Source organism: Kitasatospora sp. NPDC092948 (assembly GCF_044754805.1).
GTDB lineage: Bacteria > Actinomycetota > Actinomycetes > Streptomycetales > Streptomycetaceae > Kitasatospora.
In genome coordinates this window covers 1-54,653 of sequence record NZ_JBIVPU010000007.1, presented here as the reverse complement: position 1 = coordinate 54,653, position 54,653 = coordinate 1, and the positions used below count along the sequence as shown (strand labels likewise).

At 72.9% G+C, this 54,653-nt stretch carries 55 protein-coding genes (1 of these 55 running past the window's edge); 36 read left to right on the top strand and 19 right to left on the bottom strand.

Going from position 1 to position 54,653, the window contains the following annotated elements:
• From ACIQF6_RS21710 to ACIQF6_RS21690, 5 genes are all read left to right on the top strand, one after another.
• Window positions 1-607: the final stretch of a lipid II flippase MurJ gene (locus ACIQF6_RS21710; protein ID WP_400897393.1), read on the top strand. 1,112 nt of this gene lie to the left of the window's left edge; the window shows 607 of its 1,719 coding nt (coding positions 1,113-1,719); its start codon lies beyond the left edge, outside the window; it ends in the stop codon at window positions 605-607.
• Entirely contained in the window at window positions 597-1,385 is a 789-nt protein-coding gene (locus tag ACIQF6_RS21705; protein WP_400897391.1) for a polysaccharide deacetylase family protein, read from the top strand. Before ACIQF6_RS21710 ends, ACIQF6_RS21705 begins: the two co-directional genes overlap by 11 nt.
• Window positions 1,382-2,533: a glycosyltransferase gene (locus tag ACIQF6_RS21700; RefSeq protein WP_400897389.1), complete on the top strand. Its 1,152-nt coding sequence runs from the start codon at window positions 1,382-1,384 to the stop codon at window positions 2,531-2,533. Before ACIQF6_RS21705 ends, ACIQF6_RS21700 begins: the two co-directional genes overlap by 4 nt.
• 326 nt (window positions 2,534-2,859) lie before the next feature.
• A complete protein-coding gene (locus tag ACIQF6_RS21695; RefSeq protein ID WP_400897387.1) occupies window positions 2,860-3,516 on the top strand; it encodes a Wzz/FepE/Etk N-terminal domain-containing protein in 657 nt (218 codons plus the stop codon).
• A complete protein-coding gene (locus tag ACIQF6_RS21690) occupies window positions 3,513-4,694 on the top strand; it encodes a GNAT family N-acetyltransferase (RefSeq protein ID WP_400897385.1) in 1,182 nt (393 codons plus the stop codon). The genes ACIQF6_RS21695 and ACIQF6_RS21690 overlap by 4 nt, the downstream gene beginning before the upstream one ends.
• Here ACIQF6_RS21690 and ACIQF6_RS21685 read toward each other — a convergent pair.
• Both ACIQF6_RS21685 and ACIQF6_RS21680 read right to left on the bottom strand, forming a co-directional pair.
• On the bottom strand, window positions 4,671-5,753 hold the full coding sequence (locus ACIQF6_RS21685; RefSeq protein WP_400897383.1) for a glycoside hydrolase family 26 protein: 1,083 nt from the start codon (window positions 5,751-5,753) through the stop codon (window positions 4,671-4,673). The genes ACIQF6_RS21690 and ACIQF6_RS21685 overlap by 24 nt on opposite strands.
• A gap of 104 nt (window positions 5,754-5,857) precedes the next feature.
• Window positions 5,858-6,739, bottom strand: coding sequence for a neutral zinc metallopeptidase (locus tag ACIQF6_RS21680; protein WP_400897381.1), 882 nt, complete (start codon window positions 6,737-6,739; stop codon window positions 5,858-5,860).
• A 189-nt stretch (window positions 6,740-6,928) separates the two neighbouring features.
• On the opposite strand from ACIQF6_RS21680, the gene ACIQF6_RS21675 reads away from it, so the two are divergent.
• The 4 genes from ACIQF6_RS21675 (at window position 6,929) to ACIQF6_RS21660 (ending at window position 11,176) form a co-directional block, all read left to right on the top strand.
• Window positions 6,929-7,840 (top strand): hypothetical protein, encoded by a 912-nt coding sequence (locus ACIQF6_RS21675; protein WP_400897379.1) that lies wholly within the window; start codon window positions 6,929-6,931, stop codon window positions 7,838-7,840.
• Window positions 7,841-7,958: 118 nt separating this feature from the next.
• Window positions 7,959-9,557, top strand: coding sequence for a ribosomal protection-like ABC-F family protein (abc-f, locus tag ACIQF6_RS21670; protein ID WP_400897377.1), 1,599 nt, complete (start codon window positions 7,959-7,961; stop codon window positions 9,555-9,557).
• Window positions 9,558-9,877: 320 nt separating this feature from the next.
• Window positions 9,878-10,111 (top strand): helix-turn-helix domain-containing protein, encoded by a 234-nt coding sequence (locus ACIQF6_RS21665; protein ID WP_014138756.1) that lies wholly within the window; start codon window positions 9,878-9,880, stop codon window positions 10,109-10,111.
• Window positions 10,112-10,375: 264 nt separating this feature from the next.
• The gene (locus ACIQF6_RS21660; protein WP_400897375.1) at window positions 10,376-11,176 is read left to right on the top strand and encodes an enoyl-CoA hydratase/isomerase family protein; all 801 of its coding nucleotides are present in this window, start codon (window positions 10,376-10,378) and stop codon (window positions 11,174-11,176) included.
• Between the two features lie 78 nt (window positions 11,177-11,254).
• Here ACIQF6_RS21660 and ACIQF6_RS21655 read toward each other — a convergent pair whose 3' ends face one another.
• Window positions 11,255-11,683, bottom strand: a complete 429-nt coding sequence (locus ACIQF6_RS21655; RefSeq protein ID WP_400897373.1) for a hypothetical protein — start codon at window positions 11,681-11,683, stop codon at window positions 11,255-11,257.
• Window positions 11,684-11,891: 208 nt separating this feature from the next.
• Here ACIQF6_RS21655 and ACIQF6_RS21650 point away from each other — a divergent pair, with 208 nt between their 5' ends.
• The 6 genes from ACIQF6_RS21650 to ACIQF6_RS21625 all read left to right on the top strand — a co-directional run bounded on the left by ACIQF6_RS21650 (window position 11,892) and on the right by ACIQF6_RS21625 (window position 15,506).
• Entirely contained in the window at window positions 11,892-12,368 is a 477-nt protein-coding gene (locus tag ACIQF6_RS21650) for an Asp23/Gls24 family envelope stress response protein (protein WP_400897371.1), read from the top strand.
• Window positions 12,369-12,405: 37 nt separating this feature from the next.
• Window positions 12,406-12,597 carry a hypothetical protein gene (locus ACIQF6_RS21645; RefSeq protein ID WP_400897369.1) on the top strand — a complete coding sequence of 64 codons (192 nt, stop codon included), beginning with the start codon at window positions 12,406-12,408 and terminating at the stop codon, window positions 12,595-12,597.
• Complete coding sequence (locus tag ACIQF6_RS21640) at window positions 12,594-12,929, top strand: hypothetical protein (protein ID WP_400897367.1); 336 nt, start codon at window positions 12,594-12,596, stop codon at window positions 12,927-12,929. The genes ACIQF6_RS21645 and ACIQF6_RS21640 overlap by 4 nt, the downstream gene beginning before the upstream one ends.
• Window positions 12,926-13,519: a DUF6286 domain-containing protein gene (locus ACIQF6_RS21635; protein ID WP_400897365.1), complete on the top strand. Its 594-nt coding sequence runs from the start codon at window positions 12,926-12,928 to the stop codon at window positions 13,517-13,519. Before ACIQF6_RS21640 ends, ACIQF6_RS21635 begins: the two co-directional genes overlap by 4 nt.
• Complete coding sequence (locus ACIQF6_RS21630) at window positions 13,516-14,145, top strand: alkaline shock response membrane anchor protein AmaP (RefSeq protein ID WP_400897363.1); 630 nt, start codon at window positions 13,516-13,518, stop codon at window positions 14,143-14,145. The genes ACIQF6_RS21635 and ACIQF6_RS21630 overlap by 4 nt, the downstream gene beginning before the upstream one ends.
• A 98-nt stretch (window positions 14,146-14,243) precedes the next feature.
• Window positions 14,244-15,506: an MFS transporter gene (locus ACIQF6_RS21625; protein ID WP_400897361.1), complete on the top strand. Its 1,263-nt coding sequence runs from the start codon at window positions 14,244-14,246 to the stop codon at window positions 15,504-15,506.
• Between the two features lie 352 nt (window positions 15,507-15,858).
• On the opposite strand, the gene ACIQF6_RS21620 is transcribed toward ACIQF6_RS21625, so the two are convergent.
• Window positions 15,859-16,614 carry an SDR family oxidoreductase gene (locus ACIQF6_RS21620; RefSeq protein ID WP_400897359.1) on the bottom strand — a complete coding sequence of 252 codons (756 nt, stop codon included), beginning with the start codon at window positions 16,612-16,614 and terminating at the stop codon, window positions 15,859-15,861.
• A 167-nt stretch (window positions 16,615-16,781) separates the two neighbouring features.
• Here ACIQF6_RS21620 and ACIQF6_RS21615 point away from each other — a divergent pair, with 167 nt between their 5' ends.
• Window positions 16,782-19,076: a SpoIIE family protein phosphatase gene (locus tag ACIQF6_RS21615; protein ID WP_400897357.1), complete on the top strand. Its 2,295-nt coding sequence runs from the start codon at window positions 16,782-16,784 to the stop codon at window positions 19,074-19,076.
• Here the strand turns inward: ACIQF6_RS21615 and ACIQF6_RS21610 are convergent.
• Together ACIQF6_RS21610 and ACIQF6_RS21605 are read right to left on the bottom strand one after the other, a co-directional pair.
• Window positions 19,066-19,863 (bottom strand): SURF1 family protein, encoded by a 798-nt coding sequence (locus ACIQF6_RS21610; protein ID WP_400897355.1) that lies wholly within the window; start codon window positions 19,861-19,863, stop codon window positions 19,066-19,068. The two genes, ACIQF6_RS21615 and ACIQF6_RS21610, sit on opposite strands and share 11 nt — an antisense overlap.
• A 31-nt stretch (window positions 19,864-19,894) precedes the next feature.
• Window positions 19,895-20,875, bottom strand: coding sequence for a DEDDh family exonuclease (locus ACIQF6_RS21605; protein WP_400897353.1), 981 nt, complete (start codon window positions 20,873-20,875; stop codon window positions 19,895-19,897).
• 122 nt (window positions 20,876-20,997) lie between these two features.
• Between ACIQF6_RS21605 and ACIQF6_RS21600 the strand changes: the two genes are divergently transcribed.
• The 4 genes from ACIQF6_RS21600 to moaA all read left to right on the top strand — a co-directional run bounded on the left by ACIQF6_RS21600 (window position 20,998) and on the right by moaA (window position 25,327).
• A complete protein-coding gene (locus ACIQF6_RS21600; protein ID WP_400897351.1) occupies window positions 20,998-22,041 on the top strand; it encodes a zinc-dependent alcohol dehydrogenase family protein in 1,044 nt (347 codons plus the stop codon).
• Window positions 22,042-22,243: 202 nt separating this feature from the next.
• On the top strand, window positions 22,244-22,588 hold the full coding sequence (locus ACIQF6_RS21595) for a DUF485 domain-containing protein (RefSeq protein WP_400897349.1): 345 nt from the start codon (window positions 22,244-22,246) through the stop codon (window positions 22,586-22,588).
• The gene (locus ACIQF6_RS21590) at window positions 22,585-24,198 is read left to right on the top strand and encodes a cation acetate symporter (protein ID WP_400897347.1); all 1,614 of its coding nucleotides are present in this window, start codon (window positions 22,585-22,587) and stop codon (window positions 24,196-24,198) included. Before ACIQF6_RS21595 ends, ACIQF6_RS21590 begins: the two co-directional genes overlap by 4 nt.
• Before the next feature lie 139 nt (window positions 24,199-24,337).
• Window positions 24,338-25,327 carry a GTP 3',8-cyclase MoaA gene (gene moaA, locus ACIQF6_RS21585; RefSeq protein ID WP_400897345.1) on the top strand — a complete coding sequence of 330 codons (990 nt, stop codon included), beginning with the start codon at window positions 24,338-24,340 and terminating at the stop codon, window positions 25,325-25,327.
• Here the strand turns inward: moaA and ACIQF6_RS21580 are convergent.
• Complete coding sequence (locus ACIQF6_RS21580; protein WP_400897343.1) at window positions 25,324-25,776, bottom strand: nuclear transport factor 2 family protein; 453 nt, start codon at window positions 25,774-25,776, stop codon at window positions 25,324-25,326. The two genes, moaA and ACIQF6_RS21580, sit on opposite strands and share 4 nt — an antisense overlap.
• An 81-nt stretch (window positions 25,777-25,857) precedes the next feature.
• Between ACIQF6_RS21580 and ACIQF6_RS21575 the strand changes: the two genes are divergently transcribed.
• Window positions 25,858-26,715, top strand: coding sequence for an aminotransferase class IV family protein (locus ACIQF6_RS21575; RefSeq protein ID WP_400897341.1), 858 nt, complete (start codon window positions 25,858-25,860; stop codon window positions 26,713-26,715).
• Window positions 26,716-26,728: 13 nt separating this feature from the next.
• On the opposite strand, the gene ACIQF6_RS21570 is transcribed toward ACIQF6_RS21575, so the two are convergent.
• The 8 genes from ACIQF6_RS21570 to ACIQF6_RS21535 form a co-directional block, all read right to left on the bottom strand.
• A complete protein-coding gene (locus ACIQF6_RS21570; RefSeq protein WP_400897340.1) occupies window positions 26,729-27,532 on the bottom strand; it encodes a hypothetical protein in 804 nt (267 codons plus the stop codon).
• A gap of 64 nt (window positions 27,533-27,596) precedes the next feature.
• The gene (locus ACIQF6_RS21565) at window positions 27,597-28,538 is read right to left on the bottom strand and encodes an ATP-binding protein (RefSeq protein ID WP_400897338.1); all 942 of its coding nucleotides are present in this window, start codon (window positions 28,536-28,538) and stop codon (window positions 27,597-27,599) included.
• Window positions 28,539-28,621: 83 nt separating this feature from the next.
• Window positions 28,622-28,864 carry a hypothetical protein gene (locus ACIQF6_RS21560; protein ID WP_400897336.1) on the bottom strand — a complete coding sequence of 81 codons (243 nt, stop codon included), beginning with the start codon at window positions 28,862-28,864 and terminating at the stop codon, window positions 28,622-28,624.
• A gap of 246 nt (window positions 28,865-29,110) precedes the next feature.
• Window positions 29,111-29,473 (bottom strand): DUF3099 domain-containing protein, encoded by a 363-nt coding sequence (locus ACIQF6_RS21555; RefSeq protein WP_400897334.1) that lies wholly within the window; start codon window positions 29,471-29,473, stop codon window positions 29,111-29,113.
• A gap of 96 nt (window positions 29,474-29,569) precedes the next feature.
• Entirely contained in the window at window positions 29,570-30,118 is a 549-nt protein-coding gene (locus tag ACIQF6_RS21550; RefSeq protein WP_400897332.1) for an RNA 2'-phosphotransferase, read from the bottom strand.
• 30 nt (window positions 30,119-30,148) lie between these two features.
• The gene (locus tag ACIQF6_RS21545; protein WP_400897330.1) at window positions 30,149-31,543 is read right to left on the bottom strand and encodes a metallopeptidase TldD-related protein; all 1,395 of its coding nucleotides are present in this window, start codon (window positions 31,541-31,543) and stop codon (window positions 30,149-30,151) included.
• Window positions 31,543-33,108, bottom strand: coding sequence for a TldD/PmbA family protein (locus ACIQF6_RS21540; protein WP_400897328.1), 1,566 nt, complete (start codon window positions 33,106-33,108; stop codon window positions 31,543-31,545). Before ACIQF6_RS21540 ends, ACIQF6_RS21545 begins: the two co-directional genes overlap by 1 nt.
• A gap of 136 nt (window positions 33,109-33,244) precedes the next feature.
• The gene (locus tag ACIQF6_RS21535; protein WP_400897326.1) at window positions 33,245-34,375 is read right to left on the bottom strand and encodes an MBL fold metallo-hydrolase; all 1,131 of its coding nucleotides are present in this window, start codon (window positions 34,373-34,375) and stop codon (window positions 33,245-33,247) included.
• 247 nt (window positions 34,376-34,622) lie between these two features.
• Here ACIQF6_RS21535 and fabG point away from each other — a divergent pair, with 247 nt between their 5' ends.
• Together fabG and fabI are read left to right on the top strand one after the other, a co-directional pair.
• Window positions 34,623-35,342 (top strand): 3-oxoacyl-[acyl-carrier-protein] reductase, encoded by a 720-nt coding sequence (gene fabG / locus ACIQF6_RS21530; RefSeq protein ID WP_400897324.1) that lies wholly within the window; start codon window positions 34,623-34,625, stop codon window positions 35,340-35,342.
• Window positions 35,343-35,344: 2 nt separating this feature from the next.
• Entirely contained in the window at window positions 35,345-36,112 is a 768-nt protein-coding gene (gene fabI / locus ACIQF6_RS21525; protein WP_400897322.1) for an enoyl-ACP reductase FabI, read from the top strand.
• Window positions 36,113-36,341: 229 nt separating this feature from the next.
• On the opposite strand, the gene ACIQF6_RS21520 is transcribed toward fabI, so the two are convergent.
• Window positions 36,342-37,007: a FadR/GntR family transcriptional regulator gene (locus tag ACIQF6_RS21520; protein ID WP_400897320.1), complete on the bottom strand. Its 666-nt coding sequence runs from the start codon at window positions 37,005-37,007 to the stop codon at window positions 36,342-36,344.
• A 76-nt stretch (window positions 37,008-37,083) separates the two neighbouring features.
• Between ACIQF6_RS21520 and ACIQF6_RS21515 the strand changes: the two genes are divergently transcribed.
• The 3 genes from ACIQF6_RS21515 to ACIQF6_RS21505 all read left to right on the top strand — a co-directional run bounded on the left by ACIQF6_RS21515 (window position 37,084) and on the right by ACIQF6_RS21505 (window position 39,141).
• On the top strand, window positions 37,084-38,379 hold the full coding sequence (locus ACIQF6_RS21515) for a CynX/NimT family MFS transporter (protein WP_400897318.1): 1,296 nt from the start codon (window positions 37,084-37,086) through the stop codon (window positions 38,377-38,379).
• Window positions 38,380-38,389: 10 nt separating this feature from the next.
• Complete coding sequence (locus ACIQF6_RS21510; protein WP_400897316.1) at window positions 38,390-38,512, top strand: SGM_5486 family transporter-associated protein; 123 nt, start codon at window positions 38,390-38,392, stop codon at window positions 38,510-38,512.
• Between the two features lie 101 nt (window positions 38,513-38,613).
• Window positions 38,614-39,141 carry a SixA phosphatase family protein gene (locus tag ACIQF6_RS21505; protein WP_400897314.1) on the top strand — a complete coding sequence of 176 codons (528 nt, stop codon included), beginning with the start codon at window positions 38,614-38,616 and terminating at the stop codon, window positions 39,139-39,141.
• 77 nt (window positions 39,142-39,218) lie between these two features.
• Here the strand turns inward: ACIQF6_RS21505 and serB are convergent, their stop codons facing one another.
• Window positions 39,219-40,481, bottom strand: coding sequence for a phosphoserine phosphatase SerB (gene serB, locus ACIQF6_RS21500; RefSeq protein ID WP_400897312.1), 1,263 nt, complete (start codon window positions 40,479-40,481; stop codon window positions 39,219-39,221).
• A 167-nt stretch (window positions 40,482-40,648) separates the two neighbouring features.
• Here serB and ACIQF6_RS21495 point away from each other — a divergent pair, with 167 nt between their 5' ends.
• From ACIQF6_RS21495 to ACIQF6_RS21485, 3 genes are all read left to right on the top strand, one after another.
• A complete protein-coding gene (locus ACIQF6_RS21495) occupies window positions 40,649-43,444 on the top strand; it encodes an FHA domain-containing protein (protein ID WP_400897310.1) in 2,796 nt (931 codons plus the stop codon).
• A gap of 125 nt (window positions 43,445-43,569) precedes the next feature.
• A complete protein-coding gene (locus ACIQF6_RS21490) occupies window positions 43,570-44,709 on the top strand; it encodes a GAF domain-containing sensor histidine kinase (protein WP_400897308.1) in 1,140 nt (379 codons plus the stop codon).
• The gene (locus ACIQF6_RS21485; protein ID WP_400897306.1) at window positions 44,702-45,346 is read left to right on the top strand and encodes a response regulator; all 645 of its coding nucleotides are present in this window, start codon (window positions 44,702-44,704) and stop codon (window positions 45,344-45,346) included. The genes ACIQF6_RS21490 and ACIQF6_RS21485 overlap by 8 nt, the downstream gene beginning before the upstream one ends.
• Before the next feature lie 76 nt (window positions 45,347-45,422).
• On the opposite strand, the gene ACIQF6_RS21480 is transcribed toward ACIQF6_RS21485, so the two are convergent.
• Window positions 45,423-46,220: a hypothetical protein gene (locus ACIQF6_RS21480; RefSeq protein WP_400897304.1), complete on the bottom strand. Its 798-nt coding sequence runs from the start codon at window positions 46,218-46,220 to the stop codon at window positions 45,423-45,425.
• 132 nt (window positions 46,221-46,352) lie between these two features.
• On the opposite strand from ACIQF6_RS21480, the gene ACIQF6_RS21475 reads away from it, so the two are divergent.
• The 6 genes from ACIQF6_RS21475 (at window position 46,353) to ACIQF6_RS21450 (ending at window position 52,014) form a co-directional block, all read left to right on the top strand.
• Window positions 46,353-47,144 carry an ABC transporter ATP-binding protein gene (locus ACIQF6_RS21475; RefSeq protein WP_400897302.1) on the top strand — a complete coding sequence of 264 codons (792 nt, stop codon included), beginning with the start codon at window positions 46,353-46,355 and terminating at the stop codon, window positions 47,142-47,144.
• Between the two features lie 121 nt (window positions 47,145-47,265).
• Window positions 47,266-47,679: an NfeD family protein gene (locus ACIQF6_RS21470; protein ID WP_400897816.1), complete on the top strand. Its 414-nt coding sequence runs from the start codon at window positions 47,266-47,268 to the stop codon at window positions 47,677-47,679.
• A gap of 10 nt (window positions 47,680-47,689) precedes the next feature.
• On the top strand, window positions 47,690-48,718 hold the full coding sequence (locus ACIQF6_RS21465) for an SPFH domain-containing protein (RefSeq protein WP_400897300.1): 1,029 nt from the start codon (window positions 47,690-47,692) through the stop codon (window positions 48,716-48,718).
• A 149-nt stretch (window positions 48,719-48,867) separates the two neighbouring features.
• Complete coding sequence (locus ACIQF6_RS21460; RefSeq protein WP_400897298.1) at window positions 48,868-49,635, top strand: sulfite exporter TauE/SafE family protein; 768 nt, start codon at window positions 48,868-48,870, stop codon at window positions 49,633-49,635.
• A gap of 55 nt (window positions 49,636-49,690) precedes the next feature.
• A complete protein-coding gene (locus ACIQF6_RS21455) occupies window positions 49,691-49,987 on the top strand; it encodes a 4a-hydroxytetrahydrobiopterin dehydratase (RefSeq protein ID WP_400897296.1) in 297 nt (98 codons plus the stop codon).
• An 89-nt stretch (window positions 49,988-50,076) separates the two neighbouring features.
• The gene (locus ACIQF6_RS21450; RefSeq protein WP_400897294.1) at window positions 50,077-52,014 is read left to right on the top strand and encodes a PQQ-binding-like beta-propeller repeat protein; all 1,938 of its coding nucleotides are present in this window, start codon (window positions 50,077-50,079) and stop codon (window positions 52,012-52,014) included.
• A 70-nt stretch (window positions 52,015-52,084) separates the two neighbouring features.
• Here the strand turns inward: ACIQF6_RS21450 and ACIQF6_RS21445 are convergent, their stop codons facing one another.
• The gene (locus ACIQF6_RS21445; RefSeq protein ID WP_400897292.1) at window positions 52,085-52,594 is read right to left on the bottom strand and encodes an HNH endonuclease; all 510 of its coding nucleotides are present in this window, start codon (window positions 52,592-52,594) and stop codon (window positions 52,085-52,087) included.
• A gap of 215 nt (window positions 52,595-52,809) precedes the next feature.
• On the opposite strand from ACIQF6_RS21445, the gene tyrS reads away from it, so the two are divergent.
• Window positions 52,810-54,075: a tyrosine--tRNA ligase gene (gene tyrS, locus ACIQF6_RS21440; protein ID WP_400897290.1), complete on the top strand. Its 1,266-nt coding sequence runs from the start codon at window positions 52,810-52,812 to the stop codon at window positions 54,073-54,075.
• Window positions 54,076-54,653 lie beyond the last annotated feature (578 nt).

Here is a 54,653-nt window from a genome sequence, read left to right as displayed (position 1 = left end):
CGCGTTCGGGCCCGCCGACACCGAGGCCACCGCCGCCGTCATCCGGGTGTACAGCTTCGGCCTGCCCGCGCAGGCGATGATCGGCGTGATGGTGCGGCCGTACTTCTGCGTCCGACCGGTGGTGCGGCGGGCCGACGCCCCGCGCGCCGAGGGCGACCGGACCACCTGGCTGGACTGGTACCCGGTCGGCGCGATGATGCTCGGACTGGTCGTCACCTTCACCCTCGGCGTCACCCTGACCCCGCACTTCGGGGCGCCCGGCCTGGCCGCCGGCAACGCGGTCGGGATCACCTTCACCGCGGCCCTGCTGATGCGCGGCCTGATGCTGCGCGGCGTCGCCCTGCGGCTCGGCCTGGTGCTCGGCGGACAGGCCCGGCTGCTGGCCGCGGCGATCGCCGCCGCCGGGGTCGGCTCGCTCGCCATCCGCGCGGCCACCGCGCCGCTGCCCGCCGCACTGCTCGGCGGCACCACCGTCCTGCTGGTCTTCGCGGCCCTCGGCACGCTGCTGCGCGTGGCCGAGGTCCGCGGGCCGGTCCTGGCCGTCCTGGCCCGGGCCCGGCGACCGCACGCCCCCGTACCCGCCGAAGGGAAGCCGCATGGCCGTTGAAACCTGTCTGCCGGCGCAGGCGCTCGCGCCCCGGCTCGCACCCTGGATCCTGATGTACCACTCGGTCGCCGAGGAGGACGAGGACCCGTACCTGCTCACCGTCGGCCCGGAGCGCTTCGCCGAGCAGATGGACTGGCTGCACCGCTCCGGCCGACGCGGCGTCAGCGTCCGCGAACTGCTGGCCGCCCGCGACCGCGGCCGGGAGTCCCGACTGGTCGGCCTGACCTTCGACGACGGCTACGCCGACTTCGCCCGGCACGCCGTCCCGGTGCTGCGCGAGTACGGCTTCACCGCCACCGCGTACGTGATGCCCGACCTGCTGGGCGCGGCGAACCACTGGGACGCCGAAGGGCCCCGGAAGAAGCTGCTGACGGTCCAGCAGGTCACCGAACTGGCCGCGTCCGGCTGGGAGATCGGCTCGCACGGCCTCGGCCACCAGGCGCTGTCCGGGCTGGCGCCGGCCGCCCTGGAACGCCAGACCAAGGAGAGCCGCAGCAAGCTGGAGGACCTGGTCGGCGGCCCCGTCACCGGCTTCTGCTACCCGTACGGCGCCGTCGACCTGCCCGCCACCCGGGCCGTCCGGGACGCCGGCTACGACTACGCCTGCGCCATCGAGCACTCCTCGCTGACCGGCCGGCACGCCCTGCCGCGCTGCTACGTCGGCGACCGCGACGGCGCCTGGCGGCTGCGCGCCAAGCACAGCCGGCACCGCTGGCGCGAGGCCGTCACCGGGCTGCGCTGGGCCCCGCCGAAGACCGCGGCGGGGGAGCGGCGGTGAAAGTCCTGCACGTGGTCACCGGCCTGCACGCGGGCGGTGCGGAGCGCCAACTCGCGCTGCTGCTGCGACATTTGCCGAAGGACCAGTGGCACGAGGTGGCCGCCCTGACCAACCCCGGCGCGGTCGCCCGCGAACTGCGCGCCGACGGCTTCACCGTCCACCACCTCGCCATGCGCGGCAACCGCGACCTCGGCGTGCTGCCCCGGCTCACCCGGCTGATCCGCACCGGCCGCTACGACCTGGTGCACACCCACCTGTACCGGGCCATGCTGTACGGCCGGCTCGCCGCCCGGCTGGCCGGGGTGCGCGGCGTCCTCGCCACCGAGCACTCGCTGCAGACCGGGGTGATCGAGGGCCGGCCCACCTCGCGCGGCGTCCGGGCGCTGTACCTGGCGTCCGAGCGGCTCGGCAGCACCACCCTGGCGGTCTCCGGCCAGGTCGCCGCCGTGCTCGACGCCTGGGGCGTGCCCGCCCACCGGGTGCGGCGGCTGCCGAACGGCGTGGACGCCGCCCGGTACCGCTTCCGGCCCGCCGAGCGGGCCGCCCACCGGGCCCGGCTGCGCGCCGAACTCGGCCTGCCCGCCGACGCGTTCGTGGTCGGCGGGGTCGGTCGGCTGGTGCCCGGCAAGCGCTTCCACGTCCCGCTGGAGGCGCTCGCCGCGCTCCCGGGCCCCGCACGGCTGCTGCTGGTCGGCGAGGGCCCCGGCCGCGCCGAGCTCACCGCCCGCGCCGAACATCTGGGCGTCGCCGGACGGCTGGTGCTCACCGGCGAACGCGACGACGTGCCCGAACTGCTCACCGCGATGGACGTCCTGGTCTCGCCGTCCCGCGCGGAGACCTTCGGGCTCGCCGCGCTGGAGGGCCTGGCCGCCGGGCTGCCGGTGCTGCACTCCGCCTGCCCCGCCCTGGCCGAACTGCCCGCCACCGCCGCCCCGCACGCCCGCCTGCTGCCGTCCGAACCCGGACGCTACGCCCAGGAACTGACGGCCATGGCCACCGCGCCGCCCGGCCCGGTCCCGGTGCCGCCCGCCGTCGCGCACTACGACATCGCCCGGATCGCAGCCGAACTGGCCGCCCTCTACCGCGAGTCGGCCGGCACCCTGCCGAGCCCCCGCCACCCCGCACGCCGCCGCGCGGCCGCGCACTGACCTCGTTCCCGTTCCTTGGAGCCCTCCGATGCCCGATCTTCCGCCTGCCGGTCCGTCGCCGGCGGTCGGCGCCGTCCTGTCGGCCGGGCGCTCCGACGCGGCTTCCCCCGGTTCGGGGAGTCCCTGATGCCCGATCTCCGGTCAACCGGCCTGTCGGCCTGTCGGTCCGCCGTCGACGGCCGTCGCCGTCCCGCCGGCCCGCGCCCACCGACGCGGCTTCCCCTCGTTCCCCGGAGCCCCTGATGTCCGATCCCCGGCCGGCCGTCGCCGTCCCGCCGGCCCGCGCCCACTGACCCCGTTCCCCCTCGTTCCCTGGAGTCCCTCCGATGCCCGATCTCCGCCGTCGCGCCCGCGCGCTGGCCCGCCGCTGGTGGCCGATGGCCGTCGCCGTCCCGCTCGGCGCGGTGGCCGGCGCCGGGTATGCCGTCGTCTCGCACCCCTCGTACGCCTCCTCCGCCTACGTGGTGGTGGTCCCGCAGACCCAGGGCGAGAACGCCAACGCCGTCAACTTCGCACAGGCGTACGGCCGGCTCACCGGCCAGCCGCAGGTGCTGCTCGGCGCCGCTGCCGAGACCCACCACTCGGTGGCCACGCTGGCCGCCCTGGTGCGCGGCACCACCTCCCCGGACGCCCCGGTGATCGAGATCACCGGCACCGGCCGCCGTCCCGAGGACGCGGTGGAGAACGCCGGGGCGGTCGCCCGCTCGCTGATCTCGTTCGGCAACGCCGGTAGCAAGGAGACCGGCGTCAAGCTGGTCCAGCTGGCCGCCGCCGCCGAGCCCGACGCCCCCGCCTCGCCGTCCGCCGCGCTGGACACCGCGGTCGGCGGCGCGGCCGGCGTGCTGCTCGGCACCCTGGTGATGCTGACCCGTCGCAGGACCGACCCGGCCGCCCGCCCCGGCACCGGCCCCGCTGCCGCTGCCGCGGCCGTGCTCCCCGTCCAGGCCGAGACCTCGCCCGTCGAGCAGGGGGTGTACCGGTGAAGCTCCGTCAACAGCCGGCCGCCGGCACCCGGGTGCCCGCCCAGGGCGACCGCGCCGCCGCCGACCGCGAGCGCTGGACCGCCGAAGTGCTGCGCACCGACGACGCCCTGGACCTGGTCGCCGACGAGTGGGACGACCTGTACCGGCGCTGCTCCACCGCCACCGTCTTCCAGGCCGCGCCCTGGCTGCGCTCCTGGTGGCGCGGCTACGGCCGGCCCGGCGGGCTGGTGCTGGTGCTGATCCGGCGCGACGGCCGGCTGGTCGCCGCCGCCGCGCTGCGCCGCCGCGGCCCGTTCGGGGGCCTGACCAACCTGGGCGCGGGCCTGGTCGACTTCACCGACGTGCTGCTGGACGACGAGTGCGCCGACCGGGCCGCCGCCGAACTCGCCGCGGCCCTGCCGCTGCGCCGCCCCTGGCACAGCCTGGAGTTGCGCGAGGTGCGTCCGGAGGCGGCCGTGCAGCGGGTGTTCGCGCACTGGCCGGGCCGCCGGCACCGGTTCGCCGACTCGCTGTGCCAGTACCTGCCGGCCGTCCCGATGGACGAGCTGCTCAAGCGGCTGCCCGGCAAGACCGCGCAGCGCAGCCGGGTCAAGCTGCGCAGGATCGCCGAGGCCGGGATCCGGGTGCACACCGCCACCACCGACGAAGTCCCGGACACCGTCCGTGAGTTGCTGCGGCTGCACCGCCTCCAGTGGCAGGACCGCGGGGTCACCCCGGAGCACCGCACCGAGCGCTTCGCGCACCACCTCGCCGAGTCCACCGCGGGGCTGGTGGCCACCCGCCGGGCGGCCATACAGCGTTTCGAGCTCGACGGGGAGGTGCTGGCGGTCGACCTGGTGCTGCTCTGCGCCCCGTTCGGCGGGCTGTACATGTACGGTGCGCACCCCAAGCTGCGCGAGCGCCTGGACATCGCCGGCCTGCTGTTCGGCGCCGCGCTGGACGAGGTGCGCGCCGCCGGCATCCCGCAGCTGAGCCTGCTGCGCGGCCAGGAGCCGTACAAGCAGCGCTGGCGGCCCGACCAACTCCCCAATCAGCGGCTGGTGTTCGGCCCCGGCCGGCTGGCCCCGTGGGCGGCCGTCCGGGCCCTGCGGGTGCGGGCCCGGATCGCCGCCGTGCAGCTGCTGCGGACCAGGCTGCCGCGGCTGAAGGAAGCGCTAGTGCGCGCCCGGCTTCGGTGACGGGGCGGCCGGCTCGGCCGCCCCGGCCGAGCCGGACATCAGCTGCCGGTAGACCTCGGCCGACTTCGGGTTGTCCTTGCACTGCCAGAAGCCGTGCGGGCAGTAGTCGGTGACGGTCTGGTAGGCGGTGTCATGGGTGCGCATCCACTCCACCATCCGCCGCACGTACTCCGGGTTGTCGCCGTTGTGGAACAGGCCCCACTCCGGGTAGGAGACCGGCTTTCCGCGCTTGGCCGCGAACTCCACCTGGTCCTGGAGCCCGTACGGCTCCTTGACGAAGTCGTCGAAGGTGGCGCCCGCGGGCATGTCGTAGCTGTCCATCCCGAGGACGTCGACCACGTCGTCGCCCGGGTAGCAGCGCGTCCAGGGGATCGCGTCCAGCCCGCGGGTGGGGGTGAAGTCGAAGACGAAGTGCTGCCCGGGCACCGAGCGCATCACGCCGACGATCCGCCGCCAGTACGCCTTCCAGGCGCCCGGATCGGGCTTGCAGCGCGAGGTGTAGGTGACGCCGTTCATCTCCCAGCCCAGGGTGATGGTGGTGTCGGCGCCGCCCAGCGTCACCAGCTTGCGGGCCAGCCGCAGGAAGTGCTGGTCGAACTCGCCCTTGTTGCCGCGCGCCAGCAGGCCGGCCACCTCGGCGTCCGACACGTTGGCCTCGTTGGGGACCAGCATCGGCACGCCCAGCACCAGCCGCCGGGTCGGGTCGGCCTGCCGCCACTGCGACCACAGGCCGAGCACCACCGGCTCGCCCTCGACGTCCTGCCAGCCGTTGCCGGCCAGGTAGGTGTGGCCGACCTGCATGTTGGCGTTGTTCAGCCAGGACGCCATCCGCGCGATGTTCGGGATGTAGTCGTTCCAGGAGCCGACGAACGCGCCGAACGGCACCTCGTGCAGGGCCCGTTGCACCACCGGGCGGGGCGCCGCGCCGCGGGGCTGGATGGCGTCCGAGGAGAGGGCCGCGTGCCGCTCGGTCTGGCTGAGCGGCGTGCCCGAGGGCACGCTCGCGGTCGTCATCAGCAGCAGAGCGGCGGCGGCCAGGGTCAGACGGCCGAGGCGCATGGGCTCACTCCGAAGGAGAACGGGGACAACGTCGGCCCCTGGAGCCTAACCTGACAGAACGTCAGAAAGTGCGCATGTCACCCCATCGGGTCATTTCAGACAGGTCAGCCGAAGGTGTTGCACTTGGTCATGTCGCCGGTCCGGTAGCCGGTGGTGAACCACTGCTTGCGCTGCTCCGAGGAGCCGTGCGTCCAGGTCTCCGGATTCGTCGTGCCGGTGGCGCGCTTCTGGATCCGGTCGTCGCCGACCGACTCGGCGGCGTCCAGCGCCCGGGCGATGTCGTCGTCGGTCAGCTTGGTGATCAGCGGACGGCCGGTGGAGGCCTGCGGGGTGGTGGTGGCGTGGTGCGTCCACACGCCCGCGTAGCAGTCCGCCTGGAGTTCGGACTTCACCGAGGCGCTGTCGGCGCCCTGCCGGTCGTTGCCGACCCGGACGCCGAGCAGCGTCTGCACGTGGTGCCCGTACTCGTGGGCCACCACGTACGCCTCGGCGAACGGGCCGCCCTGGGCGCCCAGTTGGCGGCCCATGTCGTTGAAGAAGCCGAGGTCGAAGTAGGCCTTGTGGTCGCCCGGGCAGTAGAACGGCCCGACCGCCGAGGTGGCCGCGCCGCAGGCGGTCTGCACCCGGTCGGTGAACAGCACGCTGTCCGCCTTCGAGTACTTCTTGCCGCGGGCGGCGAACTCGCCCTCCCAGTAGTTCTGGATGCTGTTCACCGTCGCCAGGATCCGGCAGTCCTGGCGCTTGTTGGCGTCCGCGCCGGTCTTGCAGGTCGAGGACTGCGGGGTGCCGGTGGCCGTCCCCGCCGCGGGCTTGCTGCCGGAACCGGTCAACGAGCTGACCAGGTTCGGGTCCAGCCCGAGCACCAGGGCCACGATCAGGCCGACGATGCCGATCGCGCCGCCGCCGATCGCCAGGCCGCCGCCCGGAATGCCGCGGCGGTCCTCCACCTGCGAACCGTCGAGCTGGGCGTCCTCGTCGAATTCCATCCCTGTCTCACCTCTGTAACAGTCCGTCGGCCGGTCGAAGCCGTACCCTAGCGGGCCGCCCGGGTCCGTCACGGCTCGGCCGACGCAGGTCGGAGCCGGTTGTGCCGGAACCGCACAGGGGTTGCGGCGACGGCGTGGCGCGTTCGAATGCAGCTGAATTCTGTCGCGGCCGGAAGGTACGCTCCGGCCGTGTCCTTCAATCCGCTGCGCAGTCTGTCTCCCCGATCGGTCCTGCCCGCCGCCGCCGGCCTGCTGGTCCTCGCGGCCGGTGCCGCGGCGCACGCCAACCGCCCGCAGCCGTTCGGTGACCAGGTGCTGCCCGGTGCGGCGAACGCCGCCCCGGTCGGCGCACAGTCGGCCGGAGCCGGCGCCCTGGACCTGAGGGTCGGCCCCGGCGTCGAGGCCCACTCGCGGACCACCGGCGAACTCCTGTGGTCCTACCGCCGCAACGGCAACACCGCGCTCTACGTGGCCACGCTCGGCGAGGACGCGGTGGCGGTCTGGGACGACGGCATGGTGACCTCGGTCGACCTGGCCAGCCAGTCGCCGCGCTGGCACCGCAGCGTCCCCGGCCTGGCCGACTGGCTGAGCGCCGGCGGCGAGCCCGGCGCGGCCGAACGCACCGACGAGCAGCGCAAGCAGCTCGCGATGCAGCGGGCCGCCGCCGCGCTGCACCCGTCCGCCGACCCGAAGGCCGACCCGTTCGTCACCGTGGTCACCCCCGGTCTGCTGATGGGCTTCCGCGACCGTGACGGCGACCTCCGCTTCAACTCCCGCCCCCCGGCGGGCTGCGCCTTCGAGCCCGAGCGCACCGCCCAGACCGACGACGCGGTGCTCGTCCCCCGGGTCTGCCCGCCCACCACCGGCCCCGGCGCCCGGCAACTGCCCGGTGGCGTCATGGTGTTCTCGCTCAACGCCCCCGGCAACTTCCTCAACACCGGCCCCGACGTGGTGATGCACACCCTGGACACCCACCGGGTCGCGGTCAACGACGGCCCGGTGATCGGCACCTGGGTCTACGACACCACCCGGGGCGCGCGGGAGAGCAACTGCGGCGCGGCGGTGCCGTTCGCGGCGACGCCGCCGACCTGCGAGAAGTGACTGCGGCGCGCGAGCGGCGGGGTCCCCGCTCGCGCACCCGCGAAAAGGGATTTCACGGGCTCCCGTAGACTGGGCGCATGGCTGAGTGCCATACCCACGTCTAGGAGTGACCCCAGCCATGATTTCCGCGAACGCCCTGGAGCTTCGTGCCGGTGCCCGCATCCTGATCGAGTCCGCCAGCTTCCGGATCGCCCCGGGCGACCGGATCGGGCTGGTCGGCCGCAACGGTGCGGGCAAGACCACGCTCACCAAGGTGCTCGCGGGCGAGGGCCTGCCGGCCGGTGGCACCGTCACCAGCTCCGGCGAGGTCGGCTACCTCCCGCAGGACCCGCGGACCGGCGACCTGGACGTGCTCGCCCGGGACCGCATCCTGTCCGCCCGTGGCCTCGACACCGTGCTGAAGAAGATGCGCGAGAACGAGGAGCGGATGGCCAACGGCAAGGGCGCCACCCGCGACAACGCGATGAAGAAGTACGCCCGGCTGGAGACCGAGTTCCTCACCAAGGGCGGCTACGCCGCCGAGGCCGAGGCCGCCACCATCGCCGCCGCGCTCGGCCTGCCCGACCGCATCCTCGGCCAGCCGCTGCACACCCTCTCCGGTGGTCAGCGCCGCCGGGTCGAGCTGGCCCGGATCCTGTTCTCGGACGCCGACATCCTGCTGCTCGACGAGCCCACCAACCACCTCGACGCGGACTCGATCGCCTGGCTGCGGGACTTCCTGAAGACCTACAAGGGCGGCTTCATCGTCATCTCGCACGACGTCGAGCTGGTCGAGACGGTCGTCAACAAGGTCTTCTACCTGGACGCCAACCGCTCCGCCATCGACATCTACAACATGGGCTGGAAGCAGTACCAGCAGCAGCGCGAGGACGACGAGAAGCGCCGCAAGCGCGAGCGCGCCAACGCCGAGAAGAAGGCCGCGACGCTCAACTCGCAGGCCGACAAGATGCGCGCCAAGGCCACCAAGACGGTCGCCGCGCAGAACATGGCCCGGCGCGCCGAGAAGCTGCTCTCCGGCCTGGAGCAGGTCCGCCAGTCCGACAAGGTCGCCAAGCTGCGCTTCCCCGACCCGGCCCCGTGCGGCAAGACCCCGCTGACGGCCGAGGGCCTGTCGAAGTCGTACGGCTCGCTGGAGATCTTCACCGACGTGGGCCTGGCGATCGACCGCGGCTCCCGGGTCGTCATCCTCGGCCTCAACGGCGCGGGCAAGACCACCCTGCTGCGGATGCTGGCCGGCGTGGAGCAGCCGGACACCGGCGAGGTGATCCCCGGTCACGGCCTGAAGATCGGCTACTACGCCCAGGAGCACGAGACGCTCGACCCCGAGCGCACCGTGCTGGAGAACATGCGCTCCGCCGCGCCCGACACCGACCTGGTGCAGATCCGGAAGATCCTCGGCTCCTTCCTGTTCTCCGGCGACGACGTCGACAAGCCGGCCGGCGTGCTCTCCGGCGGCGAGAAGACCCGGCTCGCGCTGGCGTCCCTGGTGGTCTCCAGCGCCAACGTGCTGCTGCTCGACGAGCCCACCAACAACCTCGACCCGGCCAGCCGCGAGGAGATCCTCGGCGCGCTGCGCACCTTCACCGGCGCGGTCGTCCTGGTCACCCACGACGAGGGCGCGGTGGACGCGCTCCAGCCCGAGCGGATCATCCTGCTCCCCGACGGCGTCGAGGACCTGTGGAGCCCCGCCTATCACGACCTGGTGTCGCTCGCCTGAACCCCGAGTAGACGCCGGATCGGCCACCGGTACGAGAAGAAGTGGTCATCCGTCCAATCCGGGAACGCCCGGACCGGCGCACCCGTTGACTCTGTACGCCCGGGCCGCTTCCACCCCGCCCCGCCCGGGCTGAGCAGCGGATTCGCTCAGCGGAGCGAATCGCGGAGGGGGGCGCACACCCTCCGTGAGCGCCCTGGTGCGGAGCGAACACCACCGGACGAGCCCGCTTTCCGGCGACGGACCTTGTCGAATGGGTGGCCAGGAGCCTTGCAATGGGTGATCATGGGAATCTGACTGATCACCTCTACGAGGAGGCACGGGTGGCCGAGACTCTGAAAAAGGGCAGCCGGGTGACAGGTGCCGCGCGTGAAAAGCTCGCGGCCGATCTCAAGAAGAAGTACGACTCCGGCGCGAGCATTCGCGCCCTCGCGGAGGAGACGGGCCGTTCCTACGGCTTCGTCCATCGGATGCTCAGTGAGTCCGGAGTGAACCTCCGGGGTCGCGGCGGCGCCACCCGCGGCAAGGGCAAAGCTGCTGCGGCCGCCGGTTCCTGACGACCCGTCACCTCCGGCGGGCGGCGCCAGAGCAGACCGGCCGCCCATGCTGCACCAGTTCGCTGCTCGCCAATGCACGACGTTCCACACGGATCGGCGGCCGGGTTCTCCCGAGCCGCCGACCGCCGTTTCCGGGCCCTTGCGGCCGTCATTTCGCGAGCATTCTCCCGGCATTCCTGTACGCCGATCCGGCGCTTTGTTACTCTCCAGTAGCCCGTCGGGGTCGGCGGGCGTCCCCGCCCTGTCGCTGGAGGTACCACCGCCATGACCGCCCACATTCCCGACACCGACCGCACCGCGTGGGAACAGGCCGGCGTCCGGCTCGACCTGAACGGCGAACTCGCCACCGTCACGCTCTGCGACCCCAAGCGCCGCAACGCCCAGACCCCCGCCATGTGGCGCGCCCTCGCCGCGATCGGCCGCGCCCTGCCCGGCACCGTCCGGGTCGCCCTCCTCCAGGCCGAGGGCTCCTCCTTCTCGGCCGGCCTCGACCGCGCCATGTTCACCCCCGAGGGCATCCCCGGCGAGACCGGCTTCCTCCAGCTCGCCGCCTCCGCCGACGCCGAACTCGACGCCACCATCGCCTTCTACCAGGAGGCGTTCACCTGGTGGCGCCGCACCGACCTGATCTCCGTCGCCGCAGTCCAGGGCCACGCCGTCGGCGCCGGCTTCCAACTGGCCCTCGCCTGCGACCTCCGCGTGGTCGCCGACGACGTCCAGTTCGCCATGAAGGAGACCTCCCTGGGCCTGGTCCCCGACCTCACCGGCACCAAGCCCCTCACCGACCTGGTCGGCTACGCCCGCGCCCTGGAGATCTGCGCCACCGGCCGCCGAGTCGGCGCGGACGAGGCCGTCGCCACCGGCCTCGCCAACGTCGCCGTCCCCGCGGCCGACCTGGCCGCCACCGCGGCCGACCTCGCCGCCGCCCTGCTCGCCGCCCCGCGCAACGCCGTCATCGAGACCAAGGCCCTCCTCCAGGGCGCCGCCGACCGCACCTACGACCAGCAGCGCGCGGCCGAACGCGAGGCGCAGGCCCGCCGCCTGCGGGACCTCGCGGGCATGTAGCGCAACCGCGTCCACTGGTCGAAGGGGCCGTTCGCCGGGCGATTTCGAGCTGCCCGGTGACCGGCCCCTTGCGTGGGATCAGGAGTTCTGTTCGTTCTGGAGGCGGGTGCGCAGCGACTGCAGCCAGTCGCCGGTTCGGCTGATCCGGTACTGGCCCCAGCCGTTGATCTCGGTGCCGACCTGGGCCTTCAGTGCCGGTGAAGGCAGGGCGAAGACGCGTCCGTCCTCGATGCGGATGCACCCCTCGGGCGTGACGTGTGCGACGAAGGTGGTCCCCGTCCGCTTCTTGGTGTGGCGCAGCTCGTCGCCGGGCTCCAGCCAGCCCCGCTCGATGAACGGCAGGAGAGCGCCCGGCGTCGACTCGGTCGAGGGCTCGGCAGGCGTGGTGGTGTCCAGCAGCAGCCGGCGGAGAACATCGTTGGGGGTGTCCACCAGCGGTTCGCTGTGGGCCTGCAGAAAGGCGAAGACCTCGTCGTCGACAGTGATGGTGCGGGTGGTGGCGGTCATCGGTTCCCCTCCGTCGGAATCTCTTTATGTCTTTGAAGATACACAGAAGACAAAGTGAAAGCAAGTGGGAAAGTCGATGGTTGGTGGAGTCGTCTGCCGGTGTGGGCTCGACGCCCGGTTGGATGGCCGACAGTGCGTCAGGTGTGGCGAAATGTCAGGGTTGGTGGGATTTGCGATATAGCTGGACCCGAACGTCAGGAGGCCCGACATGGCGCAGCCCCACACACCCACGCCCGCGGATCTGCAGAAGAACGTGACGGAGGCGCAGTCGAACGGTGAGCGCGGGCGGACGGCGCTCGCGGTGGGGGTGGTGGAGAAGATCGCGGGCATGGCGGCCCGGGAGGTGGCCGGGATCCATGCGCTGGGGTCGGGGTTCTCGCGGACGTTCGGTGCGATGCGGGACCGGGTGCCCGGGTCGAAGGCGAGTGTCGGGCGCGGGATCAAGGCGGAGGTCGGCGAGAAGCAGACCGCCATCGACATCGCGCTGGTGGTGGAGTACGGCGTGGTGATCCCGCGGCTCGCCTCGGAGGTGCGGGCGAACATCATCGAGGCGGTCGAGCGGATGACCGGCCTGGAGGTGGTCGAGGTGAACATCGCCGTGAACGACGTCCACCTCCCGGACGAGCCGGACGAGGTGGAGGAGGAGGAGCCCTCGTCGTCCGGGCGGCGCCCGCGGGTGCAGTGAGTCTTTCCGACAAGTGACGGACCGCGAAGGAGCGGCGATGAACATGGCGTTGGTGGGCCTGCTCGCCGGCATGGCCCTCGGCTTCGCCGGCTACTTCGGCGGCTTCGCCGCGTTCCTGCTGGTCGCGGCGCTCGGCGCGGTCGGCTTCGTGGTGGGCCGGGTGATCGAGGGGGACTTGGAGCTCGGTGAGCTCGGGGAACTGCTGCGCGGCCGGGACCGGCGGCGTTGACCGCGCTCGCGAGCCCGCTCGCGTCGCGCGGCAGTGAGCAGATCGCCGACCGGGTGTACCGCCGGATCGCGGCCCGCGCCACCGCCGACGCGCTCGCTCCGGCCTGGCGGACCCGCCCGGAGCCCGCGCCGCCGCCGAAGGCGTCCGCACTGTACACGCACGGCCGGGTCCGGCTCGTCCTGCACGTGGAGCTGCCGTTCCCGTGCGACGTGGCGGCGCTGGCCCGGGCGGTGCGGGACGCCGCGTGCGAGCGGGTCGCCGAGCTGACCGGCACGCCCGTCGTCTCGGCCGAGGTGATCGTGGACCGGCTGCACGCCGCGGCGCTGCGGTGAGCGGGTCCACGGCGGTGGAGGACGTGCGCCGACGCGGCGCCGGGCGCTGGCTGCGGTCCGAGCGCGGGGTGGTGACGGCGCTGGTGGTGGCGGTCGTGGTGGTGGCCGCCGGGATGCTGCTGTACGACGTGATCGCGGTGCGCTCCGGCGGCGAGGCCCGGCCGTGGCGGCGGGACTTGGCGCACCAGTTGGCGACCCGTCACCTCGACGACCCGTGGGTGCTGGGCTTCGCCGCCGGCGCGGTGCTGCTCGGGCTGGTGCTGCTGGCGCTGGCGTTCCGGCGGGGCCTGCGCGGCTGGCTGGCACTGGAGCCGCGCGGCACGGCGATCCACCGCAGCGCGGTGACGGCACTGCTCTCCCGCCGGGCCCAGCAGCACGCCGACCTGCACTCCTGGCAGGTGAAGGTGGGGCGGCGGCGCACCCGGGTGACGGTCGCCGGAACCACCGACCCGGCCGGGGTGGAACGCCACCTGCGGGCCGAGCTGGACCGGATCCCGCTGGCCGCCCCGCACCGGCTGGACGTCCGGACCCGGCCGGTGCGGGAGCGTCACCAGCGCCGTGAACTCGCCGAGTCGGAGCCGCCCCGATGAGCCGACGCGCCGTCAACCGCACCATCCTGGCCGCGGTCGGGCTCCTGCTGCTGGTGGCCGGGGCGCTGGTGCTGCTCGGCGGGCTGGACGTCTACCGGCACCTGGGGGTCACCCCGCCGCACTGGTGGCCGCTCACCTCGCCCGACCAGCCGGTGCTCAGCACCGCCGGCCGCACCCGCTGGACCGACCGCGCCTGGTGGTGGCCGGTGGCGATCCTGGTGCCCGCGGCCGTGGTGTTCGGCGGGCTGTGGTGGCTGTTCTCGCAGCTGCGCCGGGGCGGCCCGGCCGGCGTCGACCTGCCGTCGCCCGCCGCGCCCGGGCACCCGCACTTCGCCCTGCACGTGCGCAGCCGGGCCGTCGAGGACGCGATCGAGACGGAGGCCATCTCGTTCCCGGAGGTCGAGCGGGTCACCGTCCGGGTCACCGGCGCCGCCCGCCGCCCCGAGGTGCGCACCGTCCTGCGGCTCGCCCCCGGCGCGGACACCGGCGCCCTGATCGACGCCTTCCGGGCCGGCCCCGTCGAGCACGCCCGCCGCTCCCTCGGCCTGACCGCGCTGCCCGCCGAGATCCGCCTCCGGGTGGCCCGCCCGCGCAAGGAGCGGAACCGGACGCCGCGGGTGCGCTGACGCCTCGCCGTTTCGCCGAACACCCGACCCACCGCCCCGAACGCCAGTACGGTGGCTGACTGATCATCAGTCGGTCGTATGCATATGGGGGTTGGGCAATGCGGTGGTGGCGGGGGTGGGGCGGCGGCCCGTTGGCGGTGTCGGGGTTCCGGCTGCTGGTGGTCGGGCAGTTCGCGTCGATGGTGGGGGACTACTGCTACGCCGTCGCGCTGCCCTGGCTGGTGCTCGGCGGCCACGGCGGGACCGCCCTGCTCGGCACTGTGCTGGCCTGCTACGGCATCGCCCGGGTGGCGACCATCCCGCTCGGCGGCATCCTCGCCGACCGCTACGGGGGCCGCCGCATCATGCTCGGCGCCGACGCCGTCCGGGCCCTCGCGGTCGGCGCACTCGCCGCCGTCTCCGCGACGGGCGAGCCCACGCTGCTCCAACTCGCGCCGCTGGCCGTGGTGTTGGGAGCAGGATCGGGTCTCTTCCTGCCCGCCTCCTACACCCTGCTGCCCGCTCTCCTGCCGACCGAACAGCTCGGCCGGGGCAATGCGCTCTCCTCCATGGCCAACCAGTTCGGCGGCGTGCTCGGCCCGTCCCTCGGCGGCGTCCTGGTCGCCCTGTGGGGATCCACCCCGGCCCTCGCCGTCGACGCCTGCTCCTTCCTGCTCTCCGCCGCCGTCCTGCTGGGCCTGCGCCCCCGCAAGGCCGACCGGCCCACCGAGAACACCCCGGCCGCGGAGCCGGACGGCCCCGGCTTCACCGACGTCCTGCGCCGCGGCCGACTGCTGCACGTGGTGATGGTCGTCGCCCTGGTCTGCAATCTCGCCTTCACCGGCACCATGGAGGTCGCGCTCCCCGACTGGGCGCACGGCTCGCTCGGCGCCGCGGACTACGGCATCCTGCTCACCGTCCTGAGCATCGGCGCCCTGGCCGGCTCCGCGATCGCCGCCAAGGCCTCCACCGTCCAGCAGCCCGGCCGCCTGTTCGCCCTGCTCGCCGTGGCGATGGGCATCGGCCTGGCCGGAGTCCCGTACGCGGGCGGCGCGATCGGCGCGGGCGTCTGCATCGCCGTCTACAGCGTGGCCAGCGGCTGGCAGAACATCGTCGTCGTGACCATGCTCCAGACCTGGACCCCCGCCCGCCTGCTCGGCCGTGTGATGAGCATGGTGATGCTCGCCGTCACCGGCACCTTCCCGATCTCCGTCGCCGCCGCGGGCCTGATCGTCCACCGCATCGGCCCCGCCCCGTTCTTCCCCGTCGCCGGCCTCACCATCGCCCTGACGGTGGCCCTGGCCCTCACCCAACCGGCCTTCCGCCGCCACCGGCACGGCGAGACGTTCGGCGGGCCGACCACCACTGTCGCGACAGAATGACGGCATGTCGGATCTGACGGAGCCGACAGCGACGGGATGTGGTTCCTGGTGGACGTCGGCGGAGGTTCGGTGACGTTGCCGGACTTCTTGGACGCGCCCCGCGCGGCGTATGTCGAAGGTTCGGTCTCCGGTCAACTCCTGTCGAGTGGAGCGTCGGCCACTCCGATTCACACGGAGTGTTGCTCGTCCGGGACAGCAAGGGCACGAACGGTCCGGTCCGGTGCCTCCGCCACGAAGCGTGGGGCGCTTCTGTCACCGCCGCAGCCGCCGGGCACTTCGGCGGCGTCCGAGCCGGATCGCCGATCAGCCTCGGAGACCCCGCCACCCACCCGGGTGGCGGGGTCTCGTCACGCTAGAGCCCCCGCGTCGCGCCGCCGTCCACCGGGACCATGACGCCCGTCAGGTACGACGCGGCCGGGGAGAGGAGGAAGGCGGCGGTGCGGCCGAACTCCGCGGGGGTGCCGTAGCGGCGCAGGGGGATGGCGGCTGCGGCGGCTTCGCGGGCTGCTGCGGGGTCGGGGGCGAGGGCGTCGAGTTCGCGGACGCGGTCGGTGTCGATGCGGCCGGGGAGCAGGCCGAGGACCCGGATGCCGCGGGGGCCGAGTTCGTCGGCGAGGGTCTTGGCGGCCATGGCGAGGCCGGGCCGCAGGCCGTTGGAGATGCCGAGGCCGGGGATGGGCTGGCGGACCGAGGTGGAGAGGACGAACGCGATGACGCCGCCGGAGGGGAGGCGTTCGGCGGCGGCGCGGGCCAGCCGGATCGCGCCGAGGAAGACGGAGTCGAACGCCGCGCCCCAGGCCTCGTCGCTGGCGGTGGCGACCGGCCCGGCGGCGGGGCCGCCGACGCTGACCAGCATGCCGTCGAAGCCGCCGAAGCGGCTGGTCGCGGCGTCGATCAGCCGCTGCGGGGTGGCCGGGTCGGCGTTGTCGGCGACCACGCCGTACGCGTTGTCGCCGAGGGCGCGGGCCGCGGCCGCGACCGACGCTTCGGTACGGCCGGTGACGACGACCCGGGCGCCCTCGGCGACCAGCTGTGCGGCGGTGGCGTGGCCGAGTCCCCGGGTCGAGCCGGTGACCACGTACACCTTGTCCTTGAGTCCGAGATCCATGCGGGTCATTCTCGCCGGTCGCCGCCGCCGGGTGACGCAAGGCCCACCGGGACACCCGGCCCGCCCGGTTCGTCACCGACGGTGACCGGCGGGCGGGGTGTCAATGGCGCGCGACCGGGAACCGTTCGAAGATGGGGGGACCGGACCACCCACCCGAGGTGCAGCCCATGGAAAGCAGGCGGTTGCCGAACAACGACGGCGTCGCGGCCGCTCTGGTCGACGCCGACGGACGCGTCGTCGGCTGGACCGCCGCCGCCGAGCAGCTGCTCGCGCTGGACGCCGCCCAGGTCACCGGCCGCCCCGCCCGCGAGCTGCTCGCCGACGACAACGAGCAGAACGTGCTCGACCGCGGCAGCGGCGAGGTGCGGTTGCGCACCGGCTCCGGCGTCCCGCTGGAGGTCTCGTACCAGGTGCTGCCGCTGGCCGGCGAGGGCGGCGAGGTGCGGGCCCTGGTGCTGGCCACCCCCGCCGACACGGTGGCCCGTCGGCGGCAGGACGAGGCGTTCACCCGGGAACTGTTCCTACAGGACCAGCTCGGTCTGGCCGTGTTCGACGCCGACCTGCGGCTGCTGCGCACCAACACCCACCTGCTGCCGTACACCGGCCTGCCGGACGGCCTGGCCGGGTCCAAGCTGCACGACTACCTGCAGCCCGACGACGCCGACGCCGCGGAGGCGATCCTGCGGCACGTGATCACCACCGGGGAGCCGGTGGTGCGCACCGCGCTGCGGATCCGCCCGCTGGACGACCCGCGCGGCGGCGCCGTGATGGAGATCCAGGCGTTCCGGCTGCTGGCCCTGGACGGCGCGGTGATCGGCGTGACCGCGCTGTTCGGCGACGTCACCGAGCTGCACCGGTACCGGCGGCGGGCCGACGTGCTGCACCGCGCCACCGCCGCGGTCGGCGCCTCGCTGTCGGTGGCCGGCAACGCCGAGGACCTGGCCGGGGTGCTGGTCCCCGGGCTCGGCGACCGGGTCGAGGTGGACATCGCCGAGGCCGTGTTCACCGGCGACGAGCCGCAGCCCGCCGCGGACGGCCGGCTCGCCGTCCGCCGCACCGCCACCGCCGGGCCGCCGCGCACCGACGGCCGCCCGCTCGGCCCGCTGGGGCGGGAGACGCTGGGCGGCCCGGTGGAGGCGATCGCCGACCCGCCGTCGATGCGCGCCCCGTTGCAGGCCCGCAGCGGCCCGCTCGGCCGGGTCACCGTCCACCGCGACCCCGTCGAGGGCCCGTACGCGCGCGAGGACCTGGAGCTGCTGCGGGAGATCGCCACCAGGGCCTCGCTCGCGCTGGACAACGCCCGCCGTTACACCCGGGAGCACCGGGCCGCCGTCGGACTCCAGCGCAGCCTGCTGCCGCCCGCCGAGACGGCCGTGCCCGCCGCGACCACCGCCAGCGTCTACCGGCCCACCGACACCGCGACCGGCGTCGGCGGCGACTGGTTCGACGTCATCCCGCTGTCCTCCGCCCGGGTCGCCCTGGTGGCCGGCGACGTGGTCGGCCACGGGCTCCAGGCCAGCGCCACCATGGGCCGGCTGCGCACCGCCGTGCGCACCCTCGCCGACCTGGACCTGGAGCCCGACGAACTGCTGGTGCACCTGGACGACCTGGTCTCCCAGCTGGTGGTCGAGGGCAGCGAGGAGGAACGCGAACGCGGCGTCGCCGACCCGTCCGGGGCGACCTGCGTGTACGCCGTCTACGACCCGGTCGCCGGGATCTGCCAGACCGCCAGCGCCGGGCACCCGCCGCCCGCGCTGGTCCACCCCGACGGGCGGGTCGAGTACCTGCCGGTCAACCCGGGGCCGCCGCTGGGCATCGGCGGGCTGCCGTTCGAGACCGCCGAGTGCGCGATGCGGGCGGGCAGCGTGCTGGCGCTGTACACCGACGGGCTGATCGAGGGCGGCAACGGCGGCGACGTCGACGAGGGCATGGAGCAGCTGGCCGCCCAGCTCGCCGAGGCCGACCTGACCGGCGACCTGGCCGCCGCCGGCCGGGCGATCGTCGCGGAGATGTCGACCGCCGAACAGAACGACGACGTCACGCTGCTGCTGGCCCGGCTGAACCACGTACTGCCGGAGGACACCGCCGCGTGGACCATCGAGGCCGACCCGTCGGCGGTCGCCGGGGTGCGGGAGTCGGCCAGCCGGACGCTGGAGCAGTGGGGGCTGGGCGAGCTGGTGTTCACCACCGAACTGGTGCTCAGCGAGCTGGTCACCAACGCGATCCGGTACGCGGGCGGGCCGGTGATGGTGCGCCTGATCCGCTCGTCGGTGCTGACCTGCGAGGTGTCCGACCCGAGCGCCACCCAGCCGCGGATGCGCCGGGCCCGGCTCACCGACGAGGGCGGCCGCGGCCTGTACCTGGTCGCCCAGCTCACCGAACGCTGGGGCAGCCGCTACACCCGCAACGGCAAGACCATCTGGGCCGAGCAGCTGCTGGAGCCGCCGCCGCTCAGCTGGTAGCGCCGACCAGTTCCTCCGCGGCCGCCGCCGGCTTCGTCGCGAGCTGCTTGGCCTCGCGGCGGGCCAGCACCACGACGCCGACCGGGATCAGGGCGGTGAACAGCCACCACTGGACGGCGTACGCCATGTGCGGGCCGATGTCGGAGTGGCCGGGCTCGCCGAGCAGCACGGGGGAGGGGCCGGCGGCGGGCTGCGAGGAGGCCAGCTCCAGGTAGCCGCCGAGCACGGTGGCGCCGGAGTACTTGGTCTGCTCCGCGGTGTTGATCACCTTGTACATCCGGTCCGGCAGGCCGCCGCGGTTCTTCGCGCCCAGCGCGGCGTACGTCTCGTCGGCGCGCAGCCGCCCGGTCACCGTCACCTCGCCGTCCGGCGGGGCCGGTACGGCGGGGAGGTCGGCGGCACCCGCGCCGGAGTCCACCCAGCCGCGGTTGACCAGCACCGAGCCCTTGCCGTCGGACAGCACCAGCGGGGTGATCACGAAGTAGCCGATGGAGCTGCCGCCGGGCTCGGTGCGGCCGCGGATGACCACCTCGTGCGCGGTGTCGTAGTGCCCCTGCGCGGTGACGGTGCGCCACACCTCGCCGCCGGGGACCGACCAGCCGGGGGAGGAGAGCGAGTCGAAGGCGACCGGCGGGCTGCCCAGGTTCCGGGCCACCAGGTCGTTGCGGGCCACCCGCGCCTCGTGGCGGTGGTACTGCCAGAACCCCAGCCGGATCATGGTCGGGATCAGCACCAGCGCCAGCAGAACGATGACCGCCCAGCGCGCGGACAGCAGGAATCGGTACACACCCGGCACGCTAATCCTCCTTACCGTCGCGTCACGCACCGGGGTGCGGCGCGACCTCCCGCAGCAGCTGCAGGAACGCGTCCTCGCCGACCACCGGCGTGCCGTACTCGCGGGCCTTGCGGGCCTTGCCGCTCCACGAGGTGGGCTCGTTGGTGACCAGCAGGCTGGTGAGCCGGCTCACCGAGGAGGCGATGTGCAGGCCCGCCTCGATCATCCGGTCCTCCAGCAGCTCACGGTCGGTGGCGGTGTCGCCGGTGATCGCCACCCGCATGCCCTGCATCAGCGGCGAGCCGTCCACCCAGCGCCCCGGGTTCGGGTACGGGCAGGCCGGGCGCTTGCGGGTGGCCCGGTACGAGCTGCTCCAGGAGCCGCGGGACGGCCCCGCCGGGGCGGTCTCGCCGAGATCGGTGACGGCCACACAGGTGGTCAGCGGCAGCGGCACCCCGCCGTTGCGGGCCAGTGCCAGCGACGGGCGGAACACCTCGGCGAGCACCCGGGCGTCGTCCAGCGCGTTGTGCGCCTGGCGCTGGCTCACCCCGAAGTGGGCGGCCAGCGAGGAGAGTTTGCCGTTCGGCAGGGGCAGCCGCAGGTCGCGGGCCAGCACCATGGTGCACAGCCGCTGGTCGACCGGGGCGCGCAGGCCGGCCCGGGAGAACTCGCGGGAGATCATGTTCCAGTCGAACAGCGCGTTGTGCGCGACCATCACCCGGTCGCGCAGCTGCTCGGCGAACTCGGCGGCGACCTCCGGGAAGGTCGGCGCACCCGCCAGCACCTCGCTGGTCAGGCCGTGGATCCACACCGGGCCGGGATCCCGCTGCGGGTTGACCAGGGTGTACCAGTGGTCGGTGACCTCGCCGTCCGGGTCGAGCTGGTAGACGCCCGCCGAGATCACCCGGTCCGAGCGCCCGAGTCCGGTGGTCTCCACGTCGACCACCGCGAAACCGCGCCCGGTGCCCCCGCCGGGGCCGGTGCGCTGTGCCGGGAGCGGCGAGGTGGGGAATGGCGCGTACATAGCGCACCACTTTACGGGGAACGGGGGACGACTCCGGCCGGAACGGTTGCTCGGGCGGCCGTTCTAGAGTGGCAAGCGGGTGTGAACCAGGCACCCGACCTCTGCAACGAAGGACAACCCTCATGCGCGCCACCGTGATCCACGGCCCCCAGGACATCCGGATCGAGGAGGTGCCCGACCCGCGGATCCAGCGCCCCACCGACGCGGTGGTGCGGGTGCTGAACGCCTGCATCTGCGGCAGCGACCTGTGGGCGTACCGCGGCGTGGCCAAGCGGCAGGCCGGGCAGCGGATCGGGCACGAGTTCCTCGGCTTCGTCGAGGAGGTCGGTCCCGAGGTGCGCGATCTCACAGTCGGCGACCTGGTGGTGGCCCCGTTCGTCTGGTCGGACGGCGTCTGCGAGTTCTGCCGCGAGGGCCTGCAGACCTCCTGCCCGCACGGCGGGTTCTGGGGCATCCCCGGCTCGGACGGCGGGCAGGGCGAGGCGGTCCGGGTGCCGTTCGCGGACGGCACGCTGGTGAAGCTCCCCAAGGAGGCCGCCGGTGACGAGAAGCTGCTGCCGGCCCTGCTGGCGCTGTCCGACGTGATGGCGACCGGGCACCACGCGGCGGTGTCGGCGGGCGTGCGGCCCGGCGCGACCGTCGCGGTGGTCGGCGACGGCGCGGTCGGCCTGTGCGGCGTGCTGGCCGCGCACCGGCTCGGCGCCGGCCGGATCATCGCGCTGGGCCGGCACGAGGGCCGTACGGCGATCGCCCGCACCTTCGGTGCCACCGATGTGGTGCCCGAGCGCGGCGAGGCGGCGATCGAGGCGGTGCGCGAGCTGACCGGCGGCCGCGGCGCGCACGCCGTGCTGGAGGCCGTCGGCACCGAGGAGTCGATGCGCACCGCGATCTCCGTCGCCCGGGACGGCGGCGCGGTCGGCTACGTCGGCGTGCCGCACGGCGGCAGCGCGGGCGTGGACATTCGGCAGATGTTCGACCGGAACGTCTCGGTGCGCGGCGGCGTCGCCCCCGCCCGGGCGTACATCCCCGAGCTGCTGCCCGACGTGCTGTCCGGCGCGATCGACCCGGGCGTGGTGTTCGACCGGACGGTGGACCTGGACGGGGTGCCGGAGGGCTACCGGGCGATGGACGAGCGGACGGCGCTGAAGGTCCGCATTGCCCTGTAATTAAGGCTTATTGACTGATCGTTGGACCGGGGCGGCCGGCATGGGCCGCCCCGGTTTCGCGTTTCCGGGCGGTTTATCGGTCCGATCGCGCAAGAAGTCTTCTCGCGGCGCCGGACCCACCCCTAACATGCTCGGCACCCATGTGACGCCGATCACGCCCGTCCGGCCGTCCGACGCCCCCGAAGACGTCAGGAGACACCGCGTGGCACCCCCGCCCGAGCCGCCCCCGGAACCGTTCAGCCGCATCGAGGAATCCCCCGAGTTCCGCCAACTGCGCAGCTCCTTCCGGAACTTCGCATTCCCGGTCACCGCCGGATTCGTCCTCTGGTACCTGCTGTACGTCCTGCTGTCCTGCTACGCGCCCGGCCTGATGAGCACCAAGGTGGCCGGCAACATCAACCTGGCCCTGGTGCTCGGCCTGCTCCAGTTCGCCTCCACCTTCGCCATCGCCGCCTGGTACGCCCGCCACGCCGACCGCCGGCTCGACTCGCCCGCCGCCGTCATACGCGGACGCGCAGCCGTCGTCCTCGAGGAGAGCGCCGAATGACCCAGCTGGCCACCTCCGCGAGCGACCACCGCACCCTGATCATGTCGCTGTTCGGGGTCTTCGTGATCGCCACCCTCGGCATCACCCTGTGGGCCGGCCGGCAGACCAAGGACGCCGCCGACTTCTACGCCGGCGGACGCGCCTTCACCGGCTTCCAGAACGGCCTGGCGATCTCCGGCGACTACATGTCCGCCGCGTCCTTCCTCGGCATCGCCGGACTCATCGCCCTGTTCGGCTACGACGGCTTCCTCTACTCCATCGGCTTCCTGGTCGCCTGGCTGGTCGCCCTGCTGCTGGTCGCCGAACCGCTGCGCAACTCCGGCCGCTTCACCATGGCCGACGCGCTGGCGTTCCGGATGCGCCAGCGCCCCGTGCGCACCGCCGCCGGCATCTCCACCATCGTGGTGTCGATCTTCTACCTGCTCGCCCAGATGGTCGGCGCCGGCTCCCTGGTCGCCCTGCTGCTCGGCGTCAGCGGCGACGGCGCCAAGCGCTGGACCATCGTGGCGGTCGGTGCGCTGATGGTGATCTACGTGACCGTCGGCGGCATGAAGGGCACCACCTGGGTGCAGATCGTCAAAGCCGTGCTGCTGATCGTCGGCGCCGCGCTGATGACCGTCCTGGTGCTGGCCAAGTACCACTTCAACCTGTCCGGCCTGCTCGGCGCCGCCGCCGACGCCAGCGGCAAGGGCCACGCCTTCCTCGAACCCGGGCTCAAGTACGGCGTCACCGGCACCACCAAACTCGACTTCCTCAGCCTCGGCCTCGCCCTCGTCCTCGGCACCGCCGGACTTCCGCACATCCTGGTCCGCTTCTACACCGTCCCCACCGCCAAGGCCGCCCGGAAGTCCGTGCTCTGGGCGATCGGCATCATCGGCGTCTTCTACCTGATGACGCTCGCCCTCGGCTTCGGCGCCGCCGCCCTGGTCGGCCCGAAGACCATCAAGGCCTCCAACGCGGCCGGCAACACCGCCGCCCCGCTGCTCGCCGAACAGCTCGGCGGCGGGGCCGGCTCCACCGGCGGCGCGGTGCTGCTCGCGGTGATCTCCGCCGTCGCCTTCGCCACCATCCTCGCCGTGGTCGCCGGACTCACCCTGGCCTCCTCCTCGTCCTTCGCCCACGACCTCTGGGCCAACGTGATCCGGCGCGGGAAGGCGGGCGAGAAGGAGGAGCTGGCCGCCGCCAAGCTCGCCGCCGTCGCGATCGGCGCCGTCGCCATCGTGCTGTCGATCTTCGCCGACAAGCTGAACGCCGCCGCGCTGGTCGCCCTGGCCTTCGCGGTCGCCGCCTCCGCCAACCTGCCCACCCTGCTGTACTCGCTGTTCTGGAAGCGCTTCAACACCGCCGGCGCCGTCTCGGCCACCTACGCGGGCCTGATCACCTCCGTCACCCTGGTGATCTTCTCGCCGGTGGTCTCCGGCAACCCCAAAACCTCGCTCTTCCCGCACAGCGACTTCCACTGGTTCCCGCTGGAGAACCCCGGCCTGGTCTCCATCCCGGTCGGCTTCCTGGCCGGCGCGATCGGCACCTGGCTGGCACGGGAGAAGGCCGACCCCGCGAAGTACGCCGAACTGGAGGTCCGATCGCTGACCGGCCTCGGCGCCGACTGACCGGGGTTCCCGGCCCGGTCGACGTCCCCGATCCGGTCGACGTCCCCGGCCCGGTCGAGATCCCGGCCCGGTTAAGCTGGCCCGGCCGCTGGGTGGCGGCCGGGCCGGTTGCGGCCCTTCGAGGAAGGGCGGGACCGGGATGCTCCTCGACACCTACGGTCGGCAGGCCGTCGACCTGCGGGTCTCCCTCACCGACCGGTGCAACCTGCGCTGCACCTACTGCATGCCCGAAGAGGGCCTGAACTGGCTCGACCGGTCCGACCTGCTCACCGACGAGGAGATCGTCCGCCTGGTCGGCCTCGCGGTTCGTGAACTCGGCGTCCGCGAAGTCCGCTTCACCGGCGGCGAACCGCTGCTGCGGCCCGGACTCGTCCCCATCATCGCGGCGTGCGGCGCGCTGGAGCCCCGACCCGAGATCTCCCTCACCACCAACGGCATCGGCCTGGCCCGGGTCGCAACCTCCCTGCGGGACGCCGGAGTCGACCGGGTCAACGTCTCGATCGACACCCTGAACCCCGAGACCTTCGTCCGGCTGACCCGCCGCCGGCGCCACCAGGACGTCCTGGACGGGCTGCTGGCCGCCGAAGCCGCCGGGCTGCGGCCGGTCAAGCTCAACGCCGTGCTGATGCGCGGCGTCAACGACCACGAGGCCGCCGACCTGCTGGCCTGGGCGATCGAACACCGCTACCAGCTGCGATTCATCGAACAGATGCCACTGGACGCCCAACACGGCTGGGACCGCTCGCAGATGGTCACCGCCGAGGAGATCCTCGCGCTGCTCCGCACCCGCTTCACCCTGGAACCCGAGCCGTCCTCGGCACGCGGCGCCGCCCCCGCCGAACGCTGGCTGGTCGACGGCGGCCCCGCGACGGTCGGCGTCATCGCCTCCGTCACCCGCCCGTTCTGCCGCGCCTGCGACCGCACCCGCCTCACCGCCGACGGCCAGATCCGCAACTGCCTGTTCGCGACCGGCGAGACCGACCTCCGGGGAGCGCTGCGGGCGGGCGCCGGCGACGCGGAGCTGGCCGAGCTGTGGCGCGCGGCGATGTGGGGCAAGAAGGCCGGCGCGGGCATCGACGACCCGGAGTTCCTCCAGCCCGTCCGGCCGATGTCGGCGATCGGCGGCTAGCTCCGGAGGTGGCGGCTCACGTCGCCGACCAGTGTGGCGCGGAACCGGCGCTCCGTGAAACGCCACTGCCCGTCCCGGCGTTCGAAGCGGTCCTGGTAGCGGCCGCAGACGATGGGCTGCAACGGTAGTTCCGGGAGCGACTGGAACACGGTGACGTAGCAGCGGGCGGCCGCTGTGCCCGCCTGTTCGTCGACCTCGACGGCGAGGTTGGTGGTCATGTGCTGGGTCCGCGGGGTGCCGTCGGCGTAGACGATCAGCATGTCCCGGAACATCTTCTCGATCGCCTCCCGCCCGCGCACCGGGTCGCCGCTGCCGGTGAAGGCGGCGTCCGAGAGCAGGGTGCCGAGGCCGGCGAAATCCCCGTCGTCCACGAGTTCGGCGTACCGGGCGATCAGGTTCTCGACCGCGTGGCGGCCGGATGTCGCGCTGGGTGCGGGAAGATCATTCACGGAGCTCACCGTAGGCGAGCATCCTGACGCACAGTCAGGCCGGGTGCCCGGTCGGCGGCCGGGAATGGCCGAACTGTCGCCGTGGTTGGGCACGTTGTGGCCGGCGGCGAAGGAGAGACCGTCATCGACCGGGTGGACGTCAACGGCAGCGAGGCGAGCCGTGCGGATCTGATGGTGCTCGCGCGGGCGACGTACGCGCACTTCACCTCGATGCAGGCGCGGGACGGCGCGGTCCGCGGGCTGGACCTGCACCTCGCGCGGCTGCACGCGAGCACCCGCGAGCTGTTCGGGACGGCCCTGGACACCGAGCGGGTGCGGGGCTGGATCCGGCACTCCCTGCGCGCCGCGCCGGACGCGGTGTCGGTGCGGGTGACGGTCTTCAGCCGCCGCGTCGACGCCGTGCTGCGCGGCCAGGACGTGGAGCCGGACGTGGCAGTGACGACGAGCGCGCCGATCGAGGCCGGGACGGCGCCAGTGCGGCTGCGGGTGGTGGAGTACGAGCGAGACCTGCCGCACGTCAAGCACGCCGGGACGTTCGGGCTGGTGCTGGCCGGGCGACGGGCGGTGCTCGCCGGGTACGACGACACGCTGTTCACCGACCGCCACGGTCGGATCAGCGAGGCGTCGATCGCGAACATCGGCTTCTTCGACGGCGGGCGGGTGATCTGGCCGGAGGCGGCCGCACTGCCCGGCATCACGATGCAGCTGCTGGAGCGGGGGCTGGCGGTCGCCGGTATCCCGTCCGAGCGGCGGGAGATCCGGCTCGACGACCTCGGGCGGTGGGTGGCGGACTCTCCGGGGCTCGGGGCGTTCCTGTCCAACTCGATCGGGCCGGTCGTGCCGATTGCCGGTATCGACGGGCAGGCGCTGACGGTCGATCCGGAGGTCGGTGCGCTGCTGCTGGAGTGCTATCGGAGCAACCCCTGGCAGCGGGTGTGAGCCGGGGCTGTGGTCAGCGGCGGCGGTCGCGAACCTCTTTCCGGGCCAACTCGGGTTCGACGGTGGGTGGTTGGAACCGGCCGGCGGCTGCCTGGACATGCTGCTCCCAGCGGTCCTGCCAGAACTCGACCGTCCACCCCGGCCACCGGGTCGGCATCTCGTACGCCTCGGCCGTCGCGCCCAGCGTCCACCAGCCGATCCGGCGGCGCACCGGGTCGATGTGCAGCCCCGCTCGGGCTGCGGCCCGGCACACCTCGTGCTTCGGGGCGTCCGGCAGGCGGTAGAGCAGGGAGAGTCCTTCGCGGATCGGGTGGTCGTCGGCGTGGGCCACCACGAAGCACTGGCCCGAACCGACCGTCACCACCGCGACCATCGGCGCCGGTTCGGTGAACTCCTCGTCGTCCGGCTCCAGGAACGGGCCGGGAACGACCGGAGCCGCGCGATCCCGGACGAGCTCCGGGTCCAGCCCCAGGTGGGCCCGCAGCTCCGCGTTCCCGTCGTAGGCCCAGCGGATCTCCCAGCCCTCCCAGGCCTCGCGGAGCAGTTCCAACGTGGCGGCGCGGAGGCGGAGTTCGGTACTCGGCCCCTCCCAGGCGAACAGCAGCAGGACCTTCCGACCGAGATCGATCAGCGCCGCTCCCTGGCAGAGCACGTCGTCCAACCACCAGTCGGTCGCCGACAGGCCCTCGACCATGGCGAGGACGGCGGCGGGCCCGGCGAGCAGGCCGAGATCGAGACCAGCCGCGCCGAAGCGGGAGAGGTGCAGCTCGTGCTCGCCGCTCTCGCGGACGACGACGAAGTTCGCTCGATCGGCCATGGGGGGAGAGGCTAGCCGAGCAGCTCCAGTGCGGTGGCGGCGCGGTCGGCGACCGGAGTGGCCGTCAGTTCGCGCAGGTGGGCGCGGAGGGTGCCGGCGAGCAGGGCGAGCAGCAGCGGCAGGCCGAGCGACATCCGGACGATGGCGTCGGCCGCGTCGGGGAGTGCACGCCCCGGCCCGCCAGCAGCTCGCGGGCTTCCTGTTCGGTGAAGGCTTCGAGGGCGACGTCCACGACGGCGGGGCGGAGGCGGGCCCAGTCGCGTTCGGCGAGTTCGTCGCGGCCGGCCAGGACGATGATCACTTCGAGGGGGAGGTCGCCGTGGGCGCCGTCGATCAGGTCGCGCAGCCAGCCGTCGAGGTGGCGGCCGGTGATCTCCCAGGTGTCGAGGAAGAGCACCACCCAGGGGGCGGGGTCGCGGTCGCAGAGGCGGGCGAGTTCGGCGACGAAGGCCCGGCTGAGGGTGGCGAGTTCGGAGTCGCCGGTGGGCCGGCGGCGGCGGACGGCGGTGAACAGGCGGTCGGTGCTCTGGGCGAGGGTCTCGGGGGTGGTGAAGGCGGCGGTGCCGGGGACGAAGGTGTTGGCGGCGCCGAGGGCAGCCTGGGCGACCACCCGGGCGGGCAGTGAGGGCAGGTCGGCGTGGTCGGGCGGGGCGGCCTGGGCCCGGCGGTACTGTTCGAGGGCCCTGTCGAAGTCCTTGAACGGGGCGCTGTCGGAGGCGAGTTGGGCGGCCAGTGCGGCCAGCGCGGTGTCGATGCCCTGGACATCGGTGTCGTCGATGAGCGCGGTGCGGGCGCCGTTCCGGCGGGCGGTCTGCCGCCACTGGGCGATCAGGGTGGACTTGCCGATGCCGCCGACGCCCCGGACGTGGAACAGGAAGTCGGCGGGGTCGGGGCCGGCCTCCGGGTCCGGGCTCCTGCGGAGGTTGTCGGCGAACAGGGCGAGTTGCGCCCGGCGTCCGACGAACTCGGAGTCGACGCGGCGGCGCAGCGCCTCCGCCCGGGACATTCGCCGTGCACCACGAGTCAACGCATCCCCCAAGCGCGGAAATGCCGACCACGCTACTGGGTGCGGGGGAGACCGGTGCTCCGTTACGCGGAGAAGGGCTCGGTGTCCTTGAGGAAGCCGCGGACGGCGAGGAACTGGCTGAGGGAGTCGCGGTGTTCGTCGCAGGCGAGCCAGGTCTTGCGGCGGTCGGGGGTGTGGAGCTTGGGGTTGTTCCACAGCAGGGTCCAGGCGGCGAGCTCGCGGCAGCCCTTGGCGGAGCACTTCGGGGGGCCGGCCGGGACTTCGGGGCCGGTGGGGGTGCCGAAGAGGGGGTGCGCGGTGTCCATGGGTCCGATCCTATGCCCGGGTGTGAAAGTCCTGTGTCCGGGCATGACGACGCCGGGCAGCCACGGGGGGAGCTGCCCGGCGTCGGTCTGTCGCTCCGACGGGGGATGCGGAGCGCTTAGGAAGTATGGCACGGCAGAGGCCCCGGAAGCTCCTCCGCTCGATGATTAATTTGAGGGTTGTCTGAGCTTTCAGGCGGTCATACCGGTCGATCAACGGTCATACCGGACAGCGGAATTGAGGGATTCTCAATCCTGTGGCCGATTCTCGGCGGCGGCGGCCGCCGCCGCCCCGCCGCCGCCGGTGCCGCCGGGGCCGAGCATCAGCGGGGTGTCGGGGGAGAACGCGAAGGTCGACGGCAGGCCGGGTGCGCGTTCGCGGCCCGCGTTGGCGATCAGTACGGCGAAGTAGGGCAGCAGCGCGCCGCCGGCCAGTGCGGCGAAGGCGCACCAGCGCTGGACGTCCCACAGGACGACGGCGAGGACCACGCACAGCGTGCGGATCAGCATGGAGATCACGTACCGGCGCTGTCGGCCCCGGACGTCCTCGGTGAGGCTGCTGCGGGCACCGGTGATCCGGAAGACCTGGTCGTCGTCCGCGCTCTTGCGCATGGCCCATCCATCCTCGGTCGGTTTGTCCGGCTCCCTACGACCGACCACGGTAACCCCGCTGACGCCGGACCGACCCACCTGGGGTCGGTCCGGTGGTCAGGCGGCGCGGCGCAGGTACTGGACGGGTACGGCGTCGGTGAGCCAGACACCGTTCGCAGACACCCGGAATTCGTGGCCGGCGGCGGCCATCGCCGCCGCGTCGACCTCCAGGACGACGGGCCGGCCGTGCCGGGAGCCGACCTTGACGGCCGTCCCGGTGTCGGCCGAGAGGTGGACGTCCTGCCGGGCCATCGGGCGCAGGCCCTCGGCCAGGATGTACCGGAGGGTGCGCTCGGCGGTGCCGTGGAACAGCACGTCGGGCGGGGTGGTGGCGGGCAGGCCGAGGTCGACCTCGACGGTGTGGCCCTGGCTGGCCCGGATGGAGCGGCCGTCCTCGGAGTAGGCGAAACGGCGCTTGTTGTTGGTGGCGACCACGTGGTCCAGCTGGGCGCGGCTGAGCGGCCGGCGGTGCCGGGCCAGCGCGGCGAGCAGGGTGTCGACCTCCACCCAGCCCGCCGCGTCCAGGGAGACCCCGACGGATCCCGGGTCGTGTCGCAGGATGCGGCTGAGCATCTTCGACGTCTTGACGGTGTGCTTTTCGTCCATCAGGGCCCCCCAGGGCGGTCGGTCGGCCGGTCAGGAGGCCTGACTGACCGAGCTCATGTTGAAGTCGGGCACGCGCACCGGCGGCATCGCGGCCCGGGTGAACCAGTCGCCCCACTCGCGGGGCAGGCAGCGTTCGGTGCGGCCCGCCTCGGTGATCCGGCCGAGCAGGTCGACCGGGGACTCGTTGAAGCGGAAGTTGTTGACCGCGCCGACCACTTCGCCGTTCTCGACCAGGTAGACGCCGTCCCGGGTGAGGCCGGTGAGCAGCAGGGTGGCCGGGTCGACCTCGCGGATGTACCAGAGGCAGGTGAGCAGCAGGCCGCGCTCGGTCCGGGCGACCATCTCCTCCAGGGTGGGCGCGTCGGGCGCGGAGGTCTCCAGCACCAGGTTGTCGATCGGCGGGGTGAGCGGGAGACCTGCCAGGCCCGCGGAGTGGCGGGTGGTCAGCAGGTGGGTGAGCCTGCCGTCGCGCAGCCAGTCGGTGCCGGTCAGCGGCGCGCCGTTGTCGAACACCGAGTCGTTCTCGCCGGAGGAGTGGGTGAGCACGAACGGGGCGGCCTGGATGCCGGGTTCGGCCGGGTCGGAGCGCAGGGTCAGCGGCAGCGGGCTGAGCTGCTCGCCGATCCGCGTCCCCCCTCCGGGCCTGGAGAAGACCGAGCGGCCCTCGGAGGCGTCCCGCGCGCCCGACGACCAGGACATGTAGACCAGCAGGTCGGCGACGGCGGACGGCGACAGGACGGTCTCGTAGCGGCCGGCCGGCAGGTCGATCCGCTTGCGGCCCCAGCCGAGCCGGCGGGTCAGGTCGGTGTGCAGGGCGGTGACGTCGACGTCGGTGAAGTCCCGGGTGCCGGCGCCGGCCCAGGCGGAGCCGGACAGGTCGGCGGTCTTGGCGTTCAGCTCGACGGCGCCGGTGGGCTGGTCGTGGCGCAGCCGCAGGCCGGTGGAGCTGCCCAGGTAGGAGGAGACCATCTCGTGCCGGGCGAAGCCGTACAGCAGCTCGCCGCCCGCCCGGGCGCGGGCGAAGGCCTCGCCGAGGGCGGGCGCGATGGCGTCGAACACGCCGATGTCGGTGACCAGCGGGGGCTCGGTGAAGCGCGGGTCGGCGGGCCGGCCGGTGATCAGCGGCTGGGCGTCCTCGGCGGGTTCGGCGGCCCGGGCGGCGGCCTCGGCGGCGCGCACCAGCTGCTCGACCTCGTCGAGCGTGACGGCCTCCTGGGCGACCACGCCGGCGGCGGTGCCCTGCGCGCCGTTGACGGTGGCGATCACGGTGAGTCGGCGGCCGCGGGTGACGCCGTTGGTGGTCAGCGCGTTGCCGGCCCAGCGCAGGTTGGCGGTGGACTCCTCGTCGGCGATCACCACGCAGCCGTCGGCGCGGGACAGTTCGAGGGCGCGTTCCACCAGCTCGTGGGGGTGCGTGAGGGACATCAGTGACCCGCCTCCTGCTGGGTGTTGAGCACGTTGACCTGACGGAACAGCGCGGACGGGCAGCCGTGGCTGACCGCGGCGACCTGGCCCGGCTGGGCCTTGCCGCAGTTGAAGGCCCCGCCGAGCACGTACGTCTGCGGGCCGCCGACGGCGCTCATCGAGCCCCAGAAGTCGGTGGTGGTGGCCTGGTAGGCGAAGTCCTTGACCTGGCCCGCGAGTTCGCCGTTGCGGATGGCGTAGGCGCGCTGCCCGGTGAACTGGAAGTTGTACCGCTGCATGTCGATCGACCAGGAGCGGTCGCCGACGATGTACAGCCCGTCCTCCACCTGGGAGATCAGGCCCGCGGTGTCGGGGCCGTCGGCGGCCGGCTGGAGCGAGACGTTGGCCATCCGCTGCACCGGCACGTGCGCCGGGGAGTCCGCGTAGGCGCAGCCGTTGGACCGCTCGAAGCCCTTCAACTTGGCCATCGGGCGGTCGAGTTGGTAGCCGACCAGGACGCCGTCCCGGATCAGGTCCCAGGACTGGGTGGCCACGCCCTCGTCGTCGTACCCGATGGTGGCCAGGCCGTTCTCGGCCGTCCGGTCGCCCGTGACGTGCATCAGCTCGGAGCCGTACTTCAGGCTGCCGAGCTGGTCGAAGGTGGCGAACGAGGTGCCCGCGTAGGCGGCCTCGTAGCCCAGCGCGCGGTCCAGCTCGGTGGCGTGGCCGACCGACTCGTGGATGGTCAGCCACAGGTTGGACGGGTCGATCACCAGGTCGTAGCGGCCCGCGGTGACGCTCGGCGCGCGCATCTTCTGCGCCAACAGCTCGGGCAGCTCGGCCAGTTCGGCGTCCCAGTCCCAGCCCGTCCCGCGCAGGCTGCGGCTCTCGGGGGACGACCCCCGGGCCCCCACGAGGTACTCCCACCCGCGGCCGGCCGGCGGCGCGATGGTGCGCATCGAGTCGAACGCGCCCGTCCGCTCGTCCACGCTGGTGGCCTCCAGCCACGGGTGCAGGCGCACCCGCTGCTGGGTCGTCACCGTCCCCGCGGTGTCCGCGTAGAACTTGTTCTCCTGCACCGTCAGCAGCGCCGCCGACACGTGCGAGACGCCGTCGGCGGCCAGCAGCCGGGACGACCACTCGGCCAGCAGGCCGGTCTTCTCCGCGTCCGGCACGTCGAACGGGTTCACCTCGTACGCGGAGACCCACTCGACGTCCGAGTACACCGGCTCGGGGGCCAGCTCCACCCGCTCGCCGGAGCCCGCCGCGCGGCTGATCCCGCCCGCCAGCCGGGCCACCGCCACCGCCTGCTCGGCGACCGCCGCGGCTGCCGCGGGCGTCAGGTCGACGCCCGCCGCGAAGCCCCAGGCGCCGTCCAGCAGCACCCGGACGGCGAAGCCCAACTGCACGGTGTCCGACGACCCGGCCGGGCGGGCGTCGCGCAGCCGCCAGGACGCCGAACGGACCCGCTCCAGCCGGAAGTCGGCGTGCGAAACGCCCAACTGCCGGGCCCGGGACAGGGCGGCGTCGGCCAGCGGGCGCAACGGGTACGAGAGGAACTGAGGGTCCAGCGCGGAGGGGGGCATCGGGCTCCCTGGGTCGAGGATCGGCTGCGGCGGGCCGCCCCCGGCCGAGGGCGCACCCGTTCGCATCATCCTCGGCCGCAGGGCACTCGGCCAGCAAATATTCGCCGCGCCGCCCTGACGCCCCGTCAGGCGCGCGTCACGCCAGAGCCTCCCACCAGCCGTCCAGCTCCGGCGGGCTGCCCACCTCCACCCGCTGCCCCGGACGCGGCACCGCCAACGGCACCCCCTGCGCCTTCGCCTCCGCCAGCAGCCGCTCCACCGGCTCCGCCCAGCGGTGCGGCGCCAGGTTGAAGGTGCACCAGTGCACCGGCAGCAGCAGGCCGCCGCGCAGCTCCAGGTGCGCCCGGACCGCGTCCTCCGGAGTCAGGTGGATGTCCGCCCAGGCGTCGTCGTACGCGCCGATCGCCATCAGCGCCGCGTCGAACGGGCCGTGCTGCTCGCCGATCCGGGCGAAACCCTCGAAGTAGCCGGAGTCACCGGTGAAGAACACCCGCCGCTCCGGACCGGCCACCACCCAGGAGCCCCACAGCGTGGTGTTCCGGGTGAAGCCCCGGCCGGAGAAGTGGTGCGCGGCGGTCAGCGTCAGCGTCAACTCGCCGAGCGTGCACGTCTCGTCCCAGTCCAGCTCGATGATCCGGTGCTCCGGCACACCCCAGCGCCGCAGGTGCCCGCCGATGCCCAGCGGCACCGCGAACGGCGCCGACTGGAGCTCCACCAGCCGGCGCACCGTCGCCATGTCCAGGTGGTCGTAGTGGTCGTGCGAGATCAGCACCGCGTCCACCTGCGGCAGCGACGCCAACTCCACCGGCACCGGGTGCAGCCGCTTCGGGCCCGCCAGGTGGGACGGCGAACAGCGGTCCGACCACATCGGATCCACCAGCACCCGGCAGCCGTCCAGCTCCAGCAGCGCCGACGCGTGCCCGTACCAGGTCACCGCCACGCCCTCGGACGCCGCGGCCGCCTGCTCGGCGGCCGCCAGCGGCACCGGACCGGCCGGCACCCGCCCGTCCTTCTCGAACAGCATCCGGCGCAGCGTCGCCCCGTCGGGCCGGCCCGGCGCCCCCGGAGACACCTGCGACGGCGCGTTGTGGAACACCCCGTCCCGGTACTGCGGGGAGACCCGCACCCGCGGGTCCAGCGGGTCCGGACGCCGTCCGAATTGGGACGGCAGCTCCCGCAGCGCCCACGCCGCCGCACCCGCCACCGTCAGTGCCGCCACTGCCGCCAGCGCCCGGCGGCCTGTCCGGCCAGGGAGTGCACCACTCATCGCGTCCGCTCCGATCGGCTCGCTCGAACCGGTGCCCGGACTCTCCGGAGCACCCCCGGGGCAACGGCCGCCACCTGCCCGGCGTTCCCCGCACGGGACCAGCACCCGGATTGTCGGGATGCAACAGAACTCACCCGGCAAGGCCTGTCGGAGGCCGCTTCGCCCGAGCTCGCACCCTACCGATAGCGTCACAGGTGGCTACGCGTGCGGTCGGCACGCGCACATCGAGTAGGGAAGAGGTGGACCGTTGAGCCGCTCGGTACTGGTCACCGGAGGTAACCGGGGCATCGGCCTGGCCATCGCCCAGAGCTTCGCCGAGGCGGGCGACAAGGTCGCCATCACCAGCCGCAACGGCGAGGTGCCGGCGGAACTCGCCAAGTACGACGTCCTCGCGGTGCGTGCCGACATCACCGACACCGAGCAGGTCGACGCCGCCTTCGCCGAGATCGAGGCCGCCCACGGCCCGGTCGAGGTCCTGGTCGCCAACGCCGGCATCACCAAGGACACCCTGCTGCTGCGCATGTCCGAGGACGACTTCACCTCCGTCCTGGAGACCAACCTCACCGGCACCTTCCGGGTCGTGAAGCGCGCCGCCGCCAAGATGCTGCGCGCCCGCAAGGGCCGCGTGGTGCTGATCTCCTCCGTGGTGGGCCTCAGCGGCTCCGCCGGCCAGTCCAACTACGCCGCCTCCAAGGCCGGCCTGGTCGGCTTCGCCCGCTCGCTGGCCCGCGAACTCGGCTCCCGCAACATCACCGTCAACGTGATCGCGCCCGGCTTCGTCGACACCGACATGACCGCCGTGCTCAGCGACGAGCGCCGCAAGGAGATCGTCTCCAGCGTCCCCCTGGGCCGCTACGCCGCCCCCGCCGAGATCGCCTCGGCCGCGCGGTTCCTGGCCTCCGACGAGGCCGCGTACATCACCGGAGCCGTCATTCCCGTCGACGGCGGATTGGGCATGGGTCACTGACCATGACTGGAATTCTCGAAGGCAAGCGCATCCTGATCACCGGCGTGCTGATGGAGTCCTCCATCGCCTTCCACACCGCGAAGCTCGCCCAGGAGCAGGGCGCCGAGATCATCCTCACCGCCTTCCCCCGGCCCAGCCTCACCGAGCGCATCGCCAAGAAGCTGCCCAAGCCGGTCAAGGTCCTGGAGCTCGACGTCTCCAACCCCGAGCAGCTGGCCGGCATCGCCGACCAGGTCCGCGAGCACCTGCCGACCCTGGACGGCATCGTCCACTCCATCGGCTTCGCCCCGCAGGACGCGCTCGGCGGCAACTTCCTGGACACCCCGTGGGAGTCCGTCGCCACCGCCATGCAGGTCTCCGCGTACTCGCTGAAGTCCCTCACCACCGCGCTGCTCCCGCTCATGCAGGACGGCGGCTCGGTGGTCGGCCTGACCTTCGACGCGCAGTTCGCCTGGCCGCAGTACGACTGGATGGGCCCGGCGAAGGCCGCCCTGGAGTCCACCAACCGCTACCTCGCCCGCTACCTCGGCGAGCGCAACATCCGTTGCAACCTGATCTCGGCGGGCCCGATCGGCTCGATGGCCGCGAAGTCCATCCCGGGCTTCCCCGACCTGGCCGCGACCTGGGACACCCGCTCCCCCCTCAAGTGGGACCTCTCCGACCCGGAGCCGGCCGGCCGCGGTGTCGTGGCGCTGCTCAGCGACTGGTTCCCGAAGACGACGGGCGAGATCGTCCACGTGGACGGCGGGCTGCACGCCATCGGCGCGTGATTTCTTAGCGGCTCGGGGAACTGCTGGGCAGACGAGCATGCACAACCAGGGGCTCGGGGAACGGCGAGGTCGAGCTGCTGGTGGTCGGGGACAGCGGTCGGTCGTGACTGCTGGCGGCCAAAGACAGGGACCCGAAACTACGGGACCTTGTCCGCGCCCCGCGGACCACCAGCAGACACGGCCCCGCCGTTCCCCGGGCCCCTGCTTTGGCCCCCGCCCGTTTTCAGGCTCAGGCCTTGCATCGGCCGATTGCCCGGCCGGCCGCCTCCGAGGCCTTTTCGGGGTCGCCGGACCTGATCGCGTCGAGGATCTCCGAGTGCGGGACCCAGCGGTGGGGGAGCAGGTCGGGGCCGACGTCGTGGCGGAGGTGGGCGAGGAGGACCTCGCCGAGGTCGGCGTAGATGGCGGCGAGGACGTCGTTGTGGGCGGCGGCCACCACCGCATGGTGGAAGGCGGCGTCGGCCTGGACGAAGTCCTCCGCGTGGCCGCCGCGCCAAGCGGCATCGCGGCGGGCCAGGGCGGTGTCGAGGAGTTCGAGGTCGCGGGCGGTGCGCCGGGTCGCGGCGAAGCCGGCGGCGGCGGTCTCCAGGGTGGCGCGGAGTTCGGCGACCTGGTCCTGGTCGGCGTCGGCGAAGCGGCGGTGCATCACGCCGGCGAGCTCGCTGGTGGCCAGGACGTAGGTGCCGGAGCCCTGTCGGATGTCGACCAGGCCGTTGTGGGCGAGGGCGCGGACGGCTTCGCGGATGGTGTTGCGGGCGACGCCGAGCTGGTCGACGAGTTCCGCCTCGGTGGGGATGCGTGATCCCACCGGCCATTCGCCGGAGGTGATCTGGGCCCGGAGTTGGGCGATCACCTGGTCGGAGAGCGGGGTGCGGCGAGTGGTCGACAGCGCCAAGGTCGGCTCCTTCTGTGGTTTACGTCATCAGGATACCGGGGCGACTAAAGTCATCCCATGATTCTATGATTACGGCATGTCTACCGCAGCGGACCCCTCAGCAACCGGAACCGAGAGCCCCCGACCAGCCCCTCCGTCCACCACGACCGTCACCGCCGCCGGCCCGCCGCCGGCGGTTCGCCAGGCCGGCGCCGTCCTGCTCGCCGTCGGCGTGGCCGCCGCCGCGGTCAACCTGCGTCCCGTGGTGACCAGCCTCGGTGCGCTGCTCGACCCGGTCCAGCAGGGCCTGGGGATGAGCGCCACGGTGGCCGGCCTGCTCGCCGCGGTGCCGCCGCTGTGCTTCGCGGTGCTGGGCGTGGCCGCCCCGGGCCTGGCCCGCCGGCTGGGCCCGATCACCGTGGTGGCGGCCGCGATGGCCGCCGTCACGGCGGGCGTGGTGGCCCGTTCGTTCACCGGGTCCACGGTGGTGTTCCTGCTGCTCACCGCGGTGGCGCTGGCCGGTGTGGCGCTGGCCAACGTGCTGCTGCCGGTGGTGATCAAGCGGTACTTCCCGGACCGGGTCGGTCCGATGATCGGCCTGTACTCGATGGCGCTGTCGGTCGGCACGTCGTTGGCCGCCGCCGTCACCGTCCCGCTGACCCACGCGCTCGGCGGCTCCTGGCGGCTCGGCCTCGGCATCTGGGCGCTGCCGGCGGTGTTCGCCCTGGCGCTGTGGCTGGTGGTGCTGTTCGCGCGCCGCGAGAAGGGCGGCGGCGCGCCGGCCGAACCCGCGCCCGCCCACGCCCGGCTGCCGATCCGGCGCAGCCGCACCGCGTGGGCGCTGGGCGCGTTCTTCGGCCTCCAGTCCACCGGCGCGTACAGCACCATGGGCTTCCTGCCGAAGATCTACCACGCCGCCGGCGTCTCGGAGTCCGCGGCCGGCGTGCTGCTGGCGTTGGTGATGGCGATCAGCGTGCCGGTCTCGTTCGTGCTGCCCAACCTGGCGGCCCGGCGCGGCGACCAGCGGCTGTACGTGGTGGTGCTCGGCCTGTGCGGCATCGCCGGGTACATCGGGCTGATGACGGCCCCCGCGACGGTGCCGTGGCTGTGGGCGATCCTGGTCGGCCTGTCGATGTGCGCGTTCCCGCTGGCGCTGACCATGCTCGGCCTGCGCGCCCGCACCCCGGGCGGGGTGGCCCAGCTGTCGGCGTTCGCGCAGAGCCTGGGCTACCTGATCTGCATCCCCGGCCCGATCCTGATGGGCGCGCTGTACGAGCACACCGGCGAGTGGAACCTGCCGCTGGGCCTGCTGGCGCTGCTGCTGGTGCCGCAGATGCTGGTCGGCCTGCGCGCCGCCCGGGCCCGGCACATCGAGGACGAGGCCGTCCGTTAGGCTCGGCGGCATGCCAGTTCTCGAACCGAATCCCCAGGGCGGCCAGAAGAAGCTGCTCCAGATGCTCGGCGTGATCGCCGGGATCGTGGTGCTGATCGCGATCGTCGCGACCATCGCCCAGAACATGGGCTGAATCCGGGTCCGCAGGGGTCTTCGGCGGGGCTGCCACCCACAGGGGTGGCAGCTTCCGCGACCCCGCGCCCGGGCGGCGGTTTTCTGCGAAGCTGTGGCGGTATGAGCGCCGACACTCCTCGTAGGATCATCGTTCTTCGCCATGCCCGGGCCGACTGGCCCAATCAGGTCGACGACCACGACCGTCCGCTGGCCGACCGCGGACGCGGCCAGGCCACCGAGGCCGGCCGCTGGCTCGCCGACTCCGGCGTCAACCCCGACCACGTGCTCTGCTCCACCGCGCTGCGCACCAGGGAGACCTGGAAGCTGGTCGCCCACGAGCTGCCCAAGCGGCCCCGGAAGACGGTCTACGAGGACCGGGTGTACGAGGCCCAGCCCGGCCGGCTGATCGAGGTGATCCAGGAGACCCCCGAGGAGCACACCGACCTGCTGCTGGTCGGCCACAACCCCGGCGTGCTGGGCCTGACCCAGGTGCTGGCCGGCGACGAGGGCGACGCCGAGGCACTCAACCGGATGCGGCTGAACGGCTTCCCGCCCGCCGCGGTGGCGGTGCTCAGCCTGGACGGCCCGTGGAAGCTGGTGGAGCCCGGCGTGGCCCGGCTCGACTCGTACTTCATGCCGCAGGACTGATCGGCGGACACGCGAAACAGCCACACGGAAGGGGTGGGGTCCGATGTCGGACCCCACCCCTTCCGTGTGCTCGCGGGTCAGTCCCCGGTGGGCGCGCCGTCGAGCTCGTCGGCCGCCTCGACCTCCTCGCGGGTGACGCCCAGCAGGTACAGCACGGTGTCCAGGAACGGCACGTTCACCGCGGTGTCGGCCTGCTCGCGGACCACCGGCTTGGCGTTGAACGCCACGCCCAGGCCCGCCGCGTTCAGCATGTCCAGGTCGTTGGCGCCGTCGCCGATCGCCACCGTCTGCTCCAGCGGCACCCCGGCCTGCTCGGCGAACCGGGCCAGCCAGCGGGCCTTGCCGGCCCGGTCGACGATCTCGCCGGTGACCCGGCCGGTGAACCTGCCGTCCACCACCTCCAGGGTGTTGGCCGCCGCGAAGTCCAGACCCAGGCGCTCCACCAGGTGCTCGGTGACCTGGGTGAAGCCGCCGGACACGATCGCCACCTGGTAGCCGAGCCGCTTCAGGGTGCGGATCAGGGTCCGGGCGCCGGGGGTGAGCCGGACCTCGGAGCGGACCTTCTCGGTGACCGCTGCGTCCAGGCCCGCCAGCAGCGCCACCCGGGCCCGCAGCGACTCGGCGAAGTCCAGCTCGCCGCGCATCGCCTGCGCCGTCACCTCGGCGACCTGCGCCTCGCAGCCCGCGTGGGCCGCGAACAGCTCGATCACCTCGTCCTGGATCAGCGTGGAGTCGACGTCCATCACCACCAGGCGCTTGGCCCGCCGGTGCAGCCCCGAACGGACCACCGCGATGTCCACCCGCTGCACGGCGGCCTCCGCCGCCAGCACCGCGCGCAGCTCCTCGGTCGGCACGCCGGAGATGGTCAGCTCCACCGCCGTCACCGGGTACTTGGCCAGGCGGAACACCCGGTCGATGTTGCCGCCGGCCTCCGAGACCCGGGCGGACAGCGCTGCCACGGCGGCCGCGGTCAGCGGGTGGCCGAGCACCGTGACGTGCGAACGGCCCTCGCGGCGCGGACGGTTGTCGCCGGTGCCGGAGATGATCTCGGCCTGCAGCCGGTGCTCCTCGGCCCAGCGGTGCACCGTCACCCGCAGGGCGCCCTCGGCACCCGGCGCGGGCGGGGGAGTGACCAGCGCGCACAGCGTTATCCGGCCACGAGTGACCACCTGCTCGATGTCGATCACCTCGACCCCGAAGTCGGCGAGCTGGGTGAACAGGCCCGCGGTGATGCCGGGGCGGTCCTTGCCGAACACCTTGACCAGCAGCGTTCGCTCGGTGTCGGTGCTCACGGGCGGCGCGGCGGAAAGGGCCTGAGCGGCCGGATCTGTTGCGTTCATGGTGCCCCCCACGCTACCCGGAGCCTGTCCGCGCGAGCCGTCCGCGTCCGGTGTGTGGGATGCTCCGCGGACGCCCCAGCAGGTCCGCAGCCGGTAGCCGGGCGGTCACAGAACCGTGTCCCGGCTACCGGGCACGCCGCTGCGGCTGGAATGATTCCCCCCGTCAGATGCAACATCCTGGGGGACCGGAGAGCGGGGCGGGCGGAGAGTTGCCGCAACTCGTACTAGAAATCGACGGCCGGCAGCGGGTACTCGAACCCGGCCGTGCCTACACCATCGGCCGTGACCCGGCGTCGGACTTCCCGTTCGACGACGCCAGGGTCTCCTGGCGGCACGCCACGATCAGCTTCGACGGCTCGGCGTGGCTGTTCACCGACCACGGCTCCACCAACGGCACCTTCGTGGCCGGCGCCCGGGTCGAGCGGACCGGGGTCCACCCCGGCACCGTGGTGCACCTCGGCAACGGCCAGAACGGCCCCCGGCTGGCCTTCACCGCGCCCGCCGCCGCGCCCGCCCAGCCCGGCCCGCTGCACGAGGCCGCCACCGGCCTGGGCCCGGGCCCGCAGGCCCAGCCGCCGTTCCAGCAGCCCGCGTTCGGCCCCGGCCCGGCCGCCCGTCCGGCGCCGGTCGAGCAGCCGATCCCGCAGAGCTGGGACGCCCCCACGCCGCGGCCCGGCTTCCCGCAGCAGCAGGGTTTCCCGCCGCCGCAGCAGCAGGGCTTCCCGCAACAGCAGCAGGCGTTCCCCCCGCAGCAGGGCTTCCCCCCGCAGGGCGGCGCCGCGCCCGTCCCGCCGCAGTTCCAACAGCCGCCCGTGCCCCAGCAGTTCCAGCAGCCGCAGCCGCAGCCGCCCGTGCCCCAGCAGTTCCAGCAGCCGCAGCCGCCCGGGCAGCAGCAGTTCCAGCAGCACCCGGCACCGCAGCAGCAGCCCGGGCCGGTCGGCGGGCTCGGCAGCCCGACGATGATCCGCAGCCTGAGCGGCGGGCGGACCATCCGGATCGGCCGTGCGCTGGACAACGACATCGTGGTCTCCGACCTGCAGGTGTCCCGGCACCACGCCGAACTGCGCCAACTGCCGGACGGCCGCTGGGAGATCGTCGACCTCGGCAGCCACAACGGGATCTTCCTGAACGGCCAGCCGACCCGTCGTCAGCTGATGGGCCCGCAGGACCGGCTCACCGTCGGCCACTCCTCCTTCGTCCTGGTCGGCGACCAGCTGCAGGAGTTCGTCGACGACGGCGCCGTCAGCTTCTCCGCCCACCACCTGACCGTCGAGGTCGACTTCAAGGGCGGCAAGAAGACCCTGCTCAGCGACGTCACGTTCTCCGTCCCGGAGAAGTCGCTGGTCGCGGTGATCGGCCCGTCCGGCTCCGGCAAGTCCACCCTGCTGCGGGCCCTCACCGGCTACCGTCCCGCTGACCGCGGCGACGTGCTGTACGACGGCCGCAACCTGTACCGGCAGTTCGCCGAACTGCGCTCCCGGATCGGCCTGGTGCCGCAGTCCGAGATCCTGCACAAGGAACTCACCGTCCGCACCGCGCTCAAGTACGCGGCCCGGCTGCGGTTCCCCGGCGACACCGAGGCCGCCGAGCGCGACCGCCGGATCGACGAGGTGCTGTACGAGCTGCGCCTGGACAAGCGCGCCGACAACCGGATCACCGCGCTCTCCGGCGGCCAGCAGAAGCGCGTCTCGGTGGCGCTGGAACTGCTCACCAAGCCGTCGCTGATCTTCCTGGACGAGCCGACCTCCGGCCTCGACCCGGGCATGGACCGCGAGGTCATGCAGACCCTGCGCGGCCTCGCCGACGACGGCCGCACCGTCCTGGTGGTCACCCACTCGGTGGCCGAACTCGCGCTCTGCGACCGGCTGCTGGTGATGGCCCCGGGCGGCTCGGTGGCGTACTTCGGCCCGCCCGCGGAGGCCCTGCACTTCTTCGGCTACGAGACCTGGGCGGACGTCTTCCAGGCGTTCGAGAACTACCCCGACCACGACTGGGCCGGCCGCTACCGCAACTCGGTGCACTACCAGTCGTACTCGGCCAACGTGGACGCCGCCGTCACCCACGCCCAGCCCAACGCGCTCACCCAGCTGCGCCCGCCCAAGCCGCAGAGCTGGGGCTCCCAGCTGTGGACGCTGATTCGCCGCTACCTCGCGGTGATCGCCTCCGACCGGGGCTTCATCCTGCTGTCACTGCTGCTGCCACTGGTGCTCGGCGGGGTCTCCGCGGTGATCCCCGACAAGTGCGGTCTGGCGCCCTGTGTCAGCAACGGCCGCAACGACGTGGCGCGGCTGATCCTGATGGTGGTGGCGTTCTCCGCCTGCCTGTCCGGGTCGGCGAACTCGGTCCGCGAACTGATCAAGGAACGGGCGATCTACGAACGGGAGCGCGCCACCGGCCTGTCCCGGTCGGCGTACCTGCTCTCCAAGATCATCGTGCTGGGCGCGATCAGCTTCCTCCAGGGCGGCATCATCTCCGCCATCGCGTTCAAGGTGCGCACCCTGCCCGCCGAGGGCCTGCTGCTCAAGCACCTGCCGGCCGCCGAGATGGCGATCGGAGTGATGCTGCTCAGCTTCACCTCGATGATGGTCGGCCTGGCGATCTCCTCGCTGGTGAAGACCGCCGAGAAGACCATGCCACTGCTGGTGATGTTCGCCATCGTGCAGATGGTGTTCACCGGCGCGATCTTCCAGCTGTTCGACAAGCCCGGCCTGGAGCAGTTCGCCTGGCTGATGCCCGCCCGCTGGGGCGTCTCCGCCAGCGGCAACACCCTCGACCTGGCGCACATCTCCCCGGTCGTGGTGGTCAAGCCCCCGGAGACCGGCCCGTACGACACCCTGTGGAACCACTCCGCCGGGATCATGTTCCTCAACTGGTTCATGATGATCGCCATCTCGGTCGGCCTGGCCTTCGCCATCCAGCGCTTCCAGAAGCGCCACGAGCCCGAGGTCATGCAGAAGGGCTGACGGGAACGGGTCGACCGGCCGACGGACCGGGCCGGACAGGGGCCGGGGAGCACACGCTCCCCGGCCCTTCGACGTAGGTCCCCCGCCCGAGGCGCCCGCCATGATCGCGGCGGTAGCGTGGCCGCATGGACAGTCCCGGGTGCGACCCCTCACTGGAGGGGATCGAGGCGGTCAGCGCGGCCGTACTGGCGATGAGCCGACCGCTCGAAGTACGCGAGGTGCTGCGCCGGATCACCGCCTCCGCCCGCACCCTGCTGGGCGCCGAGTACGCCGCGCTCGGCCTGCCCGACGACCACGGCGGGTTCGCGCAGTTCGTGGTCGACGGCGTCAGCGACGAGCAGTGGCGGGCGATCGGCCCGCTGCCCCGCCAGCACGGCGTACTCGCCTCGATGCTGCACGACCGCGAACCCACCCGGCTGAACGACGTCCGCACCGCGCCCGCGTTCGAGGGCTGGCCCGAGGCCCACCCCGAACTCACCGACTTCCTCGGCATGCCGATCATGGACGAGGACGAGATCGCCGGCGCCCTGTTCCTCGCCAACAAGCCCGGCGGCTTCACCGCGCACGACGAGGCCCTGCTGCGGATCCTGGTCGCCCACGCGGCGCTCGCGCTCGGCAACGCCCGGCTGTACGAACGCAGCCGCGAACTCACGCTGTCCGGCGAACGCGCCCGGATCGCCCACGACCTGCACGACGCCGTCTCGCAGAAGCTGTTCTCGCTGCGCCTCACCGCCCGGGCCGCCGCCACCCTGGTCGAACGCGACCCCGCGCGGGCCCGCGACAACCTGGCCGAAGTCGCCCGGCTGGCCGCCGAGGCCGCCGATGAACTGCGCGCCGTGGTGATCGAGCTGCGCCCGGCCGCACTGGAGGAGGACGGCCTGGTCGCCACCCTCGCCTCGCAGACCCAGGTGCTCGACCGGGCGCACAGCGCCACCGTCAGGTTCACCGCGACCGGCGTGCGCGCGCTGCCCGCCGGCCAGGAGTCGGCAGTGCTGCGGGTCGCCCAGGAGGCGCTGCACAACGCGCTGCGGCACGCCGGGGCGAAGGCCGTCACCGTCACCCTCACCGGCACCCCCGGCCGCGGCGTCCGGCTGACAGTCGCCGACGACGGCCACGGGTTCGACCCCGAGTCGGTCCGCCGGGCCGGGCGCCACCTGGGCCTGGTCTCGATGCGCGACCGGGCCGCCGCGGTCGGCGGCCGACTGTCCCTGGATTCCGCCCCGGGCCGGGGCACCCTGGTCGAACTGGAGGTCCCCGGTGCCTGACACCGCGTCACCGATCCGCGTGCTGCTGGTGGACGACCACCAGGTGGTCCGGCGCGGCCTGCGCACCTTCCTGGAGGTGCAGGACGACATCGAGGTGGTCGGCGAGGCCGCCGACGGCGCGGAAGCCGTCGAACAGGCCGGCGCACTCGCCCCCGACGTGGTGCTGATGGACCTCAAGATGCCCCGGGTGGACGGCATCGAGGCCCTGCGGCTGCTGCGCGAACAGGCCAACCCCGCCAAGGTGCTGATCGTCACCAGCTTCACCGAGCACCGCACCGTGGTCCCCGCGCTGCGGGCCGGTGCGGCCGGCTACGTCTACAAGGACGTCGACCCGGAGGCGCTGGCCGGAGCGATCCGCTCGGTGCACGCCGGCCACGTCCTGCTGCAGCCCGAACTGGCCGCGGCCCTGCTCGCCGAGGACGCCCCCGCCCCCTCCCAGGGCCGCGGCGGCAGCCTCACCGACCGCGAACGCGAGGTGCTCTCGCACCTCGCCGACGGCCGCTCCAACCGGGAGATCGCCCGCGCGCTGCGGCTGAGCGAGAAGACGGTCAAGACGCACGTGTCGAACATCCTGATGAAGCTGGACGTCGCGGACCGGACCCAGGCCGCCCTGTGGGCGGTCCGCAACCAGGCCTGACGCCTGTTCGAGAAGACGGTGAAGGCCGGGCGTCCCGCACCTCCCGAGCGCCGCGCCCGCACGCCACCGCCCGGGCTCAGTCCTGCTCGTCCACGATCGCGTTGTACGCCGCCACCTGCGCCCGGCGGGCGGTGCGGTCCAGCGGGGCGAGGATCTCCCGGCGGGCCGCCATCTCGGACGCGGACACCGCCGCGCCGTGCCCGCCCGCGGCGATGCCGAGCAGCGCCGACACCTGCCGGGCCGACTCCAGCACCCGCACCGCGCGCTGCGGGTAGCCCGGGGCGAGCAGCTCGCGGTGGCCGCGGCGGCGGAAGCCCTCCAGGGCGCGCAGCGTCTCCGGGCCGGCGCCGGCCACGTCCAGCCGGGTCAGCAGGACGGTGGCCTGCCGCAGCCCGTCCGCGAGCTCGCGCTCCGCCTCGAACAGCGAGGGCACGTCCGCGGGCAGCGCGTCATGGACCGGCAGGCACTGCCACAGCACCCGCACGCCCTGGTCGCCCTCCGGGCCGTACACCTCGACCTCCGGCACCAGCCCGTACGGGACGCCCACCGCGACGACGGCCTCCCCGGCGCCCATCGCCAGCGCGTTGAACGCCGGCGGCCCGGTCAGCCCCAGCGGGTGCCCGGCCACCGGCAGCGCCAGCCGCAGGCCCTTCGCGCCGAGCACGCGGAGCTTCCCCAGCGCCCAGGTGAGGCCGTGCAGCGCGTCCGGTCCGTCGCCGGGCAGGCCGGTCACCCGGTGGGCGTCGTCCGTGCCCTGGACGGCGGTCGCCGCGTCGTCGGGGGAACAGGCACCGGCCAGCAGCGCGTTGCCCCAGGCGGTGAGTCGCCCCGAACGGGGCTCTTGGTACGGATTGTCGGCAGGAGTCGCGAGCATCGGACCAGCCTACGGACAACCGGGCGGGGCGGGTGGCGTAGGTTTGGCCTGACACAGGTTGGACCGCACCCCGAGGACCTTCGCGCAGGTTCCACGGACGGCCGGATTCTTGCATTTGGGGAAGGCGTAGGCATGAGCGACGTGCTGGAGCTGGTGGACGTTTCCGTGGTCCGGGAGGGGCGCGCACTCGTCGATCACGTGTCCTGGACGGTCAGGGAGGGCGAGCGCTGGGTGGTGCTCGGACCGAACGGTGCGGGCAAGACGACGCTGCTCCAGATCGCCGGCGCCTACCTGTTCCCGAGCTCGGGCCAGGCCGTCGTGCTCGGCGAGAAGCTCGACCAGATCGACGTGTTCGAGCAGCGGGCCCGGATCGGCCTGGCCAGCGCCGCCATGTTCGACAAGCTGCCGGGCAACCAGACCGTGCTGGAGACGGTGCTGACCGCCGCCTGGGGTCTGACCGTGCACGGCAAGGAGACCTACGAGAAGCCCGACGAGGCCCGCGCCCTGGTGCTGCTCGACCGGCTCGGCATGGGCGGCTTCACCGCCCGCAAGTTCGGCACCCTCTCCGAGGGCGAGCGCAAGCGCACTCTGATCGCCCGCGCCCTGATGACCGACCCCGAACTGCTGCTGCTGGACGAGCCGGCCGCCGGCCTCGACCTCGGCGGCCGCGAGGACCTGGTGCGCCGCCTCGCCGCGCTCGCCCAGGACGAGTTCGCGCCGTCCATGGTGATGGTCACCCACCACGTGGAGGAGATCGTCCCCGGCATGACCCATGTCCTGATGATCCGTCAGGGCAAGGTCATGACGGCCGGCCCGATCGAGACCACCCTCACCGCCCGCAACCTCTCGCACTGCTTCGGTCTGCCGCTGACCCTGGAGCAGCGCGGCGACCGCTGGACGGCGCAAGGCCTGCCGCTCGGCTGACGGCCGGATTCGGTACGTAGACGGAACCGGTCGCACACCTGGCCGGTTTCCGCACCCCCAGCTGCGGGAAGCTACGCCTGAAGAGCTCGAACTTCCCTAGGATGGACGTGTGGACGGCTGGATCTGGTGGCTGCTGCTCGCAGTGGGCCTGGGCATTCCGCTGGTGGTGACCGCGATGCCCGAATTCGCCATGTTCGCGGTCGGCGCCGGCGCGGCAGCCCTGACGGCCGGCGTGGGCGGCGGCGTGGTTCTGCAGTTCCTGGTGTTCGTCGCGGTGTCGGCGTTGCTCCTGGTGTTCGTACGTCCGATCGCCTACCGGCAGTTGAAGCAGGGTCCGGGCTACCGCTCGGGCGTGGAGGCGCTGACCGGCGCCACCGCAGTGGTACAGGAAAAGGTCGACGGAGGGGAGGGCGGCCGGATCAAGCTCAACGGCGAGATCTGGTCCGCCCGGGCGCTCCACCCGGGCTCGGTGTTCGAGCCGGGCCAGCAGGTCGACGTCGTCGAAATCCAGGGCGCGACCGCCCTGGTCGTCTAGGGGAGAAGCGTTGGAACCCGTCCTCATCGTGTTGATCGTCCTGGTCGTGGTGGCCTTCATCGCCCTGATCAAGACGATCCAGGTGATTCCGCAGGCCAGCGCCGCGATCGTGGAGCGCTTCGGCCGTTACACCCGCACCCTCAGCGCCGGCCTGAACATCGTGGTGCCGTTCATCGACACCATCCGCAACCGGATCGACCTGCGCGAGCAGGTCGTCCCGTTCCCGCCGCAGCCGGTCATCACCTCGGACAACCTGGTCGTCAACATCGACACCGTCATCTACTACCAGGTGACCGACCCGCGGGCCGCGACCTACGAGGTGGCCAGCTACATCCAGGCCATCGAGCAGCTCACCGTCACCACGCTGCGCAACATCATCGGCTCCATGGACCTGGAGTCCACCCTGACCTCCCGCGAGGTCATCAACGCCGGTCTGCGCGGCGTCCTCGACGAGGCCACCGGCCGCTGGGGCATCCGGGTCAACCGGGTCGAGCTCAAGGCGATCGAGCCGCCGACCTCCATCCAGGACTCGATGGAGAAGCAGATGCGCGCCGACCGTGACAAGCGCGCCGCGATCCTCACCGCCGAAGGCGCCCGGCAGGCCCAGATCCTGCGCGCCGAGGGTGAGAAGCAGGCCGCCGTCCTCCAGGCCGAAGGCGAGGCCCAGGCCGCGGTGCTGAAGGCCGACGGTGAGGCCGCCGCGATCCGCACCGTCTTCGAGGCCATCCACGAGGGCGACGCCGACCAGAAGCTGCTCGCCTACCAGTACCTGCAGACCCTGCCGGAGCTCGCCAAGGGCGACGCCAACAAGCTCTGGATCATCCCCAGCGAGGTCGGCGACGCCCTCAAGGGCCTCGGCGGCGCCTTCCAGGGCGCGACCGGCGGCGGCAACGGCGCGGCCCCGGCCGCCCCGGCGGTCCCCCCGACCGCCGCCCGCGTCCCGGTCGACCCGGCCAACGTCCCGCGCCCGGTCGACACCGACAAGACCCTCCGCCCGCGGGTCGAGCCCACCCGCGAGTACCCGAGGATCGACGAGTAACCAGCCCGCCGCGCAGGCCCCGCCCGAATCAACGGACGGGGCCTGCACGCATGTCGGGCCCGTGTCGGAATCCGGACGCCCCCTGGTCGAACGCCGGACCGCTCCGGCATGATCAACCGGACTGTCAGCAGCCAACGAGGGGGAAGCAGATGACACTGTGGGAGGCGCTCGCCGTCCTGCTCGCCGGGACCGCCGCCGGCACGATCAACGCCATCGTCGGCTCCGGCACCCTGATCACCTTCCCCGTCCTGCTCGCCATCGGCCTGCCCCCCGTCACCGCCAACGTCTCCAACACCCTCGGCCTGGTCCCCGGCTCGCTCGCCGGCGCGATCGGCTACCGCGCCGAACTCGCCGGCCTGCGCCACCGCCTGCTCCGCTACGGCGCCGCCTCACTGACCGGCGGACTCGTCGGCGCCGCCCTGCTGATCGTGCTCCCCGGCAAGGCCTTCGACACCATCGTCCCCGTCCTCATCCTCACCGCCCTGGTCCTGGTCGTCCTGCAACCCCGGGTCGCCCGCGCGATGGCCGCCCGCCGCGCCGCCGGCACCCTCCCGCCCGCCACCGACGGCGGCCCGCTGCTGCTCCTGCTGATCGCCCTCACCGGCGTCTACGGCGGCTACTTCGGCGCCGCCCAGGGCGTCCTGCTGCTCGCCCTGATGGGCATGCTCCTCCCCGACAGCCTGCAGACCGTCAACGGCATCAAGAACGTCCTCGCCCTGGTCGTCAACGGCGTCGCCGCGATCTTCTTCGTCCTCACCTCCACCATCGACTGGACCGCCGTCGCCCTGATCGCGGTCGGCTCCACCCTCGGCGGCCTGCTCGGCGCCAGGGTCGGCCGCCGCCTCCCGCCGATCGCGCTGCGCACCTTGATCGTCCTGGTCGGACTCGCCGCGGTCACCAAGCTGCTGTTCTTCTGAACCGGCATAGGCTCGGCCCCGACAGCCGCCGCACCCCCCGGACGGAGACCCGCACATGAGCCGCACCCGACTCACCGAGGACCAGATCACCGCCGCCCTCGCCGACCTCCCGCACTGGACCCGCACCGGCGAGGCCCTCACCCGGACCGCCGAGACCGCGAGCTTCCCCACCGCGATCAAGGTCGTCGACGCCGTCGCCGAACAGGCCGAAGCCCTCGACCACCACCCCGACATCGACATCCGCTGGCGCACCCTCACCTTCCTCCTCACCACCCACAGCGCGGGCGGCCTCACCGACCTCGACTTCACCCTCGCCCACCTGATCGACCAGGCCCTCGACACCGCCTCCTGACCCACCCTCCCCACCACCCGGCCGAAACCCGCCGACGAAGCGTGAGATGCTGGCTGCTTGCCAGACCGCAGTCGGGACGGACGGAACTAATGGCTCAGGAACCCTCCACGACCCCCGGGTACGACCAGCAGCAGCCCTGGTACCCCCAGCCGCAGCCGTCCTACGGCGAGCAGCAGGCGTACGGCCAGCAGCCGGTCCACGGCGAGCAGCAGCCCTACGCCGACTACCCGCAGCCCGGGGGACACCTGGACCCGGCCGCCCAGCAGCAGTTCTACGGCCGCCCCGACCAGCCCTACCAGCCGCAGGACTACGCCCAGGCGTACGGCCAGCAGCCCGGCTACCCCGAGGGCTGGGTCGACCAGCAGACCTACGGTCAGCAGCAGCTCTACGCCGACCCGCAGCAGGCCTACGGGTACGCCGACCCGGCCGCGCAGCAGCAGCTCTACGCCCCCGCCGACCCGTTCGCGTCGCAGCAGACGCCGCCGGCCCCCGGCGCGTTCGAGCAGCCCGCCGCCGAGGCGAGCCCGGTCACCGCCGCCGACTACCCGCAGACCAGCGCCGCCGACCCGTTCGCACCCGGATCCGACGGAACGTCAACCCTCCTGGCCGGAACCGCCGATGACGGCGGCTCGACGGGCCGGGAGCAGCCCGCCGGCGGACTGGCCGCCCGGGCCCGCGCCGCCATCACCTCCGGCCCCGGCGCGCCCAGCAAGCGCGGCCTCGCCATCCGGATAGGCGCCGGCGTCGCCGCGCTCGCCGTACTGGCCACCGCCGCCGTGCTCGCCACCTCCGACAGCGACAGCGACAAGGCGGCCGCCGACAAGAGCGGGCAGGGCACCACCCAGAACATCGCGGTCGCCCACGCCAAGGCCTGGACCGCCGCCGCGGACCCGGCCGCCGCCGGAGCCCAGGGCGCCGACGACACCCTGGTCGGCAGCTGGCTGCTCGCCGACGCCGTGGTCCGCGCCGACGCCACCGGCGTGCACGCCTACAACCTCGCCGACGGCAAGCCCGGCTGGACGCTCGCCCCGCCCGCCGACGGCGCCGTCCCCTGCGGACTCTCCCCGAACGTCAACTCCGGCGGCATCGGCGCCGTGGTCTACCGCCCGTCCGCCGACCCGAACGGCCCGTGCAGCACCGCCGCCGCCGTCGACACCAAGGCCGGAAAGATCACCTGGGCCAAGGCGCTGTCCGACGCCAAGGACAAGTACGCCACGCACGTCGCCGTCACCGACGACAAGCTGATCGCCGTCGGCGACGACAAGGCCGCCGCCTGGGCCGCCGCCGACGGCGCCGAAGTCTGGCAGTACGCCGGCCCGGGCAAGTTCTGCAGCCTCTCCGGCAGCGCCGGCCCCACCACCGTCCTGCTGCACAGCCGCTGCGCCGACTCCACCCCCGGCGACCAGGCCGTCGCGCTGAACGTCGCCGACGGCAAGGTGAAGTACTGGCGCGGCCTCAACAACCAGCCCGTGACCGTCACCGTGCTCTCCGCCGAGCCCGCCGTGGTCTTCACCACCGGCAACCAGCCCACCGACGACCGGGTCTTCGCCTGGGGCGCCGAGGGCGACCCCGGCGTCGAGATCGTGCCCGCCGTCGAGGGCGGCGGCCGCCTCGACGTCGGCCGCGGCAGCTTCGCCCCCGTCCCCGGCGTGTACTTCCAGGGCAGCACCATGTTCGCCGCGGTCGTCCCCGACGGCGGCGGCAACCCCACCGCGATCGCCGCCTACGACCTGGGCACCGGCAAGCAGCAGTGGCGCACCGCCGTCGCCGAGAAGGCCAAGGCCCGCCCGGCCGGCGTCGACAACGGCGGCCTGCTGGTCGCCGTCGACGAACGCGCCGACCAGCCCGCGCACCTCAGCCGCTTCGCCCTGGCCGGCGGCCAGGAGAGCCAGGGCGGCGCCTTCCCGCAGGGCACCGGCTCGCTGCTCTCCGCAGGCCGGGTGTTCACCGTCACCGGCCACGTGGTCGCCGTCCCCGAGCACGCCGCCAACTTCGGCATCGCCACCGGCTTCACCAGCAAGAGCTGACCAGCCGTCAGCCCGCCCGTACGACGACGGGCCCGACCTGTCCCCTGATCAGGTCGGGCCCGTCGGCTTTCTATGCGCCCGTCGGCAGCCAGGCGGCCAGCTCCCCGAGCTCACCCGCCCGCAGCCCGAGCGCGAGCATCAACGTCGCCTCCGGCGTCGGTTCGAACGGCCGCCGCAGCAGCCGCATTCCGGCCTGTTCCGGCGTCCGGTCGGCCTTGCGCTGGTTGTCCTCCGCGCAGGCCGCCACGGTGTTCAGCCAGCTGTCCGCACCACCGCGCGACCGCGGCACGAGGTGGTCCACGGTGGTGGCCCGTCGGCCGCAGTACGCGCACCGGTGCTGGTCCCGCGCCAGCACCCCGCGCCGCGACCACGGAGCCTGTTGTCGGAACGGCACCCGCACGTACCTGGTCAGCCTGATCACCCGCGGCACCGGCACCTGCACCCCCGAGCCGCGTACCACCCGCAGCGGATGCGCCTGCTCGACCACCGCCTTGTCCTGCAGGACCAGCACCACCGCACGGCGCAGCGGCACCGTGCTCAAGGGTTCGTAGCTCGCGTTCAGGACAAGGGTGTTGCGCATGACGGGCCACCTCCGGTGCTCGCTCCGCCGGTCGGCGGTGGCAACCACTGTGAAGGCCCGTCCCGCCCCGAACAACGGAATTTCCGTCCCACCCGTCGACCTGTCCCCGAACCCGCAGGCCGCGACCGCGTAGGCTCTACCTCGCTGGAACCGTCCGGCGCGCAGCCCACCGGGCCGCACCGCGCCGGACCCACGACCGAAGGAGACGCGGGACCGTGACCGACATCGTCGACGAGCTCCAGTGGCGCGGGCTGATCGCCCTGTCCACTGACGAGGACGCACTGCGCAAGGCGTTCGCGGACGGCCCGGTCACGTTCTATTGCGGCTTCGACCCGACCGCGCCCAGCCTGCACCTCGGCAACCTGGTCCAGATCCTGACCATGCGCCGCATCCAGCAGGCCGGAAACCTTCCGCTCGGCCTGGTCGGCGGAGCCACCGGCCTGATCGGCGACCCCAAGCCCACCGCCGAGCGCGTCCTCAACGACCCCGAGACGGTGGCCGGCTGGGTCGAGCGCCTGCGCGGCCAGATCTCCCGCTTCCTCGACTTCGAGGGCGAGTACGCCGCGCGCATGGTGAACAACCTGGACTGGACGTCCGGCATGTCGGCGATCAGCCTGCTGCGCGACGTCGGCAAGTACTTCCGGGTCAACAACATGATCGCCAAGGAGGCGGTGGCCCGTCGGCTCAACTCCGACGCGGGCATCAGCTACACCGAGTTCAGCTACCAGATCCTCCAGGGCATGGACTACCTGGAGCTGAACCGCCGCTACGGCTGCACCCTGCAGACCGGCGGCAGCGACCAGTGGGGCAACCTCACCGCCGGCACCGACCTGATCCGCAAGGCCGAGAGCCGCTCCGTGCACGCCCTCGCCACCCCGCTGATCACCAAGGCCGACGGCACCAAGTTCGGCAAGACCGAGTCCGGCACCGTCTGGCTCGACCCCGAACTCACCACCCCCTACGCCTTCTACCAGTTCTGGCTGAACGCCGACGACCGGGACGTCGCCAAGTTCCTGCGCATCTTCTCCTTCCGCTCCCGCGAGGAGATCGAGCAGCTGGAGCGCGACACCGCCGAACGCCCCGCCGCCCGCCTCGCCCAGCGCGCCCTCGCCGAGGAGCTCACCACCCTCGTCCACGGCGCCGAGCAGTACGAGCGCGCCGTCGCCGCCTCCAAGGCCCTGTTCGGCCAGGGCGACCTCGCCGACCTCGAAGCGGCCACCCTGGCCGCCGCCCTCGCCGAGGTCCCCAAGGCCACCGTCACCGAACTCGGCCAGCTCGTCGACCTCCTGGTCGAATCCGGCCTGGCCCCCAGCCGCTCCGGCGCCCGCCGCACCATCAAGGAGGGCGGCGCCTACCTCAACAACGCCAAGGTCACCGACGAGGAGGCCGTCGCCACCCCCGACGACCTCCTGCACGGCCGCTGGCTGGTCCTCCGCCGCGGAAAGCGCAACCTGGCCGCGGTCGAACTCGCCGGTGCCTGAGAGGCTCCGCGACATCGTCCGACCGCCACTGCCGGCCGCCGGATGGCTTGAAACGCACCGCAGTTGACCTGCGGCGCACACGTAGAGGGACCGGATCCAGCCAGATCCGGTCCCTCGATGTTTGACTCGCCCGCCCCCGTGACCTAACGTAGTCCGAGTCGCCTGAACCGGACGTGAACGGCAGGCGGCCCCCCAAACCCTTGCAGAGCGATTCGTCGCGCGCCATTCGAACTTTCGAGTGGAAATGCGGACCGAATAACTCTGGTAGAGTTCGGGAGCGCCGAAAGGCAAAAGCGAGTCGGAATGAATGAAACTCCGGAAAACGGAGCGGAAAATATCTGATAAGCTGGAAACACGAAAGAACGAAGCGCCCGGAGGGCCCGCAGGAATGCGGCTCGAAGGAAGTGTCCGTTCCTTGAGAACTCAACAGCGTGCCAAAAGTCAACGCCAGATATGTTGACATCCCCGGCCGGTCCTCTGGATCGGTTGGAGATTCCTTTATGAAGTAACACTAGCGAGGACGCAGTGCGCAGGACCGCCCTATTCCGGTGGTTGCTGTGCCGCTCTTTCGTGAAAGC

Excerpts from the sequence above, each read along its gene's own strand:
- ACIQF6_RS21705 (WP_400897391.1), top strand. The coding sequence starts at position 597 with ATGGCCGTTGAAACCTGTCTGCCGGCGCAGGCGCTCGCGCCCCGGCTC.
- ACIQF6_RS21695 (WP_400897387.1), top strand. The coding sequence starts at position 2,860 with ATGCCCGATCTCCGCCGTCGCGCCCGCGCGCTGGCCCGCCGCTGGTGG.
- ACIQF6_RS21685 (WP_400897383.1), bottom strand. The coding sequence starts at position 5,753 with ATGCGCCTCGGCCGTCTGACCCTGGCCGCCGCCGCTCTGCTGCTGATG.
- ACIQF6_RS21680 (WP_400897381.1), bottom strand. The coding sequence starts at position 6,739 with ATGGAATTCGACGAGGACGCCCAGCTCGACGGTTCGCAGGTGGAGGAC.
- abc-f (WP_400897377.1), top strand. The coding sequence starts at position 7,959 with ATGATTTCCGCGAACGCCCTGGAGCTTCGTGCCGGTGCCCGCATCCTG.
- ACIQF6_RS21660 (WP_400897375.1), top strand. The coding sequence starts at position 10,376 with ATGACCGCCCACATTCCCGACACCGACCGCACCGCGTGGGAACAGGCC.
- ACIQF6_RS21655 (WP_400897373.1), bottom strand. The coding sequence starts at position 11,683 with ATGACCGCCACCACCCGCACCATCACTGTCGACGACGAGGTCTTCGCC.
- ACIQF6_RS21650 (WP_400897371.1), top strand. The coding sequence starts at position 11,892 with ATGGCGCAGCCCCACACACCCACGCCCGCGGATCTGCAGAAGAACGTG.
- ACIQF6_RS21645 (WP_400897369.1), top strand. The coding sequence starts at position 12,406 with ATGAACATGGCGTTGGTGGGCCTGCTCGCCGGCATGGCCCTCGGCTTC.
- ACIQF6_RS21630 (WP_400897363.1), top strand. The coding sequence starts at position 13,516 with ATGAGCCGACGCGCCGTCAACCGCACCATCCTGGCCGCGGTCGGGCTC.
- ACIQF6_RS21625 (WP_400897361.1), top strand. The coding sequence starts at position 14,244 with ATGCGGTGGTGGCGGGGGTGGGGCGGCGGCCCGTTGGCGGTGTCGGGG.
- ACIQF6_RS21620 (WP_400897359.1), bottom strand. The coding sequence starts at position 16,614 with ATGGATCTCGGACTCAAGGACAAGGTGTACGTGGTCACCGGCTCGACC.
- ACIQF6_RS21615 (WP_400897357.1), top strand. The coding sequence starts at position 16,782 with ATGGAAAGCAGGCGGTTGCCGAACAACGACGGCGTCGCGGCCGCTCTG.
- ACIQF6_RS21605 (WP_400897353.1), bottom strand. The coding sequence starts at position 20,875 with ATGTACGCGCCATTCCCCACCTCGCCGCTCCCGGCACAGCGCACCGGC.
- ACIQF6_RS21600 (WP_400897351.1), top strand. The coding sequence starts at position 20,998 with ATGCGCGCCACCGTGATCCACGGCCCCCAGGACATCCGGATCGAGGAG.
- ACIQF6_RS21590 (WP_400897347.1), top strand. The coding sequence starts at position 22,585 with ATGACCCAGCTGGCCACCTCCGCGAGCGACCACCGCACCCTGATCATG.
- moaA (WP_400897345.1), top strand. The coding sequence starts at position 24,338 with ATGCTCCTCGACACCTACGGTCGGCAGGCCGTCGACCTGCGGGTCTCC.
- ACIQF6_RS21570 (WP_400897340.1), bottom strand. The coding sequence starts at position 27,532 with ATGGCCGATCGAGCGAACTTCGTCGTCGTCCGCGAGAGCGGCGAGCAC.
- ACIQF6_RS21565 (WP_400897338.1), bottom strand. The coding sequence starts at position 28,538 with ATGTCCCGGGCGGAGGCGCTGCGCCGCCGCGTCGACTCCGAGTTCGTC.
- ACIQF6_RS21560 (WP_400897336.1), bottom strand. The coding sequence starts at position 28,864 with ATGGACACCGCGCACCCCCTCTTCGGCACCCCCACCGGCCCCGAAGTC.
- ACIQF6_RS21555 (WP_400897334.1), bottom strand. The coding sequence starts at position 29,473 with ATGCGCAAGAGCGCGGACGACGACCAGGTCTTCCGGATCACCGGTGCC.
- ACIQF6_RS21550 (WP_400897332.1), bottom strand. The coding sequence starts at position 30,118 with ATGGACGAAAAGCACACCGTCAAGACGTCGAAGATGCTCAGCCGCATC.
- ACIQF6_RS21545 (WP_400897330.1), bottom strand. The coding sequence starts at position 31,543 with ATGTCCCTCACGCACCCCCACGAGCTGGTGGAACGCGCCCTCGAACTG.
- ACIQF6_RS21540 (WP_400897328.1), bottom strand. The coding sequence starts at position 33,108 with ATGCCCCCCTCCGCGCTGGACCCTCAGTTCCTCTCGTACCCGTTGCGC.
- ACIQF6_RS21535 (WP_400897326.1), bottom strand. The coding sequence starts at position 34,375 with ATGAGTGGTGCACTCCCTGGCCGGACAGGCCGCCGGGCGCTGGCGGCA.
- fabI (WP_400897322.1), top strand. The coding sequence starts at position 35,345 with ATGACTGGAATTCTCGAAGGCAAGCGCATCCTGATCACCGGCGTGCTG.
- ACIQF6_RS21515 (WP_400897318.1), top strand. The coding sequence starts at position 37,084 with ATGTCTACCGCAGCGGACCCCTCAGCAACCGGAACCGAGAGCCCCCGA.
- ACIQF6_RS21510 (WP_400897316.1), top strand. The coding sequence starts at position 38,390 with ATGCCAGTTCTCGAACCGAATCCCCAGGGCGGCCAGAAGAAGCTGCTC.
- ACIQF6_RS21505 (WP_400897314.1), top strand. The coding sequence starts at position 38,614 with ATGAGCGCCGACACTCCTCGTAGGATCATCGTTCTTCGCCATGCCCGG.
- serB (WP_400897312.1), bottom strand. The coding sequence starts at position 40,481 with ATGAACGCAACAGATCCGGCCGCTCAGGCCCTTTCCGCCGCGCCGCCC.
- ACIQF6_RS21495 (WP_400897310.1), top strand. The coding sequence starts at position 40,649 with ATGCAACATCCTGGGGGACCGGAGAGCGGGGCGGGCGGAGAGTTGCCG.
- ACIQF6_RS21490 (WP_400897308.1), top strand. The coding sequence starts at position 43,570 with ATGGACAGTCCCGGGTGCGACCCCTCACTGGAGGGGATCGAGGCGGTC.
- ACIQF6_RS21480 (WP_400897304.1), bottom strand. The coding sequence starts at position 46,220 with ATGCTCGCGACTCCTGCCGACAATCCGTACCAAGAGCCCCGTTCGGGG.
- ACIQF6_RS21475 (WP_400897302.1), top strand. The coding sequence starts at position 46,353 with ATGAGCGACGTGCTGGAGCTGGTGGACGTTTCCGTGGTCCGGGAGGGG.
- ACIQF6_RS21460 (WP_400897298.1), top strand. The coding sequence starts at position 48,868 with ATGACACTGTGGGAGGCGCTCGCCGTCCTGCTCGCCGGGACCGCCGCC.
- ACIQF6_RS21455 (WP_400897296.1), top strand. The coding sequence starts at position 49,691 with ATGAGCCGCACCCGACTCACCGAGGACCAGATCACCGCCGCCCTCGCC.
- ACIQF6_RS21450 (WP_400897294.1), top strand. The coding sequence starts at position 50,077 with ATGGCTCAGGAACCCTCCACGACCCCCGGGTACGACCAGCAGCAGCCC.
- ACIQF6_RS21445 (WP_400897292.1), bottom strand. The coding sequence starts at position 52,594 with ATGCGCAACACCCTTGTCCTGAACGCGAGCTACGAACCCTTGAGCACG.